The following is a 57,671-nucleotide window of genomic DNA, read 5'->3' as shown; positions in this document are numbered from 1 at the left end:
CTGCACTTCAGCGGCCTGGAGCGCCCCTGGGACACCCGCCGCACCGTCGAGCTGTCCGAGGAGGCCGTGACGCTGGCCCAGCGCCACGGCTCCTGAACCCCGCGCACCGCTCACCGCCCGAGCGGCGCCATGGTCGACACGGTGTCGCCGTTCTCGTACGAGTCCCAGTCGGTGGTCACCGAGCTCGCCGCCGACCCGATCACCCCGAGCACCAGGTAGATCACCAGCAGCGCCTTCGCGGCCCCGGTCAGCACCAGCGGCCGGGTCGCGGAGCGCACCGGCTCGGAGTCGGCCGGGTCGCCGAACACGGCCTTGGGGTAGGCCGCGGTGAGCATCATCAGGTACGCCTGGAACCGCATCCGGTAGCGCAGCACCGCGGCGGTGGCCTCGAACAGCGCCTGCGGCATCCGCCCGAGCACCAGCACCACCAGCCAGCTGATGAAGGACACCGCCCACCAGCCGGTCTGCAGCAGCCCCTGGACGATCGCGGCGGGGATCGCCAGCAGCAGCCGGAAGAACACCGCGAGCCGGTTCAGCGGCCCGCCGGCCCGCAGCTCGATCCGGACGGGGTGGTCGGCGGCGTCGAACCGGAACGGCGGGTAGCGGTCGGTGACGAGCAGCAGGGAGGCGTAGACCCGGGTGTCGTACGCCAGGTACCCGCTCAGCCAGCCGGCCGCGAACCGGGGCAGCCGGCCGGCGAACAGCGCGCCGAACCAGCCGATCACCACGACCACGAAGGCGACGATCGACAGCAGCCACAGCACCACGTACTGCGGGACCAGCAGCAGCAGGCGCAGCAGCACGGTGAGCCGGTTCTGCGGGCCGGGCGGCGGGATGTCCAGGGCGGGCTGGAACTCGGTGCGGTCCACGACCGGTACGTCCCACCTGGGTTGTTCCATGGTTCGGCTCCCTGTTCCCCGGTCGGCTGAGCGGAAGGTCGGATGGTCAGACCGTCCCAACCGCCCCGGCCGCGCTGCCCGCCGGACTGATCCGATCGGGCGACGGCCGGGGACCGCTGTCCCCCGCCCGGCGGGACATGGGAGGGTGTTCGGGTGAACGTCCTGGATCTGCTGTTGATCGCCGCCGCGCTCGGCTTCGCCGTCTCCGGCTATCGGCAGGGGTTCGTGGTCGGCGCGCTGTCGGTGCTGGGTTTCCTGGGCGGCGGCCTGGTCGCCGTCCAGTTGCTGCCGCTGCTGCTGCGCCACCTCTCGCCGGGCACCACCGCCTCGGTGGTGGCCGTGGTGGTGGTGATCGTGCTGGCCGCGGTCGGGCAGGCGGTCACCACGCACTTCGGGTGGAAGCTGCGCGGCCGGATCGGCCGGGCCAAGGTGAAGACCCTGGACGCGGTCGGCGGCGCGCTGGTCAACGTGCTGTCGATGCTGCTGGTGGCCTGGCTGATCGGTTCGGCGCTGGCGGGCACCTCGCTGCCCACCGTCTCCAAGCAGGTCCGCAGTTCGAAGGTGCTCAGCACGGTGCAGGGCGCGCTGCCCGCCGACGCCCCGAACTGGTTCTCCGACCTCAGCCAGGACCTGGCCCGCAACGGCTTCCCGCAGGTGTTCAACCCGTTCGAGCAGGAGCCGATCACCGAGGTGGAGCCGCCCGACCCGGAGCTGGCCAACAGCCCGGGCGTGCTGCGGGCCAAGGGCTCGCTGGTGAAGGTGCTGGGCACCGCCGCCTCCTGCGGCAAGACCCTGGAGGGCTCCGGCTTCGTGTTCGCCCCGCACCGGGTGATGACCAACGCCCACGTGGTGGGCGGCGTCGACGAGCCGACCGTGCAGATCGGCGGTGCCGGCCAGCTCTACGACGCGACGGTGGTCCGCTACGACTGGCAGCGCGACATCGCGGTGCTGGACGTCCCGAAGCTGAACGCCCCGCCGCTGTCCTTCGCGGGCGAGGCCCGCTCCAACGACTCGGCGATCGTCGCGGGCTTCCCCGAGAACGGCTCGTTCAACGTCCAGCCCGCCCGCATCCGCGGCCGGATCCAGGCCAACGGCCCGGACATCTACCACCGCGGCCAGGTCGTCCGGGACGTCTACTCGGTGCGCTCGCTGGTCCGCCAGGGCAACAGCGGCGGCCCGCTGCTCACGCCGGAGGGGCAGGTGTACGGGGTGGTGTTCGCCAAGTCGCTGGACAGCTCCGACACCGGTTACGTGCTGACCTCCGCCGAGGTGAAGGACGACGTCACGCAGGGTGCCACCGCGAGCGGGAAGGTCAGCACCGAGGGCTGCGCGCTGTGACCGCCCGCTCGGCGAACACACTCTGACGGTCCGTCCGCCGGGCCTGGTAGCGTCGGCCGAGCTCACCCGAACGGCCCAGCCGGGCCGCCATGGACAGGAGCCCCACGGGAGGTCGGACACACGTCATGATGGGTCACTCGCACGCGGTCAGCGGCGCTCTGCTGTTCGCGGCCACCGCGCCGTTCGTCCCACCGCTGATGGGCATGCACCTGCACCCGGCCGACGTGCTGATGGGCACCGTGCTGTGCGCGGGCGCGGCCCTGCTGCCGGACCTGGACCACCACGACGGCACCATCGCCAACTTCCTCGGCCCGGTCTCCAAGCTGCTGTGCCGCTTCGTCGCCTGGGCCTCCGGCGGCCACCGGCACGCCACCCACTCGCTGCTGTTCGTGGCGCTGATGGGCGGCGGCAGCTGGGCCGGGATCACCTTCCTGGGCCGGTACTTCACCATCGGCCTGACGTTCTTCCTGCTCGCCATGGCGATCAAGGCGCTGCGCCTGCACCCGCCGGGCCACGGCGCGGCGTCCTGGGCCACCGTGGTCGGCCTGGCCGCGCTCGGCACCTTCGGCATGCTCACCTGGCTGCCCAACGCCCCGGGCTGGCTGCCGTACGCGGTGGCCCTGGGCACCCTGGCGCACCTGCTCGGCGACTGCCTGACCAAGCAGGGCTCCCCGCTGCTGTGGCCGCACAAGGAGCGCTACGAGATCGTGCTGATCAAGCGCACCGGCAACGACATGGAGACCAAGATCCTGGTCCCGGTGATGACGGTGGCGACGTTCGGGCTGCTGCTCTGGTCGACCGCGATCTCGCCGACCGTGCTGAGCTGAGCCGGCCCGCCGGACGAACGGCCGGGGCCCGGGCGGAGGATCTCCGCCCGGGCCCCGGCCGTTCGCACCTGCCGGGCGGGTTCACCCCTCCCGGCGGAGCCGGGCGCCGACCCAGCGGGCGCGCCGTCCGATGATCTTCGGAATGCCCAGCCGGTACCCCGCGCTGCGTGGCGTCCGCTCGGCGGGCTCGTAGGGCCACTCCGGCTGCGGCGCGTGCTGCTGCGAGCTGCTGCTGCCACGGCGGCGTCGGCGCGGCTGGGCTTCTCGATCGGGCATCCAGGTCATACCGGAGGGATTCCCCCGGCCCGGCCGGAGTAACCGCCGCCGGGCCCTCCTCCTGGCCTATGCGTTTGTCATATGAACGCGGCCAACTGGGCCGGAGCGGCGGCCGGTTGGACCGCCCCCGCTCAACGCCCCTCGTGCCGCCGGACCCACTCGATCAGCTCCGCGGTGAACTCCTCCGGAACCTCCTCGTGCGGGAAGTGCCCGACCCCCGGCAGCAGCCGCCACCGGTACGGCGCGGACACGTACTCGCCCGCCCCCAGCGCCGTCCGCGACAGCAGCACCGGATCGGAGGCGCCCTGCACGTGCAGCACCGGCGCGGTGATCTGCTTCTTCATCCGGCGCGCGAACTGGATGCCGTCCGGCCGCGCCATCGACCGCATCAGCCAGCGGTACGGCTCGATCGAGCAGTGCGCGGTGCTCGGCACCCGGATCGCCGCGCGGTACGCCGCCACCGCCTCCGCGGACAGCAGGTTCGGCCCGGTCCAGGCCCGCAGGTACTCGCCGACCAGCGCCCCGTCGTCCGCGACCAGCCGGCGCTCCGGGATCCACGGCCGCTGGAAGCCCAGCACGTGCTCGAACGCGGCGATCTGCTTGCGGTCGGTCAGCAGCGCCCGGCGCAGGTGCCGCGGGTGCGCCGCCGAGACCACCGTCAGGCTGCGGATCACCGAGGGGCGCATCACCGCCGCCACCCAGGCCAGCGTGCCGCCGGTGGCGTGCCCGACCAGGTGCGCCTGCTGCTCGCCCAGCGAGCGGATCACGCCGGTGACGTCCAGCGCCAGGTTGCCCGGGTCGTAGCCGCGCGGGGTGCGGTCCGAACCGCCCATCCCGCGCAGGTCCAGCGCGACCGCCCGGAAGCCCGCCTCGGCCAGCGCCGTCAGCTGGTGCCGCCACGCCCACCAGTACTCGGGCCAGCCGTGCACCAGCAGGACCAGCGGCCCCTCGCCGAGCTCGGCGATGTGGAAGCGCGCGCCGTTCGCCGCCAGGTCCCGGTGCGTCCACGGCCCGGCCGAGCGGACGCTCCACGGCTCACCGGGCAGGGGCGGCACGGGCCCGGGCGCGGTCTCATCCACTGGCTTCTGGTCCAACGACATACCCGCAGCCTGTCACATCCGCACCCCTCGCACCCGCCCGGCGCTCACGCCCGCGCGCAACCGTTACCGGCCGGTGCTCACTGGATCCGGCCCAGCGCCCGGTCGATCTCCTCCTTGGTGGCCGGCCGGGGCTTGGCGTTCTTCAGCACCTGGGCGGTGGCCTGGGCACCGGCGATGGTCCGCTCCGGCTTCCGGACCTTCTTGAAGTACCGGACCATCAGGAACGCCAGCAGCAGCGCGATCAGCACGTACGCCCCGCCGACGATGGCGAACGACCAGCCGGTGGTGATGCCCAGCGCCTGCAGGCCCCAGGCGAAGGCGAAGGAGAACATCGGGATCGACGCCAGCGCGACCACGCCCGCCACCACGCCCGCCGCGGTGCCGATCCCGCCGCGCACCACGTCGGCCTTGATCTCGGCCTTGGCCAGCGCGATCTCGTCGTGCACCAGGCTGGACAGCTCGGCGGTGGCGTCGGCGAACAGCTCGCCGACGGTCCGCTCGCCCTCGTGCGGGGTGCGGCCGTTCGAGGGTGCGGCTCCTGCGGCCATCGGGAGGTCTCCGTTCGAGGGGCTGGGTGAGGCGTCCTGAGAGGGTGTCACACGCGGGTGTGTCAGCTCAGATCATGCCCCTACCGGCGAGTCGGGCACCACTCCGGGTACCCGCCCGACGGCGTGTCACCCCTGCCGTTGGTACACATCGGGGATGCCGTCGCCGTCCTCGTCCCGGTTCTCCTCGTCGTACAGCTCCCGGTAGTGCCGGTTGCGCCGCTTCAGCAGCAGGGTGCCGACCACCGCGCAGGTCAGCGAGCCGACCAGGACGGCCTCCTTGCACAGCTCGGCCAGCGCCGCGTCGTCCGGGAAGGCCAGGTCGCTGATCAGCAGCGACACGGTGAAGCCGATGCCCGCGACGGTGGCCAGCGCCACCATGTCGGACCAGGTCAGCTGCGGGTTCAAGGTGGCCCGGGTGTAGCGGGCGGCCAGCCAGGTGCCGCCGAAGATGCCCACCGACTTGCCGACCAGCAGGCCCAGCACGATGCCCAGTGGCGCCGCCTCGGTGAACACCTTCCCCAGCGACTCGGCCGACACCGGCACGCCCGCCGCGAACAGCGCGAACACCGGTACCGCCAGCCCCGCCGACAGCGGCCGCACCAGGTGCTCGATCCGCTCGCCGGGGGACTGCTCCTCGCCCTCCTCGCGGTGGCAGCGCAGCAGCAGGCCCATCGCCACGCCCGCCACCGTCGCGTGCACCCCGCTCTCGTGCATCAGCGCCCAGATCACCACCGCCAGCGGCACGAACAGCCACCAGCCGCGCACCCCGCGCCGGTGCAGGAACCAGAACAGCACCAGCCCCGCCAGTGCCGCCCCCAGCGCCCAGAACCTGATCCCGGACGAGTAGAAGACCGCGATGATCAGGATGGCGATCAGGTCGTCCACCACCGCCAGGGTCAGCAGGAACGCCCGCAGCGCGGACGGCAGGTGACTGCCCACCACCGCCAGTACCCCCAGCGCGAACGCGATGTCGGTGGCCGTCGGGATCGCCCAGCCCGCCGGGTGCCCGTTCGGCGCGGCCAGGTTGACCGCCGTGAACAGCACCGCCGGCAGCAGCACCCCGCACACCGCCGCCACCACCGGCAGCAGCGCCGCGCTCGGCGTGCGCAGCTCCCCGGCCACGAACTCGCGCTTCAGCTCGATGCCCGCCACGAAGAAGAAGACCGTCAGCAGCCCGTCCTGCGCCCACGCCTCCAGCGGCAGGTCCAGGTGCAGCCCGCTCGGCCCGACCGTGTACTCCAGCACCGCCTCGTACGCGTGCGGCCAGACGTTCGCCCAGACCAGCGCGCAGGCCGCGGCCACCAGCAGCAGCACGCCGCCGACCGTCTCGGTGCGCAGCGCGTCGGTGAGGTAGCGGCGCTCGGGCAGCGACAGCAGGCCGAGGAAGGGACGGCGGTTGTCGGACGACGGGCTGGCCACGGCGGGGACCTCCTGGGGCGGGCGGCATGCGGACACACGGGTGGTGCAGTGCCGACCAGACTTCCCGGCGCGCCTCAGGTTCTTGATGATTCCTTGACATCCTACGGCGCGTGACAAGCGGGCAATCGGTTCGTCCCACTTTATGGGGGTTCTGGGGCGGGCCCCGGCGCGCTGACCCGGATGGGTTCGGCCGGATGCGGACGACCCGCCGGGTTCCTAGGGTCGGCGGCAGAAGCGGGTCGCCACCCCGGCGGCCCGCTCCGTCATGGAGGAACCGATGCCCAGTCAGGAAACCGAACCCATACCGGTCCAGGCCGTGGGTCCCCGAGCGGGAGGAGACGTGGGCGCCGACACCGCCCAGCCTCCGTTAAGCGACCCGGACCTCGAGCACCTGCTGCGCCCGCTGTTCGCCGCCGGCGCCCCCGAGGGCGGCCTCGCCGTCGCGGTGATCCGCGGCACCGAGCGCACCGTCGCCTGCCGCGGCTACGCCGACCGGGCCGGGGAGCGCCCGGTCCGGGCCGACACCCGGTTCGAGCTCGGCTCGGTCACCAAGACCTTCACCGGCCTGCTGCTCGCCGACATGGTCGCCCGCGGCGAGGTGTCCTACGACGACCCGATCGACCGCTACCTGCCCGCCGAGGTCCTGCCCGGCTACCCGCACGAGCGCCCGATCACCCTGCTGCACCTGGCCACCCACACCTCCGGCCTGCCCCGGCTGCCGGTCGGCCTCGCCCCCGCCGCGGTGCCCCGCTGGTTCACCAGCCCGTACGCCACCTTCAGCGCCGCCCACCTGCTGCGCGCGCTGCCGCGCACCCCGGTCCGCGGCACCCCCGGCACCCGGGTCCGGTACTCCAGCCTCGGCGCCGGGCTGCTCGGCCTGGTGCTGGAACGGGCCGCCGGGCAGCGCTACCAGGAACTGCTCACCGGGCGGGTCTGCGAACCGCTCGGCCTGATCGACACCTCCTGCGGCACCGGCCGGGACGAGACCACCGGCTACCGGCGCGGCCGCTGGATCCCCTCGTTCAAGGTCCCGGCCCTGCCCGGCGCGGCGGCCCTGCGCTCCACCGCCGACGACATGCTGCGCTACCTCCAGGCCCACCTGGCGGTGGACGCGGTGCCGATCCCCGAGCGGACCGGTGCGGCGGCCAGCCTGCGCACCGCACTGCGCGAGGTCTGCCTCCCCCGGGTCGCCCGGCGCGGGTCCGGGCTGCGGATCTGCCTGAGCTGGCACCACCGCCCGGACGCGGAGGCCGAGGTGGTCTTCCACAACGGCTCCACCGGCCGCTGCACCGCCTTCGTCGGCTTCGACCGGGCCGCGCAGACCGGCCTGGTCGCCCTCGCCGGGCCGCTGGCCACCGGGCGGCGCCGGTTCGCCCAGACCGCGTACGACACGCTGCGGGCGCTGGCCCGCTGACCCGCGCACCGCACGGGACGGGCCCCGATCCGCAGCACGCGGATCGGGGCCCGTCCCTTCTGGCCTGCGGTGATCAGTCCTCGGCGCCGGCGGCCGGCAGCTGGGACTGGATCAGGTTCATCACCGAGGAGTCGGCCAGCGTGGTGGTGTCGCCCACCTCGCGGCCCTCGGCGATGTCGCGCAGCAGACGGCGCATGATCTTGCCGGAGCGGGTCTTCGGCAGCTCCGAGACCACCTTGATCTGCTTCGGCTTGGCGATCGGGCCGAGCGTCTTGCCGACGTGGTTGCGCAGCTCCGCGATCAGCTCCGCGCTGTCGGTGGCGGTGCCGCGCAGGATCACGAAGGCCACGATCGCCTGGCCGGTGGTGGCGTCGGTGGCGCCGACCACCGCGGACTCGGCGACCGCGGGGTGGCCGACCAGCGCCGACTCGACCTCGGTGGTGGAGATGTTGTGGCCGGAGACCAGCATCACGTCGTCGACCCGGCCGAGCAGCCAGATGTCGCCGTCCTCGTCCTTCTTGGCGCCGTCACCGGCGAAGTAGCGGCCCTCGAAGCGCGACCAGTAGGTGTCGACGTAGCGCTGGTCGTCGCCCCAGATGGTGCGCAGCATGGACGGCCACGGCTCGGTCAGCACCAGGTAGCCGCCGGAGCCGTCGGGCACCTCGCGGGCCTCGTCGTCCACCACGGTGGCGGCGATGCCGGGCAGGGCGCGCTGGGCGGAGCCGGGCTTGGTCTCGGTGACGCCCGGCAGCGGGCTGATCATGATCGCGCCGGTCTCGGTCTGCCACCAGGTGTCGACGATCGGGGTCTTGCCCGCGCCGATGTGCTCGCGGTACCAGACCCACGCCTCGGGGTTGATCGGCTCGCCGACCGAGCCCAGCACCCGCAGGCTCGACAGGTCGAACTGGGCGGGGATGCTGTCGCCCCACTTCATCCAGGTGCGGATCAGGGTCGGCGCGGTGTAGAGGACGGTCACGCCGTACTTCTGCACGATCTCGAACATCCGGCCCTGGTGCGGGGTGTCCGGGGTGCCCTCGTAGATCACCTGGGTGGCGCCGTTGGAGAGCGGGCCGTAGACGATGTACGAGTGGCCGGTGACCCAGCCGATGTCGGCGGTGCACCAGTAGACGTCGGTCTCCGGCTTGAGGTCGAAGACCGCGTTGTGGGTGAAGCTGGCCTGGGTGAGGTAGCCGCCCGAGGTGTGCAGGATGCCCTTGGGCTTCCCGGTGGTGCCCGAGGTGTACAGGATGAACAGCGGCTGCTCGGCGTCGTGCGCCTCGGGGGTGTGCTCGGCGGACTGGCCGTCGACCAGCTCGTGCCACCAGACGTCGCGGCCCTCGGTCCAGGCCACCTCCTCGCCGGTGCGGCGCACGACCAGGACGCTCTGCACGCCGTCGACCTTGGTCAGCGCCTCGTCGATGGCGGGCTTGAGCGCGGACGGCTTGCCGCGGCGGTAGCCGCCGTCGGCGGTGATGACGACCTTGGCGTCGGCGTCCTTGATCCGGGAGGCCACCGCGTCGGCCGAGAAGCCGCCGAAGACCACCGAGTGCGCCGCGCCGATCCGGGCGCAGGCGAGCATCGCGACGACCGCCTCGGGGATCATCGGCAGGTAGACGGCGACCCGGTCGCCCTTGGCCACGCCGAGCTCCTGCAGGGCGTTGGCGGCCTTGGAGACCTCGTCCTTGAGCTGCGCGTAGGTGATGGCGCGGCTGTCGCCGGGCTCGCCCTCGAAGTGGATGGCGACCCGGTCGCCGTTGCCGGCCTCGACGTGGCGGTCCACGCAGTTGTACGCCACGTTCAGCTTGCCGTCGGCGAACCACTTGGCGAACGGGGGGTTCGACCAGTCCAGGGTCTCGGTGGGCTCGACCGCCCAGCTCAGCCGGCGGGCCTGCTCGGCCCAGAACGCCAGCCGGTCCTCGGAGGCCTGCGCGTAGGCGTCGGCGGTGACGTTGGCGGAGGCGGCGAGCTCCGCGGGCGGGGCGAAGCGCCGCTCCTCCTTGAGCAGGTTGGCCAGGCTCTCGTTGCTCAACGCGCACTCCTCATCGAGTCTCAAATACCGGGGAACCCCGTGCGGAGGGATTGTCCCGTGTGTCCCAGCGCACAGCTCACCAGGCCAACGGCTCCGTTGACAAGAGCTGTCGGGAAATTGGTGTAGACCTTTGATCGGTTCAGGGCTCCGCCCCAGGTGGACGCCGCCCCGGCGCTTCCGCCGGTCCCCACGACGTCTTCCCGCCCCCCGCGCCGGTCAATCCCGCGCAGCACCTTGACGCCCCCGGTGACCGGTACTCCACTGACGGTGCGCATCCCATCACCGTACGCATCCGTGACGGGGGTACCGCCATGACCGCAACCCCACCCCTCCCCGGCGACTTCGCGGTCGTCCGGATGGACGGCCGCACCGGCCGGCTGATCCGGATCGGCCAGTTCCTCAACGGCGACGGGTTCGCCGACTACGAGCACGCCTTCGTCCACGTCGGCGACGGCCGGCTGGTCGAGGCCCAGCCCGGCGGGGCCCGGCTCGGCCGGCTCTCCGACTACGAGGGCGTCCCCGCCCGCTGGTCCACCGGCCGCGTCCCGCTCACCGACGAACAGCGCGCCGCGGTCACCGCGGCCGCCCGCTCCTACCTCGGCACCCCCTACAGCTTCGCCGACTACCTCGCCCTCGCCGCCGCCCGCCTGCACCTCCCGGCCGGCCCCCCGCTGCGGCGCTTCGTCGCCAGCACCCGCCACATGATCTGCTCCCAGCTCGTCGACCAGTGCTACCAGGACGCCGGCGTGCACCTCTTCACCGACCACCGCTGGCCGGGCTACGTGACCCCCGCCGACCTGGCCCGGCTGCTGGAGTGACGCGGCGGTGCGCGGGGGCGGTCGACCGCCCCCGCGCGCCGCCCGCGCTACGCGGCCAGGTCCTGCTCCGGCTCCGGCTCCACCCTGGCGTGCACCGGGGCGAACCGGCCCGTCCCGGCGTCCAGCACGTAGGCCTGCGCGGTGGCGAAGTCGAAGTACATCCCGACCAGCCGCAGCGAACCGTCCGCGACCCGGCGCTCCACCGCCGGGTTGGCCATCAGCTGGTCGAGCTGCTGCACCACGTTGGTGACGCACAGCTGCTCCACCACGTCCGCCGCCGGGCGGCCCTCGAACCCGGCGGGCGCGCGCCGCAGCCGGTCCAGCGAACTGCGGCCGTTGCGCAGCCAGCGGGCCAGCGCGGTGGGCGGGCCGGTCGCCTCGGTGACGCCGTCCAGCAGGGCCTTCATCGCCCCGCAGCCCGAGTGCCCGCAGACCGTGATCGAGGCGACCTCCAGCACCTCCACCGCGTACTGGACGGCGGCGGCCACCGAGTCGTCGGCGGCGCCCGGCTCGTACGGGGCGGGGACCAGGTTGCCGACGTTGCGGACGGTGAAGAGGTCTCCGGGGCCGGAACTGGTGATCATGCTGGTGACCATCCGGGAGTCCGCGCAGGCCACGAAGAGCTGCGAGGGCGTCTGGCCGTCCCGGGCGAGGCGGGCGAGCTCCTGGCGGACCAGCGGGGCGGTGTGCTGCTGGAAGCCGCGGACGCCGTCGAGCAGGCGGACGTGCGGGTCGTCCTCGTTCTGCTCGATGCAGTGGTGGCCGACCCAGGGCGTCCAGGCCCGGCAGCGGTGCGGGCCGGGGGAACTGCCCGCGCGGACGGTGCCGTCCGGGTCCAGCACGTCGTCCGGCCGGCGCTCGGTCAGCATCGCCACCTGCCCGCCGGAGCCCTGGTGGCCGGTGCGCCAGGCGTGCAGCGCCTCGTAGGCGGCGTGGTCCAGGAAGGAGCCGTCGTGGTGGACCGTCACCCGCGCCCCGGCCGGGATCCGCCCCAGCGCCCGGCTCAGCTTGGGGACGGCGGCGAACGTCAGCGGGCCGTGGGTGCGGACGGTGTACGAGCCGTCCGCCCCGGCCAGCAGGTCGACGTGGGCGCGGGTCAACCGGTAGAGGGCGAGCAGCACGGCGACCGAGCCGCCGAGCACCACCCCGAGCGGGACGCCGAGCAGCACCACCCCGAGCACGGTGGCCAGGTACACCGGGAACTCGCGGTGCCGGTGCACCCGGCGGATGTGCGCGAAGCTCACCATCTGCACGCCGACCACCAGCACCAGCGCGGCCAGTGCGGCCAGCGGGATCCGCCGCAGCCCGGCGGTCAGCGCCAGCGCGGCGACCAGCACCCAGCAGCCGTGCAGCACCGCGGACATCCGGGTGGCCGCGCCGGCCTGCACGTTGGCGGTGGAGCGGACGGCGCCACCGGCCACCGGGAGGCCGCCGAGCAGCCCGGAGACCAGGTTGGACGCGCCCTGGGCGCGCAGCTCGCGGTCCAGGTCGCCGCTGCGGCGGGTCATCCGGTCGACCGCGACGGAGGACAGCAGCGACTCCACGCCGGCCACCGCGGTGACGGTCAGCACCAGGCCGAGCAGCGCCGCCCAGTGGTCGGACAGCAGGGCGGGGGAGGGCAGCGAGAGGAACCGGTGGTGCTCCCAGACCGGCAGCTCGACCCGGGCCAGCCGCAGTTCGGCCAGCAGCGACAGCGCGGTGGCGGCGGCCACCGCCACCAGCGCGGCGGGCAGCCGGCCCAGCCGGGCGCCGACCCGGCCGGCGCTGCCGGGCAGCCGCCCCAGCCGGGGCCAGCCGTACAGGACGGCGAGCGCGACCAGGCCGACCATCAGCGCGGGCGGGTGCGGCCCGGCCAGCTCGCCGGGCAGCGAGCGCAGGTCGGCCAGGGCCGAACTGTGCGGCGTGCCACCGAGGATGACGTGCAGTTGGGCGATGGCGATGGTGACGCCGACGCCCGCCAGCATGCCGTGCACCACGGCGGGCGAGACGGCGAGCGCGGCGCGGGCCACCCGCAGCGAGCCGAGCAGCAGCTGCAGCAGACCGGCGGCGACGGTGACCAGGCAGGCGGTCGGCCAGCCGTACTGGGCGATCACCCCGGCGGTGACCACGGTCAGCGCCGCGGACGGGCCGCTGACCTGGAGGTGGGTGCCGCCGAGGAAGCCGGCCACCAGCCCGCCCGTGGCGGCGGCGACCAGACCGGCCGTCAGCGGGGCGCCGGTGGCGAGCGCGATGCCGAGCGAGAACGGCACCGCGATGAGGAACACCGCGAGGGAGGCCGGCAGGTCGTGCGCCAGCAGGGCGCGGACCCGGCCGGGGGCGCCGCCGGGCGGCGGCGGGGCGTGGTCGGTGGTGTCGGAGGCGATGGGGGCGCTGGAGACGTCGAGGGTCATGGGTGTCTTCCCGTCTTCTTCCGGGGGAACGAACGCAGTCAGGTCCGGCGGGTGTGCCTGGGTCGGATCGGCTGTCGTGGGTCACAGCGGGTGTGGCGGGGCGGGCGTGCGGCGGCGACGGCCTGCGACGACCAGGGCTGCGGGCCGGGCCCGAGCATGGGGTTCAAGAGCTGGTAAACCGAGAGTAATGAGACCTTTGCACAGCGTGTGCTTCGAGTGCCAGTACAAATAGCGGCGTTCACCACATCGTGTGGCACCCGGCCGGGCGGGAATTTCCTGGTGGGAACGCCCGAGGGGCCGGTCCGCCGTCACGGCGGACCGGCCCCTCGGGGGCGGCGGGCGGGCTCCGGGTCAGACCCCGGCGGTGCTGGCCCGCTCGGCACCCAGCACGTAGTCCGGGTCGACCTGGCCGGCCAGGTCGGTGCCGACCTTGGCGTTGCCCCAACTCTCCGCGTTGCGCAGGTGGAAGCGGGCCGCCTGGGCGCTGTACCGGCGCGGGTCGCGCAGCCCGTGGGCGGCGTCGGCGGCGGTCCGCAGCCGGGCCAGCACCTCCCGGTTCGCGGGCTCCAGCTCGCGCAGCGGCGGCTCGTCCCCGCGCTCCAGCCGGCGCACCCAGCCGGACTGCCCGAAGCAGGCGTACAGGTCCTCGCCGACCTCGCGGCGCAGGAAGTCCAGGTCGTCCGGGCTCTGCACCTTGTTGCCGACCACCCGCAGGTGGACGTCGAAGTCCTGGGCGTACTCCTTGTACTGGCGGTACACCGAGACGCCCTTGCGGGTCGGCTCGGCGACCAGGAAGGTCAGGTCGAAGCGGGTGAACAGGCCGGAGGCGAAGGAGTCGGAACCGGCCGTCATGTCGGTGACCAGGTACTCGTCCGGGCCGTCCAGCAGATGGTTGAGCAGCAGTTCCACCGCGCCGACCTTGGAGTGGTAGCAGGCCACCCCGAGGTCCTCCTCGGTGAACGCGCCGGTGGCCATCAGCCGGACCGAGCCCTCGTCCAGGGCGACCGGGCGGGCGCAGGCCGCGTACACCGGGTTCTCCTCGACGATCCGCAGCAGCCGGGAGCCGGGGCCGGGCGGGGTGGTCTTGATCATCTCTTCGGCGGAGCGGATCAGCGGGTTGCCGCCGCGCAGGTACTCCTTGATCTCCGGCAGGTGCGCGCCGAGCGAGGGGAGTGCGGCGGCCTGGCCGTCCGTCAGGCCGAGCGCCGGGCCGAGGTGTTGGTTGATGTCGGCGTCGACGGCGAGCACCGGGCGGCCGACGGCGGCCAGGTGGCGGATGAACAGTGCGGACAGGGTGGTCTTGCCGCTGCCGCCCTTGCCGACGAAGGCGATCTTCATCTCTGCGTCTCCGACTCTCTGGCTCTGGTGTCCGTGGGGCCCTGGCAGCCCCGATGCTTGTTGGAAACCGTTATCGTCACCGATTAGTGGTCATGCTAGCGGTGGTTTGGGGTGCTGCACATGAGGGAACAGCGGATTGCCACGAAAGGGTGACCCGGGGGTTGCCTCCCGGCCGCCCCGCGGATTCATTACTCTCGGGTAGGTGACCACAGGAACTGACCCGCTCGCCCCGCTGGCCCAGCTCGCCGGGGTCCCCGAGGCCGTCGCCGAAGTGCGCAAGAACGTCGACCGCCTCTACGGGCACCGCGTGATGCGGCGCCGGGCGGGCGAGGTGACCTCCGAATCCGCCCTGCGCGGAGCCCGCGCCTCGGCCGCCCTGGACGGCGCCGACTGGCCGCTGGAGGAGGTCCGCCGCCGCACCGACTTCGGCGCCGATCCCGAGGCCCGCACGGTCGGCGCCGCGCTGCGCCTGTCCGCCGAGGCCGGCCAGCTGCTCAGCGTCTGGCGCACTTCCCCGCTCCAGGTGCTGGCCCGGCTCCACCTGCTCGCCGCCGGCGACGGCGACCCCGCGGCCGGCCGCCCGCGCCAGGGCGGGGAGGAGGCCGCGCCGCTGTTCCCGAAGGAGGTCGCCGCCACCGAGGGCGAGGCCCCGGCCGGACCGGTCGGCGAACTCCCGCCGCCGCCCCCGCCCGCCGAGGCGGCCGCCCGCCTCGACCAGCTCGCCGGGCTGCTCACCGCCCGCGCCGAACGCCCCACCGGCGGCGCGCCCGCCCTGGTGGTCGCCGCCGTGGTGCACGGCGAACTCCTCGCGCTGCGCCCGTTCGGCAGCCACAACGGCCTGGTCGCCCGGGCCGCCCAGCGGATCGTGCTGACCGCCGAGGGCCTCGACCCGAAGGCGATCTGCCCCGCCGAGGTCGGCCTCGCCGAACTCGGCACCGCCGCCTACCGCCGGGCCCTGCTCGGCTACCTGGAGGGCACCCCCGAGGGCGTGTCCCGCTGGCTGGTGCACTGCGCCACCGGGCTCGGGCTGGGCGTGCGGGAGAGCACCGCGGTGTGCGAGGCGATGCAGCGCGGCATGGTCTGAGGCAGGCCGTCGGGCCGGGCGTCCGAAACCGGCCGGCCCGGGTCCGGACCGGCGGGCTGGATCGAACCGGCCTGGCTCGAACCGGCCCGGGCGGGGTCCGGACCGACGGGCTGGACCGGCCCGAACCGGCCCGGGCCGGAACGCAGTTGCGGCGACGCCCGAGACTTCCGGGCGTCGCCGCTGGCACGGAGACCGGGTTACCAGTGCATGCACCGTTTCTGTGCCCATCAGGCGGGGTCCTGCGCCCGTTCGCCTGGTGCGGCGGCCCGTCAGCGGGTCGGCTGCATGTGGGTGCCCGATTGTCCGTACGTCGGTCCGTGGGGCCTTAACTGCGTTGTCGGTTCGACCTCTTGGGGTCCTTACCGGGTCTCGCGGGCCGTACCCCATTTCTACCTCAGATCCGCCGAAAGAGGAACCCGAAAACGGCGCCTTTATCGGCTTGCGTAGAGGTTTGTCCGATTTGGCGAACCCGGCGGCGGCCGGGACCGCCCAGCTCAGGCCGCCGCCGGGCGCCGCCGCCGCGCGCTGTACCAGAGCACCCCGGCCGTCAGCACCGCCGCGCCGATCGCCACCGCGGCCACCACCGAACGGCTCGGCGCGTGGAACTCCGGGAGCCTGCGCGTCAGTTCGACCGGCCGGCTGAACACCAGCACCGGCCACTCGCGGGCGGTCGCCTCCTTGCGCAGCGCCCGGTCCGGGTTCACCGCGGCCGGGTGGCCGACCGCCTCCAGCATCGGCAGGTCGGTCGACGAGTCGCTGTACGCGTAGCAGTTGGCGAGGTCGTAGCCCTCCCGCTCGGCCAGCTCCCGGATCGCCGCGGCCTTGTTCTCGGCGTACGCGTAGTACTCGATCTCGCCGGTGTAGCGCCCGTCCTCGACGTGCAGCCGGGTGGCGATCACGTGGTCCGCGCCCAGCAGTTGGCCGATCGGCTCGACCACCTCGGAGCCCGAGCTGCTGACGATCACCACGTCCCGCCCGGCCGCGTGGTGCTGCTCGATCAGCGAGGCCGCCTCGTCGTAGATGAGCGGGTCGATCATGCCGTGCAGGGTCTCCGCGACGATCTCCCGGACCTGCTGGACGTTCCAGCCGCGGGTGAGTGCGGACAGGTAGGCCCGCATCTTCTCCATCTGGTCGTGGTCCGCGCCGCCGACCAGGAAGATGAACTGGGTGTAGGCGCTCTTGACCACCGAGCGGCGGTTGATCAGGCCGCCCTGGTAGAAGGGGCGGCTGAACGCGAGCGCGCTGGACTTGGCGATGATCGTCTTGTCGAGGTCGAAGAAGGCGGCGGTGCGGGGCGCGTCGTGGCCGCCCCGGGCCGCCCGGTGGCCGGCCGCGGTTCCGGCCCCGGCGGCGCCCCCGCTGTCCGCGCCGGGCCCGGCATCGGCACCGCGGTCGGCGAAGTCGGCGTTCTCGTCGGCGTTCTCGGTGGTGTCCACGGGAACCGAGGATAGAGGGGCGGGCAAAAGGGAGGGCCATTCGGTGGACCCGCGGGCGTGCGGGTTTGTGTTTCTGGCCGGTCGGGTACACCATGGAAGTCACGGATCGTTCGCGCGACCGTGCTAACCCGGTCCGGCTCCTCCCCCCCGAGTCGGGCCGTGGATAGACGACCCCCGCTCTCCCCCCGGCGGGGGTCGTCGCATGTCCGGGCCCATTTCCCTTGGCAGTTGAGCCTGCAGGGAGCGGTGGTGCCGGTGGTTTCGGGGGGTGCTCCAGCGGCTCGGGAGTCGCTGTCGAGAGTTCTTCGCACCCCAAGTTTTTGTCACTCTGCGTAGTTGTCCGAGTGTCATATCGGTATACCCGATGCGTCAATTCCGAACTGCTTTAGCCCCCGTCCGAGTGACCTCGGTTATCCACAGGGGCGGGTTATCCACAGGCAATCGGAAGTCGGCTGACGCATTCCGCGCCGTCCTTCACCGTGGTGTCCGCGCCGCCCCCGCGGAGCCCGACCGGGCCACCCGCGTCCGACGCACCGTCAGACCGACCCCGCGCCACGGGAGGCACCCATGTCCGCGTCCGTCACCGACCCGCACGCCACCGCGCCCGAGCCCCCGCCCGGGCCGCTGATCCTCACCGGCGACGCCGCGCTCGCCGAACAGCTCGCCCGCCTGTGCGCCGCCGCCGGGGCCGAACCACGGCTGCTCAGCGGCGCCCCACCGCCCGTCCGGCTGTGGGAGGACGCCCCGCTGGTGCTGGTCGGCGACGACCTCGCCGACCAGTGCGCCGGCCTGGCCCGCCGGCCCGGCGTCCTGCTGCTCGGCCTCGACCTCGACGACGGCGAGATCTGGGTCCGCGCCGTCCGGCTCGGCGCCGAGCACGTGCTCTTCCTGCCGGACGCGCAGTCCTGGCTGCTCGACCGGATCGCCGACGCCACCGAGGGCGTCGGACCACCCGCGCTCACCGTCGCCGTGCTCGGCGGGCGCGGCGGCGCCGGCGCCTCCACGCTGGCCTGCGCCCTCGCGGTCTGCGCCGCCCGGGCCGGGCACCGCACCATGCTGATCGACGGCGACCCGCTCGGCGGCGGGCTCGACGTGCTGCTCGGCGCCGAACAGACCGGCGGGCTGCGCTGGCCCGACCTGGCGGCCTCCCGCGGCCGGATCAGCGGCGCCGAACTGGCCAAGGCCCTGCCCGAGCCGCACCGGCTCAGCGCCCTGTCCTGGGACAGGTCCGACACCCTAGCCATCCCCGCCGAGGCCATGCACAGCGTCCTGGCGGCCGCCCGCAGACGCGGCGGACTGGTCGTCCTCGACCTGCCCAGACAGCTCGACGCGGCGGCCGCCCAGGCCCTCGAACAGACCGACACCGGGCTGCTGGTGGTCCCCGCCGAACTGCGCGCCCTGACGGCCGCCGACCGGGTCGCCGCGGCCGTCCGGATACGGCTCACCGACCTGCGGGCCGTCGTCCGCACCCCCGGCCCGTCCGGCCTCACCGCCGCCGACGTCGCCCGCGGCCTGCGCCTGCGCCTCGCCGGGGAGCTCGTCCCCGAGCCCGGCCTCGCCCTGGACGTCGAACGCGGCACCCCGCCCGGCCTGCGGGAGCGCGGGCCGCTCGCCCGCTTCTGCGGGCGATTCCTGACCGAAGCGATGCCGCCCGTCGTGGCGGCCTGAGGAGCGACCATGACCAACCGCCTGCCCGCCGTCGACCACCGCACCGCCGACGATCACACCACCGACTTCCGCACCGCGGACGACCGCGCCGCGGACGTCCTGGCCACGGACGGGGACCAGGGCGATCGGCGGGCCGTCCGGCGGCCGATCGCCCGCGCCCACCGCCGGATCGCCGTACCGCGCCCCCGGCGCCTCTCCAGCACCCCGCCAGGGCCCGCGGAGGACGTCCCCCGGTCGGGGACGGTGCGCCCGCCCCCGACCGGCGGCAGGCCCCGCCGGTGCGCTACCTGGTGCACCGGAAGCCGCCCGCCGCCCCGCCGGACGACGGGCCGCCGACCGCCCCCGCCGCACGGCCGGTCCCGGACGGGGCCGCCGAACTGGTGGACGCCGTTCGGATCCGGCTCGCCGAGGCGGGCGCCCCGCCCACCGCCGGGTCGGTCGCCGCCGCGCTGCGCGCCGCCGGGCCCCCGCTCGGCGGGGCCGACGTGCTGAACGCGGTGCGCAACCTGCGCGCCGAGATCGTCGGCGCCGGCCCGCTCGACCCGCTGCTGGCCGAGAACGGCGTCACCGACGTCCTGGTCAACGGCCCCGACCAGATCTGGGTGGACCGCGGCCGCGGCCTGGAACGCGCCCCCCAGGTGCGCTTCCCGAACACCGACGCCGTCCGCCGACTGGCCCACCGGCTGGCCACCGCCGCCGGACGCCGCCTCGACGACGCCCGCCCCTGGGTGGACGCCAGGCTGCCCGACGGCACCCGGCTCCACGCCGTCCTCCCACCGATCGCCGCCGACTGCACCCACATCTCGCTGCGCACCAGCCGCAGCGAGCCCTTCACCCTCGCCGAACTGGTCGCCGCCGGGGCCCTGCCCCCGTCCGGGGTCGACCTGCTCGCCGCCGTCCTGCGGGCCCGGCTCTCGCTGCTGATCTCCGGCGGCACCGGCACCGGCAAGACCACCCTGCTGGCCGCCCTGCTCGGCCTCGTCCCCGGCAACGAACGCCTCGTGATCGCCGAGGACTCCGCCGAGCTGCGCCCGGACCACCCGCACGTGGTCCGGCTGCAGTCCCGCCCGCCCAACCAGGAGTCGCTGGGCGAGCTCACCCTGCGCGACCTGGTCCGGCAGGCGCTGCGGATGCGGCCGGACCGGCTGGTGGTCGGCGAGGTCCGCGGCGCCGAAGTGGTCGACCTGCTGGCGGCCCTGAACACCGGCCACGAAGGCGGCTGCGGCACTGTTCACGCCAACACCGCCGCCGACGTGCCCGCCCGGCTGGAGGCCCTCGGCTCGCTGGCCGGCCTCGACCGGGACTCCCTGCACAGCCAGCTCCGGGCCGGCCTGGACGCGGTCGTCCACCTCGGCCGGGACCGCGCCGACGGCCGCCGCCGGGTCACCGGGCTGCACCTGCTGGTCGGCGAGTCCGACGGCCTGACCGGCACCGTCGCCGCCGTCCACTTCGACCGCGACGGCCGGGCCCGCCCCGGCCCCGGCTGGGCCCGGCTGCGGGAGCTGTGCGCCGAACGCGGCCTCGACCTGCCGCCGCACCCGGAGACGGCCGGGGGCGCCGGGACGGACCCGGTGGCGGCCGCCACCGAACCGATGGAGGAGGCGACATGACGGTGAGCGGGCTGGAGTTCGCCTGGGTGCTCGTGCTGTGCGTGATCGGGGCGGTGGCGTGGCGCCTGCTGCGCTCCGCGGTCAGGAGGCTGTGATGGCGGCGACGGCCGTGGCGGCCATGTCGACCGTGTCGACCGTGTCGGCTGCGCTGATGGGGGAGCCCGGATTTCCCGGGGCCCTGCCAGGGCTGCTCCGTCCCGGCGGTGCGGCCCGGGCGGCGACCCTGCTCGGGGTGGTCGCGGGATCGGCCGGTGGGTTGCTAGGGGCGGCCTGGCTGGGCGCGGTGCGCCGCCGTGCACGCGGCGGCGGCCGGGCACGGCGGGTGCTGCACGGGCAGCGGGGCGACGGCGGGCCGCAGGGCCGGTTCGGTCGGGCCCGGGCGCTGTGGCGGCGCCGGGGACCGCGCTGGCTGGTGCCCGAACTGCTGCTGCTCCCGCTCGGGGCGGCGGTCGGGCACAGCACCTCCTCGGTGCTCCCGGTGGCCGCAGCGGCCTGCGGGGTGGTCCCGCTCCGGCGCTGGCGGGCGGGGCGGGCCACGGCCCGGGAAGCGCGGCGGCGGGCCACGGCGGTGATCGACCTGTCCGCCGGCCTGGCGGCCGAACTGCGCAGCGGCGCCACCCCCGAGCAGGCCATGCACGCCGTCCTCGCCCGGGCCGCCCCCGACTGGGGCCGTCGCCTCGGCGCCGAACCCGCGGCCCGGCTGGCGGCGGGCCGCTACGGGGCCGACCTGCCCGCGGCGCTCCGTCTGGTGGCCGAACTGCCGGGCGGGGCGGGCGCGGCGGCCATGGCGGCCTGCTGGCAGGTCAGCACCGAGAGCGGCAGCGGGCTGGCGGCCGGGCTGGAACAGGTCGCGGACGCGCTGCGGGCCGAACGGGCCCTCACCGAGGAGATCGCGGGCGAACTCGCGGGCCCGCGCACCACGATGGCGGTGCTCGCGGCCCTGCCCGCCGTCGGCCTCGGCCTGGGCGCGGCACTCGGGGCGCACCCCGTCCGCATCCTGCTGCACACGCCCGTGGGCCTGCTCGGCCTGCTGGCCGGGGCGGCCCTGGAGACGGCCGGGCTCCTCTGGACCGCCCGGATCGTCCGCGCCGCCGAGGACGCCCCGTCCCGCCCCCGCCGGGCCGCTACCGGCTGCGGGATCTCCCGGAGGCGGGGCGACCTCCGGCCAGCGCCCTTGCGGCCGCTGACGGCGAATCAGTCGGGGCGGGCGGGGCGGTGGTGAGGGGCGCGGATGGCGCACCGGTCTCGGGCTGCCGGGCGGCGAAGGGAGAACTCGGGCAGGTGCAGCGGGTGTCGGAGAGCAAAGGAGGCGAGGTGGACGTGCTGGCGGTGTTGGGGCTGACGGTGGGCGCGGGGCTGGCCGGGGAGGCGTTGGCGGCGGCGGGGCGGCGGGTGGTCCGGCGGCGGGTCGTGCGGTGCGTTCCGGCGGTGGCGGGCTCCGCGGTGCGGGGCGGGCGGCGCGCTCGGACGGCGGCGGCTTGGCGGCGCGGACTCGGGCGGCTGTCGGGCGATCGGCCGCTGGCGGTGCTGCTGGGAGTGTCGGCCTGGGCGCTGGTCGGCGGCTGGGCGGGGCCGGCGGTCGGTGTGCTGGCGGGCGGGGCGGCCTGGCGGCTGCTGCCCCGGGTGCGGGCGCCGGACGAGCGGCGGCGGGCGGCGGAGCAGGACTGGCTGGTCCGTCAGCTCCCTTTGACCGCTGAGCTGTTGGCGGCCTGCCTCGGGTCGAACGGCTCCCCGGCCGCGGCGGCCGCCGCCGTCGCGGACAGCGTGCCGACGCTGATGCGGGAGCGCCTGTCCGCAGTCGCTGCCCAGCTCTCCCTCGGCGCCGGCCCGGAACACTGCTGGGAGCAACTGGCCGCCGAATGCCCGCCGTTGGCGCCACTCGCCCGCTGTCTGGCCCGCACCAGCCTCAGCGGCACCCCGCCGCCGCGGCGCTGGCCGGGCTGGCCCAGTCCCACCGCGCGGCCGCCGCCCGGGCGGCGCACGCGAGGGTCCGGCGGGCGGGCGTGCTGGCGACCGCACCGCTCGGGCTCTGCTTCCTGCCCGCGTTCGTGCTGATCGGGGTGGTGCCGGTGGTCACGGGACTGACCGCCGCCTTCTCCCAGCGCCTGTGAGCAGCACCGTTCACCGGCGCGAAGCCTTTCCGATCGACTTCGACCGGTCCAACCACTCAGACCTCAGGAGCGGGCCGATTCCACTCCTGGAGAAGGGATTTCACCATGAAGAAGTTCACCGGCGCTGCTCGGCCGACCACCGTGCTGCTCGCCGTCCGCAGGTTCGGCGGCTGGCTCCGTCGGCGCTACCGGAAGGTGGCGGACGGGCCGCCGGACGCCGGGATGAGCACGGCGGAGTACGCGATCGGCACCGTTGCGGCCTGTGCCTTCGCCGCCGTGCTCTACAAGGTGGTGACCAGCGGCACGGTCTCCGGGGCGCTGTCCGAGATCCTCGACCGGGCCCTGCATGCGGTCTGACCGGCGACCGGCGGACAGCGGGATGGTCACGGCGGAGACCGCGGTCGGGCTGCCCGCCCTGGTGCTGCTGGCGGCGATGCTCACCTGGGGCGTGGTGGCGGCGGGGGCCCAGATCCGCTGCGTGGACGCGGCCCGGGTCGGGGCCCGGGCCGCCGCCCGGGGCGACGCCGATGCGCTGGCCCAGGCCACCGCCGCGGCCCCGCGCGGAGCGAAGGTCGCCATCGACCTGGGCGCCACCACCGCCCGGGCCACCGTCGAGGCCCCCTGCCCGGGGCCGGGCCGCCTCGCCGCACTGCTGTCGGTCCGGCTCACGGCCACGGCGGTGGGCGCCCGGGAGGACGTGCTGGTCGACGGCGAATGAGAACGAACACGAGGACGGCCGTGCGGACGGTTGTGCGGACCGGCCGGAAGTCGGGAAGGGAGGTGGTGCCGTGCGGGTGCGGGGGAGCGGTGTGCCGTCGGGAACGGCGGGCGACCGCGGTTCGGCGACGGTGTGGCTGGTGGCCCTCGGGTCGCTCGGGGTGGTGGTGTTCTCGGTCTGTCTGATGCTGGGCACGGTGGTGGCCGCCCGCCACCGCGCCGAGTCGGCGGCCGATCTCGCCGCCTTGGCCGCCGCCGACCGGCTGCTGCTCGACGAGGACGGCGGCTGCGGGCGGGCCGAGGAACTGACCAGGGCCCAGGAACGGGCCGAGCTGGTCTCCTGCCGGGTGCTCCCGGGCCAGGACGCGGTGGAGGTGGTCGCCCAGGTGCCGATCCACGGTGTTCCGGTGCCGCTGCCCCCGGCCCGGGCCCGCGCCCGGGCGGGTCCGGTCTGGGCCTGGGGAGACGAGACCGCCGCGGTCGCGCTCACCGGCGGGCACGGCGGGCGGGAGCCGCCCCGGCCGGAGCCGGGCCCGGAGGCCGTCGTCGTGGCGGGCGTGCGCGGCAGTGGCCGGTCAGCCGGACCTGGTCGGCTCTTCCCCGGCGGCTGTGGCCGGGGCGCCGGCCAGCAGGGTGGTGAGCAGGCGGATCGCGGCAGCCTTGTCGAGCGGCTCGTTGCCGTTGCCGCACTTCGGGGACTGCACGCACGACGGGCAGCCGCGCTCGCACTCGCAGGCGGCGATGGCGTCCCGGGTGGCGGTCAGCCACTCCACGGCGCGCCGGAAACCGCGCTCGGCGAAGCCCGCGCCGCCGGAGTGGCCGTCGTACACGAAGACGGTCGGCAGGCCGGTGTCGGGGTGCAGGGGCACCGAGACGCCGCCGATGTCCCAGCGGTCGCAGGTGGCGAACAGCGGGAGGAGACCGATGGAGGCGTGCTCGGCGGCGTGGGCCGCGCCGGGGAGCTGGTCGAACGGGACGAGTGCGTCCAGGAGTTGGTCCTCGGTGACGGTCCACCAGACGGCGCGGGTGCGCAGCGTGCGGGGCGGCAGGTCGAGCTTGCTCTCGCCGAGGACCTCCCCGGTGGAGATCCGCTTGCGCAGGTAGCCGACGACCTGGTTGGTGACCTCCACCGAGCCGTAGCCGAGCCGGGCCTCGCCCCACTCCTCGATGGTGTCGGTGGACAGGATCGAGATGGAGGTGACGTCCCGGGCGGAGGTGGTGTACGGCGGGTTCGCGGGGGAGACCAGGGCCACCGAGGACTCCAGGTCGAACTCGCGGACCAGGTAGGTGCGGCCCTGGTGCAGGTGGACGGCCCCGGTGTGCACGGTGGTGTGCGCGGCCTCGGCGTCCACCGTGCCCAGCAGCCGTCCGGTGTCGGCCTCGACGATCTGCACGGGGCTGCCGCCGCTGCCGCGCAGGTCGACGCCGTCGGCGGCGCGCTCGCGGCGGGTCCAGTACCAGGAGCCGTCCGAGCGCCGCCGCAGCAGGCCGCGCCGCTCCAGCACCGGCAGCAGCGGCGCGGTGGACGGGCCGAACAGCTCCAGGTCGGCGTCGGTGAGCGGGAGTTCGGCCGCGGCGGCGCACAGGTGCGGGGCCAGGACGTGCGGGTTGTCCGGGTCGAGGACGGTGGCCTCCACCGGGGTGGCGAACAGCGCTTCGGGGTGGTGGACCAGGTAGGTGTCCAGCGGGTCGTCCCGGGCGATCAGCACCGCCAGCGCGCCCTGGCCCTCCCGGCCCGCCCGCCCGGCCTGCTGCCACAGCGAGGCCCGGGTGCCGGGGTAGCCGGCCAGCAGGACGGCGTCCAGGCCGGAGACGTCCACGCCGAGTTCGAGGGCGGAGGTGGAGGCGAGGCCGAGCAGTCGGCCGGTGTGCAGGTCGCGCTCCAGGGCGCGGCGCTCCTCGGCCAGGTAGCCGCCGCGGTAGGCGGCGACCCGGGCGGCGAGCGGCTGGCCGAGCTGCTCCTGGGCCTGCAGCGCGACCAGTTCGGCGGCCCGCCGGGAGCGGACGAAGGCCACCGTCCGGGTGCCGCCGTGCACCAGGTCGGTGAGCAGGTAGCCGGCCTCGGCGGTGGCGCTGCGGCGGACGGGCGCGCCGTGCTCACCGGTGTTCTCGGTCAGCGGCGGCTCCCAGAGCGCGAACACCAGCGGGCCGCGCGGCGAGGAGTCCTCGGTCACGGCGGTGGCGGGCAGGCCGGTGAGCCGCTCGGCGGTGACGGCCGGTTCGGCGGTGGTCGCGGAGGCCAGCAGGAAGGTCGGCTCGGAGCCGTAGCGGGCGCACAGCCGCCGCAGCCGGCGCAGCACCTGGGCGACGTGCGAGCCGAACACGCCGCGGTAGGTGTGGCACTCGTCGACCACCACGTACCGCAGCGACTTCAGGAAGGAGGACCAGCGCGGGTGGGCGGGGAGGATGCCGCGGTGCAGCATGTCGGGATTGGTCAGCACGTAGGACGCGTACTGGCGGACCCACTCGCGTTCCTGCGGCGGGGTGTCGCCGTCGTACAGCGCGACCCGGACGCGGTCGGGGACGAGTTCGGCGGCGCGCCGGCGCTGGTCGGCGGCCAGCGCCTTGGTCGGGGCCAGGTACAGCGCGGTCGCGCCCCGCCCGTTGCGGGCCTCGGTGCCGGTCAGCAGGTCGCTCAGCAGCGGGGCCAGGTAGCCCAGCGACTTGCCCGAGGCGGTGCCGGTGGCGATCACCGTGGTCCGCCCGGCGGCGGCCAGGTCCATCGCCTCCGCCTGGTGCGCCCAGGGCAGCACCACGCCGAGCCCGGAGGCCGCCGCGACGACCTCCTGACGGATTCCTTCCGGCCAAGGCGCATACCGGGCCTCGCGGGCGGGCAGGTGCTCCGTATGGGTGAGGCGCTCCGACCTGCCGCGCTCGGTGGAAAGGGCGGTGAGCAGGGCCTCGGGCTGGTGGTGACGGGGCGGCATGAAGACCCAGTGTGTCACCGGCGTGACGGAGAATCGCTGTTAACCATCGTGCGGCCATGGTCGCAGGTGGTTGAATGAAGCCCGTGACGGCCGCACGGCCGAGGGCCGCAACGCCGAGGCTCCGACCTGCCGGTTCGCCGCGCCCCGGCCCTGCGACCCTGCGGTGGCAGCCGCCGGGCTGAAGATCGCAATGACATAGCAAGGCAAGGTGCTGGAGGTTCCGTGGACCTGTCCCTGTCGACCCGTACTGTCGGCGATCGCACGGTCGTCGAGGTTGGCGGCGAGATCGATGTGTACACCGCCCCCAAGTTGCGCGAGCAGCTTGTCGAGCTCGTCAACGACGGCAACTACCACTTGGTCGTGGACATGGAGGGCGTCGACTTCCTCGACTCCACCGGCCTCGGCGTGCTGGTGGGTGGCCTGAAGCGGGTGCGTGCGCACGAGGGTTCGCTGCGCCTGGTGTGCAACCAGGAGCGCATCCTGAAGATCTTCCGGATCACCGGTCTGACCAAGGTGTTCCCGATCCACAACTCGGTGGACGAGGCCGTCGCCGCGACCGACTGACGGCTCCCGCCGGTCTGCTGTTCCAACCGAATCACTTCGATCGACCGCCGCCGGTCGGCCGGGCCCAGCGTCCTGCCCGGCCGGCGTGGTCGGTGTCCCCGCCTCCGCCGTGCGGGCCGGTGTGCCCGGCGGCGGGGAGCAACCCCGGAGGGGAGACATGGCAACCGTCGAACTTCGATTCAGCGCGCTTCCCGAGCACGTGCGCACCGCCCGGCTGGTGGCCGCCGCGGTGGCCAGACGCGCGGGGGTGGACGAGTCGGTGCTCGACGAGTTGCGCCTCGCCGTCGGTGAGGCCTGCTCGCGCGCCGTGGCGCTGCACCAGCGCAACGGCGCGGGCGGCGCGGTCCGGGTGGCACTCACCGAGCAGGAGAAGCGGTTCCTCATCGAGGTCGCCGACGAGGCCGGGCCGGCGCACGCCGCCGGTGCCGCCGAGGGCGGGGACCCGGAGGACGAGGACGCGCTCGGCCTCGCGGTGATCACCGGCCTGGTCGAGGACGTCGAAGTCGGCAATGGCTCCGACGGCGGCGTGATCCGGATGAGCTGGCCGGTCTCCCCGGTGTCCGTCTCGGTCTGATCGACCGGGCCAGGCCGGGCGGGCCGACGGGCAGGCCGGCAGGCCAACGGGCAGGTCGGTCTGGCCGGCCGGACCGACCAAGCCGGTCAGGTCGGGTGGGTCTGGTCGGGCCGGGGCACGTGCGCCGGGTCGGTCGGACGAGCCGCTCCGGTACCCCAGCAGAGCTGTGAGTCGCACCGTCTCGGCAGGTTGGGCGAGGCGGTGCTTCGTCGTGTCCGGAGGGCCGGGGGTCGGCAGGTGTGGTGGGCGGACAAGGCGTCCTCGGGGCGTTGAGCTGGGCGGATGCCGTGGGCCGCGGCCTTCCCGCCGGGGCGGTTCGGGCGGGCGTGTAGGTTCGCTGGCGATGCCCGGAGCCGGGCGTCAGTGACCGAAAGGGCCCCGGTGAAGAAGCGACTGGTGACCGTTCCCGTGCTCGGCGTGCTGTTCGCGCTGGCCGCGGTCGGCTGCTCCGCCGACGACTCGTCGGCGAAACTCGACGGCTGGGCGAAGAGTGTCTGCGACGCCGCGAAGGACCCGGTCGCGCAGTCCAGGACGGCCCTCGCGGACACCGCGAACGTCAAGGACGGCGAGGCCCCCGTCGACCTGCAGAAGCGGCTCTCGGCCGACCTCGCCTCGCTCGCCACCACCAACCAGCAGCTGGCCGACGCGGTCCAGAAGGCCGGGGCGCCGAAGATCGACAACGGGGCGAAGGTCCAGCAGGACGCCGTCAACGAGCTGAAGCAGGTCGCGCAGGGCTACCTGGACGCGCAGAAGAAGCTCGACGGGCTGGCCAGCGCGGATCAGGCCAAGTTCGCGGACGGGCTGCGCAGCGTCGGCGACCAGGTGCAGCAGCTCTCCCAGGTGTCCACCTCCGCGCTGGCCGCCCTGCAGAGCGGCGGCCTGGGCGAGGCGATGAAGAAGCAGCCCGGCTGCAAGGCCGGCACCGCCGGAACGGGTGCGGCCTCCGCGAGCCCGTCGGCCGGTGCGACCGACGGGGCGGGCGCGACGGGCGGAGCCGGCACCGGGAGCCCCGGCGCCTCCGCCGACCCGGCCGCCTCCGGCAGCCCGTCCGGGGCCGCCACCGACTCCGGTTCGCCCTCGCCCGCCAAGAGCTGACGCCCCGTCGGTCCACGTCGCCCCGCACCGCGTGCCTGCGGGCGGGGCGGCCGGGGTGCGGGACGGGGGAGAATGGCGGGGTGACGAACAGCCCCGTACTTCCCGTACTTGACGCCGACCGGTCGGCGGAGTTCCGCGAGGCGCTGCTGAAGGCCTCCTTCACCGCCGACGGACTGCTGGACCTGCTGGGCCCGACCGCGTACGCGGCGCTGGCCCGCAGCGAGGCCGTTCCGGCGCTGCGGGCGACCCGGGGCGGGTCGCCGCTGGAGACGCTGGTGCGGCTGTTCCTGCTGCAACGGGCCGTGCCCCGGGCCGCGGCCGCCGCCGCGCTGCCGGTCGACGCCCTGCCGGTCGACGCCCTGCTGGCCGACGGCTGGCTGACCGCCGACGGCGACGAGCTGCGCGCCACCGTGGACGTGCGGCCGTACGCCGACGAGGTCGCCGGGCTGCCCAGCGCCGACGCCTGGGTGGTGTCCGACCTGGGCTGCGCGGTCGGCGGCGCGGGCGGGATCGGCTCGGGCCGGACGGCCGCCGGGGTCGAGCGGCGCGACCTGGTGCTCGGGGTCGGCGGGGCGTCCACCACGCTGGCCAACCTGACGGTGCGCCGGCCGGTGCGCGAGGTGCTGGACCTGGGCTCCGGCTCCGGCGTGCAGGCCCTGCACGCGGCCCGGCACGCCCAGCGGGTCACCGCCACCGACCTCAACCCGCGGGCCCTGCACTTCACCCGGCTGACCGCCGCGCTCTCCGGCTTCGACCAGGTGGAGACGGCCGAGGGCAGCCTGTACGAGCCGGTCGGCGACCGGCGCTTCGACCTGATCGTCTCCAACCCGCCGTTCGTGATCTCCCCGGCCGGCCGGTTCACCTACCGGGACGGCGGGATGGCCGGCGACGAGCTGTGCCGCAGCGTGGTCCGCGGCGCGGCCGCCCACCTGGCGCCCGGCGGCTACTGCCAGCTGCTGGCGAACTGGCAGCACGTCAGGGGCGAGGACTGGCACGACCGGCTGGCCGGCTGGGTGGCCGGCACCGGCCTGGACGCCTGGGTGGTGCAGCGCGAGGTGCAGGACGTCGCCCAGTACGCCGAGCTGTGGCTGCGCGACGGCGGCGACCACCGCGGCGAGGAGTACACCGCCCGGTACGAGGAGTGGCTGGACGGCTTCGAGGCGGCCGGCGTCGAGGGCATCGGCTTCGGCTGGATCACCCTGCGGGCCTCCGGCGCGGCCGAGCCCGTGGTGCGGATCGAGGAGTGGCCGCACCCGGTCGAGCAGCCGCTCGGCCCGCACATCGAGGAGTGGTTCGCCCGGCAGGACTTCCTGCGCGCCCACGACGACGCCGGGCTGCTGGCCGCCCGCTACCTGCTCGCCGACGAGGTGGTCCAGGAGCAGATCGGCGACCCGGGCTCGGAGGACCCGGAGCACGTGGTGCTCCGGCACAACCGGGGCATGCGGCGGGCCACCAAGGTGGACACGGTCGGCGCGGGCTTCGTCGGCGTCTGCGACGGCACCCTCGCGGCCGGGGAGATCGTCGACGCGATCGCCCAACTGCTCGGCGAGGACCGGGCGGCGCTGCGCGAGCGGGTGCCCGAGTCGCTGCGGCTGCTCACCGAGCAGGGGTTCGTCGAGCCGGTGCGCTGAGCCGGTGCGTCGAGCCGGTGCGCTGAGCCCGTGCGTCGAGCTGGTGCGCCGAGTGGATCCCGGGGACGTTCACCTCGTCGTTCCCCGGGCGTGGCCCGGCGTACTCCGGGCGTCCGCCGCCGGTTGTCCACCGGGTGCCATGGTGCTGTCCACAGGCTGTGGAAGCGCGGGGGAGGACCGGGGTGGAGACGCCGACGACGCTGGTGGGCGGGGCGGTCCTGACGGTCTTCGGGAGCGCGCTGCTGCTGTGGTGCGCCGTGGAACTGCGTCTTCGCCACCACCTGCGCCGGCGTGGCGTGCCCGCCACCGCGCAGGTGGTCGCCGACCCCGACGCGGCCGGCGCGATGGACAGCAGCCCGCTGCTCTCGTACCCGGTGGAGCTGTCCGGCGGCCGGGCCGACACCGGTGCCGGGTCCGGTACCGTTCACGAACTGCGCCCGGTCTCCGTGCCGGACGACGAGTCGCACCACCTGGTGCTGGCCCGGCCGCGGGGCAGCACGCCGCTGCGGCGGCCGGTCCGGCTGGCTCCGGGCGCGGCCGTCCAGGTCGCCTACGACCCGCGCCGCCCGGACCGGGTGGTGCTGGCCGCCCACGAGGAACTGCCCTCGCTGCCGGCCGACCTGTTCTGGGCGCTGCTCGGCACGTCCGCGCTGGCCGGCGGGCTGACGCTGCTGGCCGTGGCGCTGCGCTGACGCCCCCGGGCCGGTCCGCGAACGCCCCGGTCAAGGCGGTGCCGCACCCCCTCGCGGTCACGGAGCGGGTTCTTCCGGACGGCCGGTGACGGGCGGGACGGGCGGCTCCCGAGCGGGCCCCGGCCGTTCGTCCACGGGCCGGTCGGGACGGGGCGGAGGGCGTGGTTGGCGGGGAAAGACATGCCCCGGGGCCTGCCATCGGGTTACCGTTCGAGTGGCGTCGGTCGGCCTTGCCGGTGAAAAAGCGGGTTCCGTCCGTTTGACAAGAGTGGCCGGGGTACGGTCACACTCCGCTGGTGGGGCCGTCGCGTTGTGACGCCCAGGAGCTTTGGTAAACGACCGGGAGAGAAGAGCGAAGGTGTCCCCGAGCAGCGAGACCGCGCACGGCAAGCGACTCGTCATCGTCGAGTCGCCGGCCAAGGCCAAGACGATCAAGGGCTACCTCGGGCCCGGCTACATCGTCGAGGCCAGTGTCGGTCACATCCGCGACCTGCCCGGCACGGCCGCCGAGGTCCCGGACGAGTACACCGGCGAGGTGCGCCGCCTCGGCGTCGACGTGGACCACGACTTCGCACCGATCTACGTGGTGAACCCGGACAAGAAGTCCCAGGTCAGCAAGTTGAAGTCGCTGCTGAAGGAGTCCGACGAACTCTTCCTCGCCACCGATGAGGACCGCGAGGGCGAGGCCATCGCGTGGCACCTGCAGGAAGTGCTGAAGCCCAAGGTGCCGGTGCACCGGATGGTCTTCCACGAGATCACCAAGGACGCCATCCAGGAGGCCGTGCGCAACCCGCGCCACCTGAACAAGCGCCTGGTCGACGCCCAGGAGACCCGCCGCATCCTGGACCGCCTCTACGGCTACGAGGTCTCCCCCGTGCTGTGGAAGAAGGTCATGCCGAAGCTCTCGGCGGGCCGCGTCCAGTCCGTCGCGACCCGCCTGGTGGTCGAGCGCGAGCGCGAGCGGATCGCCTTCACCTCGGCCTCGTACTGGGACCTGGTCGGCACCTTCGGCACCGGCCGCACGGCCGCCGACGCGGCCAACCCGGAGTCCTTCGGGGCCCGGCTGGTCTCGGTCGACGGCAAGCGGGTCGCCACCGGCCGCGACTTCGGCCCGGACGGGCGGCTGAAGAGCGCCGCGACCACCCTGCACCTGGACGAGCAGGCCGCCCGCGCGCTGGCCGCCGCGCTGCAGCAGACCGCGTTCAGCGTCCGCAGCGTCGAGTCCAAGCCGTACCGCCGCTCCCCGTACGCGCCGTTCCGCACCACCACGCTGCAGCAGGAGGCCAGCCGCAAGCTGGGCTTCGGCGCGAAGCGGACCATGCAGGTGGCGCAGAAGCTGTACGAGAACGGCTTCATCACCTACATGCGCACCGACTCGACCACGCTGTCGGAGACCGCGGTCACCGCGGCCCGCGCGCAGGTCACCCAGCTGTACGGGGCCGACTACCTGCCGTCCGCGCCGCGCACCTACGCCTCCAAGGTGAAGAACGCGCAGGAGGCGCACGAGGCGATCCGCCCGTCCGGGGACCGCTTCCGGACGCCCGCCGAGACCGGGCTGAGCGGTGACGACTTCCGGCTGTACGAGCTGATCTGGATGCGCACCGTCGCCTCCCAGATGAAGGACGCGGTCGGCCAGTCGGTCACCGTGAAGGTCGGCGGCCGGTCCGCGGACGGGCGGGACGCCGAGTTCTCCGCCTCCGGCAAGATCATCACCTTCCACGGCTTCCTGAAGGCCTACGTCGAGGGCGCCGACGACCCGAACGCCGAGCTGGACGACCGCGAGCGCCGGCTGCCGCAGGTCGCCGAGGGCGACCCGCTGGCCGCCGAGAAGCTCACCCCCGAGGGCCACGCCACCAAGCCGCCGGCCCGGTACACCGAGGCCTCGCTGGTCAAGGAGCTGGAGGACCGGGAGATCGGCCGCCCGTCCACCTACGCCTCGATCATCGACACGATCATCAACCGCAAGTACGTGTTCAAGAAGGGCACCGCCCTGGTGCCGTCCTTCCTGTCCTTCGCGGTGGTCAACCTGCTGGAGAAGCACTTCGGCCGGCTGGTCGACTACGACTTCACCGCGAGGATGGAGGACGACCTCGACCGGATCGCGGCCGGCCAGGCCGAGTCCGTGCCGTGGCTCAAGCGCTTCTACTTCGGCGAGGGCGAGTCGAACGGGGCGGCGGTCGGCGGGGCCGCGGACGCCGGGAACGGCGACGGCGACCACCTCGGCGGCCTGAAGGAGCTCGTCACCGACCTCGGCGCGATCGACGCCCGCGAGATCAGCTCCTTCCCGGTCGGCGACGGCATCGTGCTCCGGGTCGGCCGCTACGGCCCGTACGTGGAGCGCCCCTCCGCCGTCGAGGGCGAGCCCGGCCAGCGGGCCGACGTCCCCGAGGAGATGCCGCCGGACGAGCTGACCGTCGAACTCGCCGAGGAGCTGTTCAACAAGCCCAGCGGCGAGCGCGAGCTCGGCACCGACCCGGTCAGCGGCAACCCGCTGGTCGCCAAGGGCGGCCGGTTCGGCCCGTACGTCACCGAGGTGCTGCCCGAGGGCACCCCGAAGACCGGCAAGAACGCCGTCAAGCCGCGCACCGCCTCGCTGTTCAAGTCCATGGACCTGGACACCGTCACGCTGGAGGACGCGCTCAAGCTGCTCTCGCTGCCGCGCGTCGTCGGCACCGACGCCGAGGGCAACGAGATCACCGCGCAGAACGGCCGCTACGGCCCGTACCTGAAGCGGGGCACCGACTCGCGCTCGCTCACCAGCGAGGACCAGCTGCTGTCCATCACCCTGGACGAGGCGCTGGCGATCTACGCCCAGCCGAAGGCCCGGGGCCGGGCCGCCGCCGCGCCGCCGCTGAAGGAGCTGGGCAACGACCCGGTCAGCGAGAAGCCGGTGGTGGTCAAGGACGGCCGGTTCGGCCCGTACGTCACCGACGGGGAGACCAACGCGACGCTCCGCAAGGACGACGAGGTCGAGACCATCACCCCCGAGCGGGCGTTCGAGCTGCTTGCCGAGAAGCGCGCCCGCGGGCCGGTGAAGAAGACGGCCAAGAAGGCCCCGGCGAAGAAGGCCACGGCCACCAAGACGGCCGCCGCCAAGAAGACCACCACGGCGAAGAAGGCCACCGCGAAGAAGACGGTGGCGAAGAAGGCCGCGACGGTGAAGAAGACCGCCGCCAGGGCCACCGCGGCCAAGGAGGCCGGTACCGCCGACGGCGGTTCCGAGGAGAGCTGACGGACACTCCGTAACGGGCCTGTTCGAATCCGGGCAGGCCCGTTAAGACCGGGGCCCCGCACTCGCTACGCTGACCGTATGACGAGCGAGGAGCTGCCCCCCACCGCGCGCACCGCCGCCCCCGGCCTCCCGGAGGTCGCCCCCGCCGGGACACCCGGCGAACGGGCCCGTGCGCTGCTGAGGCTGCGGCCCTACCGGAAACTGTGGACCACCCAGCTGCTCGGCGGTGCCGCCGACCGGCTGACCGTCCTGGTGCTGGTGCCGCTCACCGTGGCGGCCGCCGCCCTCGGCGGCCAGCTCGGGCACGGCTACCGGGCGCTCCCGCTCGCCGTCGCCGCGGTGTTCGCGGCCCGGCTGCTGGCCACCGGCCTGTTCGGCGCCGCGCTGCTCGGCCCCGTGCACGCCCTGGTCGGCGGCAAGCTCGACCGGCGCTGGAGCCTGCTCGGCGCCGACCTGGTCCGCGCCCTGCTGATCGGACTCGCCCCCTGGTGGACCGTCTGGACGCCCGGCTCGGCGATCTGGCTGCTGCTCGGCACCGCCTTCCTGGCCGGCGCCGCCGAACGGATCTGGACGATCGGCAAGGCCGCCGCCGTTCCCGGCCTGCTGGCCGTCCCCGAACAGCCCGGACCGCCGTCCGCCGCCGCGCTGGACGCCGTCCGCACCCTCGACCTGCGCACCGGCTGGGCCGCGCTGCCGCTGGCCGCCGGCGGGCTGATCGTCCTCACCCTGCTCAGCAACGTGCTCGCCGCGGTCGGCCTGGGGTGGCTGCGGGCGCACCAGCTCGCCGTCGCCGCGCTCGGTGCCGCCGTGCTGTTCGCCGTCAACGCCGCGCTGCTGTACCTCCAGGAGCTGCCGGCCGGGGCCACCGCCGCGCCGCGCTCCCCGCTGCAGGGTCTGCGCGCGCCGACCGATGCCCTCCCGTCGCCCACCACCACCCTTGCCGGAGACGCTCCGCGTCGCCCCTCCTTCGGCCCGTCCCTGAAGAAGGGCCGCACCGGCTCCGCCCCGTACTTCACCTTCTCGATCGCCGCCTCGTACGCCGCGATGGCCGGCGTCGCCGCGCTCGGCCTGCTCACCGCGGGGGAGCACCTGGCCGGGCCGATCGGCTACGGCCTGCTGGTGCTGGCCGCGGCCGGCGCCCCCGCGGTCGGCATCCGGCTCAGCCGGGCCACCCTGCCCGGCCTGTCCCGCCGCCGGCTGCTCGCGCTCGGCCTGGTCACCGCCGGGGTGGCGCTGATCCTGGCCGGGCTGGTCCTCGACTTCGTCCTGGTGCTGCTGTTCACCGTGCTGGCCGGACTGGCCGCCGGCGTGGTCATCGCCACCGGGCGCGGGCTGCTCGCCCAGGAGATCGAGGAGATCCGGCTCGGCAAGGTCACCGAGCACCTGTACGCCGTGCTGCGGGCCGTGGTCGGCGCCGCGCTGATCGGCATGCCGCTGCTGGCCGCCGCGTACGGGCAGGTCGCCCTCGGCGAGGTCGGCCGCGGCCACTTCACCTTCATCCACGACGGCGCGGCGCTCGCCGTCTCCACCGCCGGGCTGCTCACCCTGGTGCTGGCCGCCGTCGTGCTGCTCAAGACCGACGACCAGCGCGGCGTCGTCCCGTTCGGCCGCGAGCTGGCCCAGGCCGTCCGCGGACAGGCCGAGGTCGCCCCGCACCGGGCCGCCGGGAAGGGCTACTTCATCGCCCTGGAGGGCGGCGACGGGGCCGGCAAGTCCACCCAGGCGCAGGCGCTGGCCGAGTGGATCCGGGCCAAGGGCCACGAGGTCGTCCTCACCCGCGAGCCCGGCGGCTCCCCGATCGGGCAGCGGCTGCGCGCCCTCGTCCTGGACGTCGGCAACACCGGCCTGTCGCACCGCGCCGAGGCGCTGATCTACGCCGCCGACCGGGCCGAGCACGTCGAGAACGTCATCCGCCCGGCGCTGGAGCGCGGCGCGGTCGTCCTCACCGACCGGTACATGGACTCCTCCATCGCCTACCAGGGCGCCGGCCGCGACCTGGCCGCCACCGAGGTCGCCCGGATCTCCCGCTGGGCCACCGGCGGGCTGGTTCCCGACCTGACCGTCGTCCTGGACGTCGACCCGACCGCCGCCCGGGACCGCTTCACCGAGGCGCTGGACCGGCTGGAGTCCGAGCCCACCGAGTTCCACCAGCGGGTCCGCTCCGGCTTCCTGGCGCTCGCCGCCGCCGACCCGGCCCGCTACCTGGTCGTCGACGGCACCCAGCCCGCCGCCAACGTCACCACCGCGATCCGGCACCGGCTCGACCGCGAACTGCCGCTCTCCGACCAGGAGAAGGCCGCCAAGGCGGAGCAGGAGCGCAAGGCCCGCGAGGAAGCCGCCCGGCGCGCCGCCGAGGCCGAGGCCGCCCGCAAGGCCGCCGAGGAAGCCGAGCGCAAGCGCCTCGAACTGCTGGAGCAGCTGCGCGCCGAGCAGGCCGAGAAGGACCGGCTCGCCGCCGAGGAAGCCGCCCGGGCCGAGGCCGAGGCCGCCCGCAAGGCTGCCGAAGCCGCCCGGATCGCCGCCGAGGCGGAGGCCGCCCGGCGCGCCGAGGAGGACGCCGTGCGGCGGGCCGAGGAGGCGGCGCGGGCCGAAGCTGCGGCTGAGGCCGCGCGCAAGGCGGCGGCCGAGGAGGCCGCCCGGGCCGAGTTCGCCCGGCAGCGCGAGCTGCAGCGGGAGGAGCAGCGGCGGCGCGCCGAGGAGGCGCTGCAGCGGGCGGAGGCCGCGCGGCGGGCCGCCGAGGCGGAGGCGGCCGCGGCGCTGGCGGCGGAGGCTCCGGCCCCGGCTGCGGCCCCGGCTGCGGATGAGACGGCGGTGCTGCCGAAGGTGGACGAGACGGCGGTGCTGCCGAAGGTCGACGCCGACTCGGAGAGCACGCGGGAGCTGCCCAAGCCCGGGGCGGGGAAGCCGGGTTCGGGGGACTCGGACGCCAGCGCTGGTTCGGGTTCGGGGAAGCCGGCTGTGGACGAGACCGCGGTGCTGCCGAAGGTCGGGGACGTCGAGGAGACGGCGGTGCTGCCGGTGGCGGACCCCGCCCGGCGGGTGCCCGAGGGGCTGTTCCGGGACGAGCCCGACTCTGCGCAGACCCGGGAGCTGCGGCCCCGGCCGGAGTGGGCGGAGGAGACCCCGCTCGACGACCTGCCCAGCCTGACGGACAGCCTGCTCGGCTCCCGCGAGGAGTGGGCGCGCTGGGAGGCGGCGGAGCCCGAGGCCGGGCCGGAGGAGGAGCAGCAGCCCAAGAAGGGCGGCTGGCGGCGCCGCAAGGACTAGCCGTCCGGGCGGGGCGCCGTTCGACCTCGCGGCGGGCGGGGGACGGGGGACGGTCCTGCCCGTGGTGGGCGTCGGCGGCCTGCGCCGGGTGTGTCCTGGGCCGGGGTTAGGCTCGGCGGGGCGGGATCGGCGAGGAGGAGCGCGGCGTGAGTGTGTGGGACGACCTGGTCGGGCAGGACCGGGTGGTCGAGCAGCTGCAGGCGGCGGCTCGGGCGGCCCGGGCGAGCGTGCTGGCGGGCCGCGGCGGGGCCGCGGCGGGCAACGCCTCGTTGATGACGCACGCCTGGCTGTTCACCGGCCCGCCGGGCGCCGGGCAGGTGACGGCAGCGCGGGCGTTCGCGGCGGCGCTGCAGTGCACCAGCCCGGACCTGGAGCTGGGCGGGGTGCCGGGCTGCGGGTTCTGCGACGGGTGCCACACGGTGCTGTCGGGCAGCCACGCGGACGTGAAGCAGGTGCGGACGGACGGTCTGTCGATCGGCGTCGGCGACATGCGCGACCTGGTGCTGCGGGCCGCGAGCTACCCGACCGGCGGCCGCTGGTCGGTGATCCTGGTGGACGCCGCGCACCGGCTGACCGAGGCGGCCGCGAACGCGCTGCTGAAGGGCGTCGAGGAGCCCTCGCCGCGGACGGTGTGGCTGCTGTGTGCGCCGTCCGTGCAGGACGTCCTGCCGACGATCCGCTCGCGCTGCCGGCTGCTGGTGCTGCGGACGCCCGCCGCGGAGGCGGTCGCCGACATGCTGGTGCGGCGGGACGGCGTGGAGCCGGCGGCGGCCCGGATCGCGGCGCTGGCCGGGCAGGGCGACATCGACCGGGCGCGGCGGCTCGCGGTGGACGAGCAGGCCCGTTCGCGGCGGGCCGAGGTGCTGCGGATCCCGCTGGAGGTGGCCGATCTGGGCGGCTGCCTGGCGGCCGCGCAGCGGCTGGTGGACACCGCGAAGGCGGACGCCGAGGCGCTGGCCGAGACCCAGGACGCCCGGGAGACCGAGGACCTGCGGGCCGCGTACGGCGCGGCGGAGGGCAGCCGGGCGCCGCGCGGCATGGCCGGGGCGGTGAAGGAGCTGGAGAAGCGGCAGAAGAGCCGGGCCACCCGGACCCGCCGCGAGACGCTGAACGTGGCGCTGGGCGACCTGCTGGGCTTCTACCGGGACGTGCTGGCCCTGCAGTTCGGCGCGGGCGGCGAGCTGGCGAACGAGGACCAGCGGCCGGCCCTGCAGCGGGTCGCGGGGGCGGGCGCGGCGGAGAACACGCTGCGCCGGATCGAGGCGGTGCTGGCCTGCCGCCGCGCGCTGGACCGGAACGTGGACCCGCTGCTGGCGGTGGAGGCGATGACGGTGGCGCTGCGGGCGGGCTGAGCGGCCGTTCCCGGGACCATCCGGGGTGCCTCCGGGGCGCCCGTCCGGAGTGTCGTCCGGCCGTCGCTCGTTCGAGTGAACGTGTCGAGACGCCCGTACCGCCCCGGGGTCAGGGGGCACGTGGTCTTGCACCCTGTGCACTGACCACGCGCTCGCGTCCGGCGGCCGGTCCTTCCCCGAGGTGGTGCGTCCCATGCCCCGTTCGCTCCTCGTCCTGTTGTTGCTGGTGGCCGCGGTGGCGGGCAGTTGGCTGGCCCGTTCGGCGATGGTGCGCTGGCGGGACCTGCGGGCCGCGCAGACGTACGAGCTGGCGGCGGAGGCGCGTCCGGCGCTGGTGCGGGCGGGGGCGGCGGCGCTGTGCCTGATGTGCGTGAGTGCGCTCGGGGTGGCGGTGCTGCTGGGGGAGCGGGGCGGGGTGCGGCAGGCGGTGGCGGCGGTGGAGGAGGGGCGGTCCGCGGGCAGTGCGGACGGGGCGGCGGCCTCGGCGCCGGTTTCGGCGGCACCGGTTTCGGCGTCGGCGTCGCCCTCGCCTTCGCCTTCGCCGGTGGCGTTCGCGGCGGTGGGGCGGGCGGCGGGCGGGGAGTTGATGCAGGGGGCGGTGCCCGGGCCGGACGGGCGGGTGCGGACGGTGCGGGTGTGGCTGCCCGCCGAGTACGGGAGGAACGCGACGGACCGGTTCCCGGTGATCGTGCTGCACTCCGGGACGCCCGGGCGGACCGCCGACGCCGACCTGCCGGACGTGTTCGACGGGGTGGCGTCGGCGGTCCAGCAGGGCAAGGCCCGGCCGTTCGTGGTGGTCGCCCCCGAGGCGCCCGGCGGCACCGGCCACCCCTGCGACCTGGTGGCCGCCGCCCCGCAGGCGGTCGCCGACGACGCGGCGCTGCGTTCGGCGGTCGGCGCCGCCTTCCGCACCCTGCCGGCCGGCCCCGCGGGCTGGAGCGTGCTCGGCGTGGACGGCGGCGCGCCCTGCGCGGCGGCGGCCGGGCTGGCCCGTCCCGACCTGTACGGGGCCGCCGCGGCGGTCTCCGGCCGGTACGACGCGAAGGCGCTGACCGGGGCGGCGGCGGAGGCCCCCGGGGCGGTGGGGGCGCGGCTGCTGCTGGCCGCGGCGAAGCGGGACACCGACGGGGTGGCGTCCGGGCGGGCGGTGCAGGCGGCACTGCGGGACGCCAAGTCGCGGGCCGAGGTGCGGACTTCCGAGGTGGTGCAGGACTACACGCCGGAGCGGGAGCGGCTGCGGCTGGTGCGGGTCGCGGTGCAGTACCTGGCGGAGCAGCTCGCCAAGTAGCGGGCGGCGGGGGCGGGGTGGGGGTGGTCGGGGTGGGGCGTCCGGCGTGGGGGCGTCCGGAGCGGGCGTTCGGTGCGGGGGAGTGCGGGGGATCGCGGTGCCCGGTGCGGGGGTTGCGCCGTTCGGTGCGGGGCTGTGGTGCGATCGGCGGTGTGATGATCGGCCGGGCGGGGTGGTGGTCGGGGCGAGTCGCCGGGGGTGGCGGCGCTGCCCGCTAGGCTCGGCCTCCGGTGCCGGCCCGGCTGCCGGGCCGTTCCCCAGGGGAGAGGACCCACCGTCATGAGAGTCGCCCGGACCCGCCGGCCGGCCGTCGCCGCCGCCGCCGCCGTGCTGGCCGCCGCAGTGTCGCTGCTGGCGGGCTGCACCTCCGGGCATCCGACCCCGTCCGGCGCCGCGGGCAGTTCGACGGACGGCGTGGTGTCCGGGGCCCCCGCGTCCGGCGCTCCGACCGTCGGGGCGACCCCGTTGGAGCCGCTGCCGGTCGAGGTGCCGGCGGCCCTGGCCCCGTACTACGCACAGCAGTTGAGCTGGAAGCCGTGCGACTCCGGGTTCGAGTGCACCACCTTCAAGGTGCCGCTGGACTACGCGCACCCCGGCGACGGGCACGACGTGCAGCTGTCCGCGGTCCGCAAGCCGGCCGGCGGCACCGGGCACCGGATCGGCTCGCTGCTGCTCAACCCGGGCGGGCCGGGCGGCTCCGCGATCGACTACACCGAGCGGATCGCCGGGCGCTACGACGCGGGCGTGCGCTCCAGCTTCGACCTGGTGGGCTTCGACCCGCGCGGCGTCGGCCGGTCCGCGCCGATCACCTGCCTGACCGGCCCGCGGATGGACGCGTACACCGCCACCGACCTCACCCCCGACGACCCGGGCGAGACCGCCGCGCTGGTGGCCGCCGACAAGGAGTTCGCGGCCGGCTGCCGGGCCCAGGCGGGCGATCTGCTGGGCCACGTCTCCACCGTGGAGGCGGCCCGCGACATGGACGTGCTGCGCGGGCTGGTCGGCGACCGGAAGCTCAACTACGTCGGCAAGTCGTACGGCACCTTCCTGGGCGCGACGTACGCGGGCCTGTTCCCGGGCAAGGTCGGCAAGGTCGTCCTGGACGGCGCGATGGACCCCTCGCTGGACGCCGCCACCGGCAACCTCACCCAGGCCGGCGGCTTCGAGACCGCCTGGACGGCGTTCGCCGAGGACTGCGCCAAGCGCGACGACTGCCCCGTCGGCCGCAGCGCCGAGGAGGCCGGGAAGAAGCTCGACGCGCTGTTCGCGCAGCTCGACGCCAACCCGCTGCCGACCGAGCAGAACCGCCCGCTGACCGAGGCCCAGGCGCTCACCGGCGTCGCCGAGGCGATGTACGCCGAATCGCTCTGGCCCTACCTGCGCGAGGGTCTGACCACCGCGCTGGCCGGCGACGGCAGCGCGCTGCTCAAGCTCGCCGACAGCTACTACGGGCGCGGCAGCGACGGCAGCTACGAGAACCTGATGTACGCCAACATGGCCGTCAACTGCCTCGACCTGCCCGCCCCGTTCGCCGACCCGGCCGCGGTCACCGCCGCGCTCCCCGCCTTCGAGAAGGCCGCCCCGCACTTCGGCCGCGACATGGCCTGGATGGCGCTCGGCTGCGGCTACTGGCCCGACAAGGCCACCGGCGCCCCGCACACCGTCCGGGCCGCCGGGTCCGACCCGATCGTGGTCGTCGGCACCACCCGGGACCCGGCCACCCCGTACGCCTGGGCGAAGTCGCTGGCCGGGCAGTTGGAGGCCGGTCGGCTGCTCACCTACGACGGCGACGGGCACACCGCGTACCAGCGGCAGAACACCTGCATCGACGACGCGATCAACGGCTACCTGCTGGGCGGGGAGGCGCCCGCCAACGGGAAGGTCTGCAAGGACTGAGGCGGGGGCGGGGGCGGGCCGGGGGCTTCTGGCCGGTTCGGTCGGGGCTCCGGGTCGGCTCTGTCAGGAGTGTCCACGTACGAAGGGGCTGGCGGCTACCATGGCGCAGCCCCTTCGGCGCTCCCGCCCCCGTCCGCTCCGCCCGCCCCCCATGGAGACTGCAGTGCTCGGAGTCCACGACCTGGCCACCTACGTCCTCGGCGCCCTGGCCATCGTCCTGCTGCCCGGACCCAACTCCCTCTACGTGCTCTCCGTCGCCGCCCGCAAAGGCATCCGCACCGGCTACCGGGCGGCCTGCGGCGTCTTCCTCGGCGACCTCGTCCTGATCAGCCTCACCGCCCTCGGCGCGGCCTCCCTGCTCCGGGCCAACCCCGCGGTCTTCGCGGTGGTCAGGTTCGGCGGCGCCGCCTACCTGCTCTGGATCGGCTACGGCATGCTGCGGGCCGCCCGCCAGATGTGGCGCGAGCGGGCCCTCGCCGCGGCGCCCGCCGAGGACGCGGTCGTCGAGGACGGCGAGCGGCCGTTCCGCCGGGCGCTGATGATCAGCCTGTTCAACCCCAAGGCGATTCTCTTCCTGCTCTCCTTCTTCACCCAGTTCGTCGACCCCTCCTACCGGACCCCCGCCCTCTCCTTCGCCCTCCTCGGCGGGATCCTCCAGGCGTTCTCCTTCCTCTACCTCTCCCTGCTGATCTTCACCGGCACCACGCTCGCCAACGCCTTCCGCCGCCGCAAGCGCCTCTCCGCCGGCCTCACCTCCACCGTCGCCGTCCTCTTCGCCGGCTTCGCCGCCAAGCTCGCCGCCGCCTCCGCCTGACCCCCGCCCACCGGCGGCCGCGTACGGATCACCCCCGGAAACTGTGTAGACTGGCGCGCGTTGCCGATGCGACCCTTGCCCCCGCGGGGCCGGGTCACCGGCAGCGGTGCCGCCTTAGCTCAGTTGGCCAGAGCAACGCACTCGTAATGCGTAGGTCATGGGTTCGAATCCCATAGGCGGCTCAGACAGTGAAGGCCCGGTCAGATGTTCTGGCCGGGCCTTCTGTCATTTGTGTCGCCGGCCCCTGGGCGTCAGCCGCCTGTGGGTGTGGACGGGCTGCCTCGGTCGCGGAGGCGGCCCAGGTGTGCGTTGACGTCCTCGAAGAGGCGGGTGAGCGTGTCGACGGACACGGTGGGGACGGCGCCGTCGTCGGGGCCGTCGGGGAGACGGTCCCACGGGACGGGTGGGGCGGAGTCGGCGTCGTCGATCCAGGCGAGCAGTTCTGCGTCGTCCGGTAGTTCGTCGGGGCCGATGACCTCGTACATCAGGGTGCTGCCGGCGATGCCGACGGCCTTGCACAGCGCGTTCAGCTGGTCGCCCAAGCGGGGCGCCCCGGTCGCAGCCAGGTTCTGCACGACCCGGAGTACGGCCTGCGCGGTGGGGCGGTGGTCCATGATGCCGAGGCGCAGGGCGGTGTTGAGGAAGTCCTGGTTGGTGCAGGCGGCTTCGACGGGACGGTAGTCGGTGCCGTCGCGCCACATCTCGGCGGCCCACCAGAGCCGGGCGAACGCCTGGACGGAACTGCCCCCCACGAACCGCGACGCCTGGACGACGGGGGTCCGCGGGGCGTTCTCGCCGCGGACCGGGAGGTGCCGCCACAGGACGTAGTCCGGAGCGACGACCAGGGCGAGGAACGCCCACAGGTCCTTGTCGGCCGCTTCTCCTCTGGTCAGTCGCAGCGTCGCGTGGAGGCGGGGCGCGAGCCAGGCGTCGGCGCCGGAGCGGTTGCTCCCGAAGCGGGCCATGGCCTGGTCCAGCAGTTCCCGGATCGGCGCGGTGTCCCACCTGGCGGACGGATCGGTGATCACGGACGCGGCGCGCAGCAGGGCGACCTGGGCGGGGGGTTCGGCCCCGGAGAGGACGGCCCGGCCGAGGTGACGGGTCGCCACTCCCACCGGCAGCAGGGCGATCCGGCCCTCGGTGGCGTGCTCGAACTTCACCGGTTCTCTCCCTGGGACGAGCGGGCAGCGAGACGCAAGGTCGTGGTGAGCTGCTTGGGCAGTTGGGCACGCAGGGCAGCGGCGTACTGGATTCGGGACTGCAGTTCGGGCCAGCCGTAGCCCTCCTCGCGCCGGGTCCGCAGCTCGGCGAGCGCGTCCGTGGGGGACATGCCGGGAAGGACGTCGGGGAGCATGGCCTCCAGGACGGACTCGCGCCAGCCGGTGGGCATGCGGGGCAGGCCGTCCTCGGCCGACTCGACCTCGCTCACCGCCGTGTGGAACATCGTTTCCCACGCGTTGCTGACGATCTGCGCATTGACCAGGGCGGCCGTCGCCTTCTCCGCACTGCTGCTGCCGCGCAGCAATGCGGCCAGACCCTCGACGCCCAGGTTCAGATGGACGGTCGGCACGTCACCGGATGCGTCGACGTACCAGGGCGCGTCCTTGAGCGGGCGGAGCCAGGCGTGCGGGCCGTCCCGGAAGTCGGACTCGACGATCCTGATCTCCTTGTCCCGGACGGGGATCTCCGCGTGGAGGTCGATCACCCAGTCGACCTCGCTCCGTCCGATCATGCGCCCGCGGACCCCTTCGACCGCCGCCACGACCTGTACGCCGAGGGTGGCCCGGGAGCGGTGCCGTGACCGCTGCAGCCGCACTGTGCCCTGCCAGGTACCGGAGCTGCGGTCCTTGCCGAGACGCTGGACGGTCCTCGTGTTGGTGGCCGGTTCCTCGAGCACGGCGACGCAGACGAGTTCGGACCACGGGCCGTAGGCGATCTCCTCCTCCGGCAGGACGGCCCGGACGTCGAGGGCTGCTTCCTGCCAGGAACCGCGGTTGATGTCGTCGAGGGCGACGGTCCGCAGGGTGGGGGAGATCTTGGCGTAGTCGAGGGGACGGCTGTCGACCCGGACCCGGGTGACCTCGGCCTCGACCCGTCCGCTCATGACGGCGTAGGGATAGATGATCCGGCTCATGGGCGGGCTGCTCCTTCGACTGCCTTGCGCAGGTTCACGGTGACGTTGGTACGACCGGCGTTCACCGGGTGACTGTCGACGTCGGTGGTCCCGCTGAACGTTGCGGTCCGGACGCCTGGGGCGACGACGAGGACATCCCCGACGAAGGAGCAGTTCTCCTCGGCGTTCAGCTCGGCCCAGAGGACCGGGCTCCCGGTGCCCGACCGACCGGCACCGAAGCACGCGATCGGTGAGAGGCGCAGGGGGTCGTCCTGCTGCGGGACGGCGATGCGCACGCGCAACGACCAGGCCCCGGTGGGGTCGACCCTGCCGTCGATGTCGTCGACGGTGGGGTAACCGCGGCTCCGACGGGCACCCGCTCGCCCACCGCCGCCTGCCGCGGGGAGTTTCAGCAGGTTCCGCAGCAGTGCGGGACCGGCGTCGTCGGCGGGCGCGGCGGCCCGCGCACCGATGATCGACCGGACGGCTTCGTCGGAGGCCACCCGGAACTCGTCCAGCCGTCGCTTCGCCCCGCGTACGTAGGTGTCGGACAGTTCTTCCGTCCACTCCCAGCGGTTGTGCTCGGGCGGTTCCGACGCGCGCAGGAACGCCTCGGCGCGCGCGACGTCCTCGCCGTCGCGGGCAGTGGCGAAACCGGCGAGCAGGACCGCCTGGTACGGCTCGACGCCGAAGCCCAGGTTGCGCGGCCTGCGGCTGGTGATCCTCATGCGGTTGCCGCGCATGGACACGACCTGGCTGTGCGTCCGGTCGGTGTCGTCGGCCGGGGTGAGCAGCAGCACCGCGTCGTGGGCAACGGTCTCGGTCCCCCTGGGGTCGGTGCGCAGCGGCGGCACGGTGAGCGTGACGGCGCGTTCGACCACGTCGGTCCGGCCGGTGAGTTCGGGGACGGTCCTCCCGTCCAGGTAGGCACGCAGGGCGCGGGCCAGGGCGGGGCTGCTCCGTTCGGGACGGACGGCGGTCTCCCGGGTGCTCTGCCCGTTGCGCACCGTCCGGACCGAGGCCTCCAACAGCGGCGGCACCGTGTCCGTCCCCGTCATCGCGGCCCAGAAGTTCTCGGCCAGGGAGTCGCAGAGCTTGTCGTGCACGGCGTCGAGGAACCCGTCCTCGTCGACGGCGGCGTCGTGGGCGCCGACCACCAGGAAGGAGGTGCCGGGGTCCTCCCCCTCGCGCTCCAGCCACAGGTTCGCCGTCTCCTGCTCGGTGCCCCACCAGGAGCGGGAGACGTTCCCGAAGGCGCGGTCGCTGTCGGGTTCTCCGAACCAGGCCGGTCCGGCGAACGCCTCACCGCCCACCTCGTGCCAGGGAAGGTCCAGGCGGCCGATCAACCGTCGTGCCGTGCGGCCCTCGTGGGGGACCGAGAGGGTGCTGTTGACGAGCACCAGGCCGAGCCGACTGGCGGCCCAGAGGGTCGCTTTGCCCAGGCCGTAGGAGCCGCCGGCACGGCGGTTGTCACCCTTGTGGCTGTCGAGCTGGCGTCGCACGACCGCGGCGAAACGACCGTCCCCGTACTCGGGGCCGGTGAGGCCGTTGGCGTTGTAGTCGTCGATCCGGAGGAGCAGGAGGGAACCGGAGGCGTTCATCTCCCGCAGTCCCTCGGCCAACGCCCGACCGACCTTCTGGTCGGTGGCCGCCGCGGCGGCGTAGTGGGTCTCGAGCGATTTCCAGTGCACGGCCTCCAGGAAGCCGAGGCGGTGCTCACCGGTGAGCTCGTGCAGGGTGTACCGGACGCGGACGGGCCGGGCGGGGTCGAGCCGCTCGTCGAGGGAGTTCTGCGTCGCCTCGCGGGCGAGGACGCCGAGGTCCGTCTCGAAGGCGAAGGCGGCCGCATTGCCGAACTCCCTGCCGCCGTCGGCGTGCGCCGGCCGGTGGTACCAGCCCACCGGCCGGGCGGCCACGGCGTCGCTCGTGCGTTCGTACACCGTGGCCAGGTCGGTCTCGAAGGCGTTGGCGATCTGGCGGACCGTGTCCGGGCGGGGCTGGGCCCGGCCGGTGATCCACGCGGACACGGCGGCCCGGGTGACACCGACCAGGGTTGCGAGTTCGGCCTGGGTCATCTCGCGGCGGCGGAGCTGCCTGCCGAGCCAGGGTCCGAAGTCTTCGCTCTTGTCGATCACAGTGGCGTTCCCCTCCGCCGATGCCGTCGTCGACCCGGCGTGTCGGCGACGTTTCTGCTGGTCAGAACCATGCTAGCAGTGCTATTTTCGCTCATCAACAGTGACAATTTGGTTGTCGCTCGACCTGTTCGTAGTGCGCCAGCAAGCATGCTCGAACAATTCATGAGATCGATCAGGTGGTTCGTCCTTCGGGTGCAAATCCTTCGGGAAGGGGGCAATGTCGGGCAAGTCGGGCGGCGGGCCCCCGGGAAATGCTGCTGGACTTCGGGCGGCGAATATGGAAGTGTTCTCGGTGAAAGCGAAGGCCGGAGCCGGGACGCCGACAAGAATTGGCAGGAGAGCTCTGTTCCGAGATGACTGTACAGCTGTGTGCGGTTCGTCGGAGGCAGCTGTACAACGGCTGCGCAATAGCTCTGTACGGTCTGTGGCGTCCGCGCATCGGGCGGAATGCCCATTTTGCTGAAACCAGTGCACCTTTGCACCTCTGTAATTCTGCACCTTTTCACCCTCGTTTTTCCGTGCCTGCTCGTGCAGTGTTTTCGGACTTCGCCGTGCCTTCAGAGGAGACCGCCCGTGCCCCGTACCTCTTTCCCCGACGACGACAACGACAACGAAGACGCCCTCCCGCCGTGGATCGAGCTGTACCACTCCCTGGAGGACCCGTACCTGCGCTCGGAGTACCTCAAGGCGATCGGGGAGACGAGTGCACATCTGCACTCGGTCGTTGCGGCCCACAGGCGGCGGCGCGCGGCCCGTGAGCGCCCGTCGACGGGCGGGGCGGTGACGTTCGTCCTCACGGTCGGCTCCGGTGGCGGTGTCCGTCGGTACCGGTACCGGCCCGGGCCCCCGTCGCGCGGTGCCGGGGCCACCGGCCCGGGGCGCCGCCCCTCCGGTGGTGGGGCCGGTTCCCGGCGGCGTTCCGGTGAGGTCGTCGCCAGGATCACCATCGAGCTGTTCGAGAACTAGGAAGTAGGTCGAGTCGGTGGCCGGCCCTTCGGTACCCTGCCGGGACCGAGGGCCGGCCACCACCGTTGCCCGGTGCGGACGCCGCCGGGTGGTCGGCGTGCTCCGCCTCTCCGCGGGTGCAGCGCTCTTTCTTGTCCATCGGTCTTCATCTTGATACTTGGCCCGGGCCCTCCCGGGCGGGAAGCAGTTGGGTCGTGAGCGATCAGACGCAGGCGTTGTCGCAGGGTTCGGGCGGCCCGGTGATCGAGGCGGTGTCGGAACAGACGACCCGGACCCTGGACACCTACCGCATCGATCCCGGCCTGGTGCAGGAGCACGCCAACGGCGAGCTGAGGATCACGCAGGGCGGCTACGGCGAGCGCCAGCTGTTCGAACTCGTGCAGAACGGTGCGGACGAGATCGCGAACGAGCCCGGCGGGCGTCTGGCCGTGGTGCTGACCGACGACACGCTCTACTGCGCCAACCAGGGCACTCCGGTCACCGCGCAGGGGGCGGACACGATCCTGCGGATGAGCGTGTCCCGCAAGCGCGGTGGCCAGATCGGTCGTTTCGGCGTCGGCGTGAAGTCTGTCCTGTCGGTGACCGACGCCCCCCAGTTCTTCAGCACCACCGGGTGCTTCGGCTTCGACCGGGCCTGGTCCGCGGACCGGATCGCCGAGGCTCTCGGGCTCCAGCAGCCCCTCGACATGGACACCCCGGTGCTCCGGATGGCCCGTCCCCTCGACCGGGAAGAGGAACTGGACAAGGACGACGTCCTGCGGGAACTCCTGGGCTGGGCCACGACTGTGGTCAAGCTTCCGCTGCTGCCCGGGGCAGCCGAGCGGCTGGGCCACGACATCAGCGGCTTCAAGCACCGTGACGGTCGTGAGACCGAAGCGTTCCCCTCCGGCTTCCAGATTTTCTCCTCCCACGTGGGCGAGGTGTTGCTGGAGGACCGCCGCCGGCTACCCATTCAGCGGCGCAAGTTGTCGGTGCAGGTCTCGGGCGAGCGGCGGGTCATCCGCGAAGTCGGTACGGGGATCAAGGAGACGGTGGGCGAGTGGAACGTCTTCACAGTTTCCCACGTGCCCACCGCGGAGGCCCGTGGCAGCGCCGGTGAGCTGCACGACCGCAGCGTCATCGACGTGTCGTGGGCAGTTCCGGCGTACGTCGAGAAGGACGGGCTGCTGACGGTCCCTCCGGGGCGGGGCCAGTTCTGGGCCTACTTCCCCACCAAGTACCCGGTCTCCGTGACGGGTTACCTGAATGCGGCGTGGAAGACGAACGAGGACAGGCAGAATCTCCTCGACGGCAGTGCCTTCAACCGCGAGCTGCTCCAGGTCGCCGCCCGTCTGGTGGTCACCTCCCTGCCCCGGCTGTCCCGGGAGGAGGACCCGGCTGCCTGCCTGCCGCTCCTGCCCGGCCGTGCCAAGGAAGCGGTGAACTGGGCGGAGGAGTACTTCATCCGTCATGTCTGGGAGGCGGCCGCACAGCTGCCGTCCCTGCCCGACCAGGACGGCGTGCTCCGCGTGCCGCGCGAACTGCACGTCCACCCCGAGAAGTTGCAGCCGGAGTGGTTGCGCATCTGGGCCGATTACCCCGGGCGCCCGCGCGATTGGGTGCACCCCTCTGTCGACGCGAACTCGCTGCGCCACGGCAAGATGGAGCACATCCTGTTGGCCGCCAAGAAGTCACCGGAGAGCGTCCGCGCCTGGTTGGAGGCACTGGTCGCGGACGGCACCGCGGAGTCGTCCTGCCACGCGATCCGCATCCTCGCGGCGATGGTGGAGCACAACGGCGACAAGGAGACACTGGAGTCCGCGCGCAGCGCCCGCATCGTGCTGACCGAGGCCCACGGGATGGTGGCCCCGGTCGTGGGCAAGGTCTTCCACCGCACGGGCGCCGACGAGCTCCGCGACGACATGGTCTACGTGCACACGGCCATCTCCGAGCGGATGGAGATGCAACGCCACCTGCACACCATCGGCATCCGTGTCGCAGACGCCCACGGCCGCTTCCAGGGCGTGCTGGACCAGGGCTTCGAGAACTACACCCCGGAACTGTGGACCCAGTTCTGGGTGCTGTTGCGCAGCGCGGGTGGCAACGCCCAGGTGGATCGGATCCGGAGCCGTTACCCGGACGCCCGCGCAGTGCTCCACGTCCGCACGGTCGACGGGTACTTCCGACCAATGGCGGGGTGCCTGTTGCCCGGGGTGGTCGTGCCGGCGGACGGCAGCAGGGACGCCTCGATCGCGGTGGACGCGAACTTCCACGGTGCGGATGCCGCGATCTTCCGTGACCTGGGCCTGACCGACCGGCCCGCTACCGCCCGTGACCCGAAGCAGCAGGCGTGGTTCGAGGAGTACCGGCAGGCAGTTCACGACGGGTACCTGCGCCGGCTCGCCGCGGAGGCCCCGCGGACCAACATCAACCGGCTCGTCCTGGAGGGAGCCGCGCCTGCGGGCCCCCTGGACCTGCTGCCCCGTCTCTCCGAGGAGGGGCGTGCCGCGTTCGTCGCCGCCATCCCGGACGTCGGCGTCGTCGAGAGCTGGACCCGCGCCTACGGCACCTCCTCGAACACCCGCGCGGAAGTGGTCTCCCCGCTGCGTTGGATGCTCAACAGGTACGGCCTCGTCCGTACCTCGCTGGGCCTGGCTCGGGTGCGTGACGCGGTCGGCCCGCAGCTCAAGGCGTACGCGCAGGTGCTGCCCGTCGTCACCGACATCTCCGAGTCGAAGGCCCGCAAGTTGCGGATGCCGGCGACCCCCGAGGAGGTGCCGACGGATCGCTGGCGCGCCCTGCTGGACCGCGTGCTGGTCAGCGAGGACGACACCTTCATCGGCCACGCCTACGCCCTGATGCTGCGCGTCGGCATGGACTTCCCGGAAGGCGTCCTGACCCGCTGCCGGGTGGGCGGGACCTGGGACGTGCGTCCGGACGCGGAGATCGTCGTGGCGACGTCCGCGGCGGACTTCGCCGAACTCGTCCGGGAGCAGCTTCCCGCGCTCCTGGTCGCGGACAAGGCCGACGCCGCGACCGCGGCTCAGATGATCGAGCAGTGGGGGATGCTCAAGGTCGAGGACGTCATCAGCAAGCAGGTCCGCAAGGCCGGGACGACCCGACCGACGCTGCTCGTCGACGAGTTCCCGCCGTTGCGCCAGCGCCTCGGCAAGTCGGTGGAGACCCGGAAGGTCCAGCGCTGCGGCGAACTGGAGCAGGAGATCCGCACGCCGCGCGGCGTGGAGCTGAAGCCGCTGTCCGCGGCCCGCAACGGATCGACCCTGCTGGTGCTCGACACGCTCTCCCCGATCGAGGTCCTGGAGGCCGCGGACCGGGAGTTCGGCTGGCAGCTCGGCAGCCAGGGGTGCAAGAGCGTGCTCGACCTCCAGACGCGGCAGGAGCAGGACCGGGAGACCCGCGCCCGGCTGCGGCAGATCGCCGAGGCCGAGAGCGTCATCGACAAGATCGCCCTGCTGATCGGCGAGGAGGAGTTGCGCACCGAGCTGCCGCCGGGGTTGCTGGACAGCGAGGTCGCCGAGCGCGGCGGCGAGCAGCCGGACGCCCGGAGGATCGCCGAACTGGCCTTCAACTCCCACGGCGAGGAGATCCTGCGCATCCACAGCCGGGACCTGGCCCGTGCGTTCCCCGGCAACGCGCCGAGCAGTTTCACGGGCGACGCCAAGGCACTGAAGTTCGTCACCGACCTCGGTCTCCCCGACTCGTTCGCCGGGTCCCGGGTGCCACCGCTGGAGGCGCGCATCCAGGTGGACGGGCCGTCCGAGTTCCCCGCCCTGCACGAGTACCAGGAGCAACTGGCGCAGTCGCTCCAGCGGTTGCTGGACAACCCGGTGCCGCAGCGGGGGATGCTGTCCATCCCGACCGGTGCCGGTAAGACGCGCGTCACCTCCGAGGCCGTGATCCGTTGGATCCGCAACCGTGGCGAACTCCCCGGTCCGGTGCTGTGGATCGCGGAGAGCGAGGAACTGTGCGAACAGGCCGTGCAGAGCTGGCGGTTCGTCTGGTCCAAGGTGGGCGCGGAGATGCCGCTGGTCATCAGCCGGCTCTGGTCCTCGAACGAGGCCGCGCCGGTGACGGGCGAGCCGCACCTGGTCGTCGCCACCGACGCCAAGCTGCAGAGCGTGCTCGGCGACGAGGACTACACCTGGCTGCGGGAGGCCGCGCTGGTCATCGTCGACGAGGCGCACCGGGCGACCTCCCCCCGGTACGGGGAGATCTTCGAGCACCTCGGCGTCAACCCGCCGATGACGGGGCGCCACCTGGTCGGACTGACGGCCACCCCCTACCGCAACGACGAGGACCTGACCCGCCGACTGGTGCGCCGATTCGGCAGCCGCCTCGACCTCGACGTCTTCGCCGGTGACCAGAACGAGGCCATCCGGCAGTTGCAGGACATCGGCGTCCTGGCCCGGGTCAGGCACCGGGAACTCCTCGGGGCCGAGATCCGGCTCAGCTCCGACGAGGTCTCCAGCTCGGAGAAGTTCGGTGTGCTGCCCAAGCGTGCCGAGCAGCGGCTCGCCGAGGACCAGGACCGGAACCAGCGCATCATCGAGGAGATCGAGAACCTGCCCGCGGACTGGCCGATCCTCGTCTTCGCGACCTCCGTGGCGCACGCCAAGTTCCTGGCGGCCAAACTGAACGACCGGCAGATCCGGTCCGCGTCCATCGACTCGGCCACGCCGGTGGCCGAGCGCCGCAAGCGCATCGAGGACTTCCGCAAGGGACGGATCCAGGTGCTCACCAACTACGGGGTGCTCGCCCAGGGCTTCGACGCCCCCGCCACCCGTGCGGTCGTCGTGGCCCGCCCCACCTACAGCCCGAACGTCTACCAGCAGATGATCGGTCGCGGGCTGCGCGGACCGAAGAACAACGGCACGCCGACCTGTCTGATCCTCAACGTGCGCGACAACGTGGTCAACTACCAGGGTGATCTGGCCTTCACCAAGTTCGACTACCTGTGGAACGAGGACAAGTGAGCGACCCCCAGCCGGTGATCACCCCGGCGCAGCAGGCCGTGGTCGACCAGCCGTGGGACGCCCGCACGCTCGTCACAGCGGGTGCCGGGGCCGGTAAGACGTACACCTTGGTCCGCCGCCTGGAGGCGTTGGTCGAACGGGAAGAGTTGGAGGCGCACGAGATCCTCGTCCTCAGTTTTTCCCGGGCCGCGGTGCGCGAGCTGCGCGAGCGGATCGAGGACCACGCCGATGCCGCCCGCCGGGTCAGGGCCCAGACCTTCGACTCCTGGGCGGCCGCTCTGCTGCGTCGGGCGTACCCGGACCGTGATTGGTCGGGGACCACCTTCGACCAGCGCATCGAGGTGGCCATCGATGCCGTCGAGCGGGGAGCGGTCGAGGCAGGCGAGTTCGGTGTCCCCGCGCACGTGTTGATCGACGAGGTCCAGGACCTCGTCGGGGTGCGGCGGGAGATGGTCGAGGTACTGCTCGACCGTTTCCAGTCGCAGAGCGGCTTCACCGTGGTCGGGGATGCCGCCCAGACTGTCTACGGCTTCCAGGTCTCGGACGTTGACCTGCGGGCGCAGGAGACGAACTACTTTTTCGACTGGATTCGCGGTTCGTTCGCCGGAGACCTGGTCGAGATCCAGCTCGGTGACAACTTCCGGGCCCGTACCGAGCAGGCCAGGGTCGCCCTTCCGTACGGCCCGAGGCTCCAGCGGTTGGCCGCCCAGAGGGAATCGGCCGAGACGGAGTCCGAGCAGATCCACCGTGAGCTGCGGCTCCTGCTCGAGGACGCTCCCCACTTCGGTGCGTTGGACGACACCTTCGTCCTGGATTCCCTCCGGTACTTCGACGGACGGACCGCGATCCTGTGCCGTGACAACGGTCAGGCGCTCTCCATCAGTCAGAACTTGTACGAGGCCGGTGTGGACCACCGGCTGCAGCGTTCCGTCCGGGACCGTCCCGTTCCCTCCTGGATCGCCGGTCTGCTCGCCGCCACCGACGCGGCCGACCTCTCCGAGACGCGTTTCACCGAATTGGTCGCGGGCCTCGATCACCGGCCGGACCTCGACCCGGTGGTGCTCGTGCGGGCGGTGCGGCGGGCCACCGGAAGTCGGCGTGGCCGGGTCGAACTCGCCGCTCTGCGCCAGGTGGTCGCGGAGAACCGGCTGCCCGACGAGCTGGTGCCGGTCGAGCAGGCATCGCTGGTCGTCTCGACGGTGCACCGGGCGAAGGGGCTGGAGTTCGACCGCGTCCTGATCGTGGAACCGGTGGAGTTGAGACGCCCGAAGGACGTGGCCAAGAAGAAGATCGACTACGACCCGGCCGCAGAGGCCCGGCTCCTGTACGTCGCCATGACCCGGCCCCGGGACGACCTCTACCGGATCGACCGTCCCAACACCTGGTTGCTCCGCAAGGACAAGCGGCTGGACCGCTGGTACGTCGGTGGTGGTCGGTCGTGGGCCCGCAACGGCATCGAGGCACTCGGCTCCGACGTCTGCCACGCCCACCCGCCGGGCGTGCGTGGGGCAACCGCCGATCCCACCGAGGTGCAGCGGTACCTCGCGCACGAGGTCCGTCACGGCGACGCGGTGGAGCTGTCCCTCCTTCACCGTCTGCCCGAGGGCCAGGACCAGACGCCGCCGTACGGGATCTTCCACGACGGCCGTCCCGTCGCCGAGGTCTCGGAGACGTTCCGGCGGGCCCTGCACCTCATGCTCAGCCGTGGTGGCGGATGGACCGACTACAACCTTCCCGGCCGGATCACCGGCCTCCGTGTCGACTGCGTCGAAACCGTCGTCGGCAGCGAGACCGCGACCGGGCGCGCCGGTCTCGGTAGCTCGGGAGCCTGGCTGGCCCCCCGCCTCAGCGGCCTCGGCCGCTTCGACTGGACCGTTCCCACCGACGACCCGAACACGGAGTGACTTCCTTCATGAGCTCCTCCATCCACGACTACTACGACGTGCGCGACCGGCTCGGTGCCGCCCTGCGCCTCGACCTCCTCGGACCGGTCGGGGGGGAGGAGGAGGTCCTCAAGGACGACGCGCCGGTGACGATGTACCCGGTCGGGGTCCTGTTCCCTCAGGAGCCGTCCGAGGACGTCCGCAACAACGGGGACGGTTTCGAGGCGGACGGGGACGACTCCCCCGCGCTCGTCCGGGGCGGCGACGGGGAGGAGGCCGCCGTCGAGCGTGGGGTCTCACTCGCCAACGTGCGGCGGCCCTCCTCCATGGGGATCACCTTCGTCGTGGACCCGACGCTGTCCGAGCGGATCGTGTTGTACACCACGGCCGCCGTCTACCGCCCCGAGGATGCCGAGGGCAACCCCGTCACGGCCGCGCGTATCGAGGCCCGGAGCACCGAGGAACAACGGGAGCGCTGGCGCCGTGTCCCGCTCGACCTGCCCGACGTCGAGGTGGACGTGACGACTGCGGCAGTGGTCCGACAGTCCCTCGTGGAGGGTCTGGAACTCCGGGTTCTGGTACGTCCCGGCGGGGAGCACGGCACCGTGACCGTCACGGCCACGCTGATCAACACCCGTACGGTCGGCCCCCGGGAACTGAAGGACGCCGCCTGTTACTACCAGCCCGTTCTCCGGGTCCGGGCACTCGCGCCGGACGTCGCGCCCTTCGTCGAGCGCCGCACCTCTTCCGGCAGCCACGACCGGGAGCTGATGCTCAGCCGTCTGCTTCACCGGCACGCTCCGGGATTCGCGACCGGTCACGGCTGTGCGGCGGTCTGGGACCGGACGCCCCCGCCGATCGGTGCCAGGAACACCGGGCCCGCTGTCGTGGCCGAGGTCAGGACCGAGTTCGTGCCCACCCACGAGGTGCTGCTGACCGACTCGAACCAGGACGTCCCGGTCGAAGCGCTGTCCATGCGCGGCCTCGGTACTGCAGATGCCGGGACGGTGACCGGGGCGCTCGATGCCCTCCTCGAGGGTTACCGGGAGTGGATCGACGAACGCAGGGCAGAGGCAGAGAGCCTGGCCGGTACCGAGTACGGAATCGCCGCGCAGGAACAGATCGAGGCGTGCGAGACGGCACTCGCCCGGATGAGAACGGGCGTCACACTGCTCTCCGATCCCGACCGTCCCCACGTGATGAGGGCGTTCCAGCTTGCCAACCGGGCCATGGCCGAGCAGCGTGCCCGTACGTCCTGGGTCAAGGACGAAAAGCCCGCCGGCGGACCGGACGAGAGCAAGCAGTACTGGCGTCCCTTCCAGATCTGCTTCCTGCTGCTCTGTCTTCAGGGCATTGTCGAGGACGGTCACCCCGATCGTGGGATCGCCGACCTGCTCTGGTTCCCCACCGGTGGCGGCAAGACCGAGGCGTACCTCGGCCTGATCGCCTTCACCACCTTCCTGCGTCGTCTCAGGGACCCCGAGCGCGGTGGTGGCGTCACCGTACTGATGCGGTACACCCTGCGACTCCTGACGTTGCAGCAGTTCGAGCGTGCTACCGCGTTGATCTGTGCGATGGAGCTGACCCGTTCCCGCCACGAGGACGAGCTGGGGGAGGCGGGTATCTCCATCGGCATGTGGGTGGGGAAGTCGGCGACCCCGAACGACCTCGCGACAGCCGGCGAGAAGTTGACCACCCTGCGCGCCGGTGGCCGCTCGTTGGACACGGAGAATCCGGTACAGCTCCAGGTGTGTCCCTGGTGCGGGAGCCGCCTCGACGCGTCGGACTACGAGGTCGCACCGGAGTACGCCCGCATGTACGTCCGTTGCCCGGACGCGGACTGCGCGTTCCACCGGGGGGACGGACTGCCCGTGCACCTGGTCGACGAGTCCGTCTACGCCGCGCACCCGACACTGATCATCGCCACCGTCGACAAGTTCGCGTCCATGCCGTGGCGGGAGCGGACAGCCGCGCTGTTCAACCGGGATCTGGAGGGAACCAGGCCACCGGAGCTGATCGTCCAGGACGAGCTGCACCTCATCTCCGGCCCGCTCGGGACACTGACCGGGCTCTACGAGACTGCGGTCGACATCCTGGCGAACCGACCCAAGGTGATCGCTTCCACCGCGACCATCCGGCGCGCCGACGAGCAGGGGCTGCACCTCTTCGATCGTGAGGTCCGCCAGTTCCCGCCGGCCGGACTGGACTCCCGGGACTCGTGGTTCGCGGTCGAGGCCGCCCCCGGGGACAAGGCCACCCGCCGGTACATCGGTCTGTTGACCTCCAGCACCAGTCAGTCCACCCTGCTGATCCGTACCTACGCCACCCTGCTGCACCAGATCCAGCTCGGTGACGTTGACGACGAGGTGAGGGACGCCTACTGGACCCTCGTCGGCTACTTCAACAGCCTGCGCCTGCTGTCGGCCGCCGAACTCCAGGTTCTCGACGACGTGCAGGACCGCATGGAGCAACTCGCAGCCCGGGACGGCATCGAGAAGCCGCGCCGGCCCGAGGCGGTGACCGAGTTGAGCAGCCGCGCCAGCGCGAGCGACATCCCCAGGCGACTCAAGGACATCGAGCGCAGGTTCCCGGCCCCCGAGGCCACCGACGTCCTGTTGGCCACGAACATGATCTCGGTCGGTGTCGACATCGACCGCCTCGGCCTGATGGCGGTCATGGGGCAGCCACAGACCACCGCCGAGTACATCCAGGCGACCAGCCGGGTCGGCCGACGTCACCCGGGCTTGGTCGCAGTCATGCTCAACTCGACCCGCTCCAGGGACCGTTCGCACTACGAAAGCTTCCAGCACTTCCACTCCGCCCTCTACCGCGAGGTCGAGTCCACCAGCGTCACGCCCTTCTCGGCCCGCGCCCGTGACCGCGGTCTGCATGCCGTGATCGTGGCCCTGGCGCGGTTGATGATCCCCGGTGCCGGAAACAACGCGGCGGCGGCTCGGATCGAGGACTTCGTCGACGAGCTCGACGGCACCGTGCGCGATGCCCTGCTGGAACGGGTCGCAAGAGTTGCCCCCTGGGAGCACGAGGCCACCGGAGCGGCGTTCGACGAGTTCGTCGACTGGTGGCGGGACGCTGCTGCCGAAGACCCGAACCTGCTCTACGAGGCCCACGCCAGGAGCGGCAGGAGAGCTCTCCTCAGCTCCTTCGACAACGACCTTCCGGAGGGGGCCACGGGCTGGCCCACACTGTGGAGCCTGCGCGACGTGGACGCCTCCTCCCCCTTTTTCCT

At 73.5% G+C, this 57,671-nt stretch carries 40 protein-coding genes, 1 tRNA gene and 1 pseudogene (2 of these 42 cut by a window edge); 29 read left to right on the top strand and 13 right to left on the bottom strand.

All coding sequences use genetic code 11. The features are described 5' to 3' along the window. Positions 1–96 carry the 3' portion of an NUDIX hydrolase gene (locus tag OU787_RS14450; RefSeq protein WP_035956017.1) on the top strand. Its footprint begins 612 nt before the window's first position, so the window shows 96 of its 708 coding nt (coding positions 613–708); its start codon lies beyond the left edge, outside the window; it ends in the stop codon at positions 94–96. Between the two features lie 14 nt (positions 97–110). On the opposite strand, the gene OU787_RS14445 is transcribed toward OU787_RS14450, so the two are convergent. Then, positions 111–899 carry a DUF4389 domain-containing protein gene (locus OU787_RS14445; protein ID WP_030461436.1) on the bottom strand — a complete coding sequence of 263 codons (789 nt, stop codon included), beginning with the start codon at positions 897–899 and terminating at the stop codon, positions 111–113. Positions 900–1,052: 153 nt separating this feature from the next. Here OU787_RS14445 and OU787_RS14440 point away from each other — a divergent pair, with 153 nt between their 5' ends. Together OU787_RS14440 and OU787_RS14435 are read left to right on the top strand one after the other, a co-directional pair. Then, a complete protein-coding gene (locus tag OU787_RS14440) occupies positions 1,053–2,237 on the top strand; it encodes a MarP family serine protease (protein ID WP_030461437.1) in 1,185 nt (394 codons plus the stop codon). 128 nt (positions 2,238–2,365) lie between these two features. Next, positions 2,366–3,064, top strand: a complete 699-nt coding sequence (locus OU787_RS14435) for a metal-dependent hydrolase (RefSeq protein ID WP_081967046.1) — start codon at positions 2,366–2,368, stop codon at positions 3,062–3,064. An 81-nt stretch (positions 3,065–3,145) separates the two neighbouring features. Here OU787_RS14435 and OU787_RS14430 read toward each other — a convergent pair whose 3' ends face one another. From OU787_RS14430 to nhaA, 4 genes are all read right to left on the bottom strand, one after another. Then, positions 3,146–3,340 carry a hypothetical protein gene (locus OU787_RS14430; RefSeq protein ID WP_268659557.1) on the bottom strand — a complete coding sequence of 65 codons (195 nt, stop codon included), beginning with the start codon at positions 3,338–3,340 and terminating at the stop codon, positions 3,146–3,148. 131 nt (positions 3,341–3,471) lie between these two features. After that, positions 3,472–4,440, bottom strand: a complete 969-nt coding sequence (locus OU787_RS14425; RefSeq protein WP_232795045.1) for an alpha/beta fold hydrolase — start codon at positions 4,438–4,440, stop codon at positions 3,472–3,474. Positions 4,441–4,517: 77 nt separating this feature from the next. Next, positions 4,518–4,988: a phage holin family protein gene (locus OU787_RS14420; RefSeq protein WP_030461440.1), complete on the bottom strand. Its 471-nt coding sequence runs from the start codon at positions 4,986–4,988 to the stop codon at positions 4,518–4,520. A gap of 126 nt (positions 4,989–5,114) precedes the next feature. After that, positions 5,115–6,407: a Na+/H+ antiporter NhaA gene (gene nhaA / locus OU787_RS14415; protein ID WP_268659556.1), complete on the bottom strand. Its 1,293-nt coding sequence runs from the start codon at positions 6,405–6,407 to the stop codon at positions 5,115–5,117. Between the two features lie 340 nt (positions 6,408–6,747). On the opposite strand from nhaA, the gene OU787_RS14410 reads away from it, so the two are divergent. Next, the gene (locus OU787_RS14410; RefSeq protein WP_268659555.1) at positions 6,748–7,821 is read left to right on the top strand and encodes a serine hydrolase domain-containing protein; all 1,074 of its coding nucleotides are present in this window, start codon (positions 6,748–6,750) and stop codon (positions 7,819–7,821) included. A 73-nt stretch (positions 7,822–7,894) separates the two neighbouring features. Here the strand turns inward: OU787_RS14410 and acs are convergent, their stop codons facing one another. After that, complete coding sequence (gene acs / locus OU787_RS14405; protein WP_268659554.1) at positions 7,895–9,850, bottom strand: acetate--CoA ligase; 1,956 nt, start codon at positions 9,848–9,850, stop codon at positions 7,895–7,897. A gap of 311 nt (positions 9,851–10,161) precedes the next feature. On the opposite strand from acs, the gene OU787_RS14400 reads away from it, so the two are divergent. Further along, the gene (locus tag OU787_RS14400) at positions 10,162–10,668 is read left to right on the top strand and encodes a hypothetical protein (protein ID WP_123818037.1); all 507 of its coding nucleotides are present in this window, start codon (positions 10,162–10,164) and stop codon (positions 10,666–10,668) included. Between the two features lie 47 nt (positions 10,669–10,715). On the opposite strand, the gene OU787_RS14395 is transcribed toward OU787_RS14400, so the two are convergent. Both OU787_RS14395 and OU787_RS14390 read right to left on the bottom strand, forming a co-directional pair. Beyond that, a complete protein-coding gene (locus OU787_RS14395; protein ID WP_268659553.1) occupies positions 10,716–13,058 on the bottom strand; it encodes a SulP family inorganic anion transporter in 2,343 nt (780 codons plus the stop codon). A gap of 351 nt (positions 13,059–13,409) precedes the next feature. Next, positions 13,410–14,396: an ATP-binding protein gene (locus OU787_RS14390; protein WP_268659552.1), complete on the bottom strand. Its 987-nt coding sequence runs from the start codon at positions 14,394–14,396 to the stop codon at positions 13,410–13,412. Between the two features lie 202 nt (positions 14,397–14,598). Here OU787_RS14390 and OU787_RS14385 point away from each other — a divergent pair, with 202 nt between their 5' ends. Next, positions 14,599–15,480: a hypothetical protein gene (locus OU787_RS14385; protein WP_030461447.1), complete on the top strand. Its 882-nt coding sequence runs from the start codon at positions 14,599–14,601 to the stop codon at positions 15,478–15,480. Between the two features lie 494 nt (positions 15,481–15,974). Here the strand turns inward: OU787_RS14385 and OU787_RS14380 are convergent, their stop codons facing one another. After that, positions 15,975–16,916, bottom strand: a complete 942-nt coding sequence (locus OU787_RS14380; RefSeq protein WP_268659551.1) for an HAD family hydrolase — start codon at positions 16,914–16,916, stop codon at positions 15,975–15,977. 567 nt (positions 16,917–17,483) lie between these two features. Between OU787_RS14380 and ssd the strand changes: the two genes are divergently transcribed. The 7 genes and pseudogenes from ssd to OU787_RS14345 all read left to right on the top strand — a co-directional run. Then, positions 17,484–18,584 carry a septum site-determining protein Ssd gene (gene ssd / locus OU787_RS14375; protein WP_268659550.1) on the top strand — a complete coding sequence of 367 codons (1,101 nt, stop codon included), beginning with the start codon at positions 17,484–17,486 and terminating at the stop codon, positions 18,582–18,584. 278 nt (positions 18,585–18,862) lie between these two features. Beyond that, positions 18,863–20,194 carry a TadA family conjugal transfer-associated ATPase gene (locus OU787_RS14370; protein ID WP_442788467.1) on the top strand — a complete coding sequence of 444 codons (1,332 nt, stop codon included), beginning with the start codon at positions 18,863–18,865 and terminating at the stop codon, positions 20,192–20,194. A 94-nt stretch (positions 20,195–20,288) separates the two neighbouring features. Continuing rightward, entirely contained in the window at positions 20,289–21,416 is a 1,128-nt protein-coding gene (locus tag OU787_RS14365) for a type II secretion system F family protein (RefSeq protein WP_268659549.1), read from the top strand. Positions 21,417–21,484: 68 nt separating this feature from the next. Then, positions 21,485–22,249, top strand: a complete 765-nt coding sequence (locus OU787_RS14360; RefSeq protein WP_268659548.1) for a hypothetical protein — start codon at positions 21,485–21,487, stop codon at positions 22,247–22,249. 161 nt (positions 22,250–22,410) lie between these two features. Beyond that, on the top strand, positions 22,411–22,662 hold the full coding sequence (locus OU787_RS14355; protein WP_030461453.1) for a DUF4244 domain-containing protein: 252 nt from the start codon (positions 22,411–22,413) through the stop codon (positions 22,660–22,662). Between the two features lie 22 nt (positions 22,663–22,684). After that, positions 22,685–23,023, top strand: coding sequence for a TadE family type IV pilus minor pilin (locus tag OU787_RS14350; RefSeq protein WP_268659547.1), 339 nt, complete (start codon positions 22,685–22,687; stop codon positions 23,021–23,023). Between the two features lie 70 nt (positions 23,024–23,093). Then, positions 23,094–23,459, top strand: a pseudogene (locus tag OU787_RS14345) (Rv3654c family TadE-like protein); the annotation flags it as partial. Positions 23,460–23,597: 138 nt separating this feature from the next. Here OU787_RS14345 and OU787_RS14340 read toward each other — a convergent pair. Next, positions 23,598–25,949 (bottom strand): DEAD/DEAH box helicase, encoded by a 2,352-nt coding sequence (locus OU787_RS14340; protein WP_268659546.1) that lies wholly within the window; start codon positions 25,947–25,949, stop codon positions 23,598–23,600. Between the two features lie 222 nt (positions 25,950–26,171). Between OU787_RS14340 and bldG the strand changes: the two genes are divergently transcribed. The 12 genes from bldG (at position 26,172) to OU787_RS14280 (ending at position 42,536) form a co-directional block, all read left to right on the top strand. After that, the gene (gene bldG / locus OU787_RS14335; protein WP_014136695.1) at positions 26,172–26,513 is read left to right on the top strand and encodes an anti-sigma factor antagonist BldG; all 342 of its coding nucleotides are present in this window, start codon (positions 26,172–26,174) and stop codon (positions 26,511–26,513) included. Positions 26,514–26,670: 157 nt separating this feature from the next. Continuing rightward, positions 26,671–27,087, top strand: a complete 417-nt coding sequence (locus OU787_RS14330; protein ID WP_268659545.1) for an ATP-binding protein — start codon at positions 26,671–26,673, stop codon at positions 27,085–27,087. Positions 27,088–27,483: 396 nt separating this feature from the next. Next, positions 27,484–28,182 (top strand): small secreted protein, encoded by a 699-nt coding sequence (locus OU787_RS14325; RefSeq protein ID WP_268659544.1) that lies wholly within the window; start codon positions 27,484–27,486, stop codon positions 28,180–28,182. An 80-nt stretch (positions 28,183–28,262) separates the two neighbouring features. Beyond that, complete coding sequence (locus OU787_RS14320; RefSeq protein WP_268659543.1) at positions 28,263–29,813, top strand: DUF7059 domain-containing protein; 1,551 nt, start codon at positions 28,263–28,265, stop codon at positions 29,811–29,813. A 182-nt stretch (positions 29,814–29,995) separates the two neighbouring features. Continuing rightward, the gene (locus OU787_RS14315; RefSeq protein WP_030461459.1) at positions 29,996–30,505 is read left to right on the top strand and encodes a DUF3592 domain-containing protein; all 510 of its coding nucleotides are present in this window, start codon (positions 29,996–29,998) and stop codon (positions 30,503–30,505) included. A gap of 358 nt (positions 30,506–30,863) precedes the next feature. After that, a complete protein-coding gene (gene topA, locus OU787_RS14310) occupies positions 30,864–33,737 on the top strand; it encodes a type I DNA topoisomerase (RefSeq protein WP_268659542.1) in 2,874 nt (957 codons plus the stop codon). A 78-nt stretch (positions 33,738–33,815) separates the two neighbouring features. Continuing rightward, the gene (gene tmk / locus OU787_RS14305; RefSeq protein WP_268659541.1) at positions 33,816–37,004 is read left to right on the top strand and encodes a dTMP kinase; all 3,189 of its coding nucleotides are present in this window, start codon (positions 33,816–33,818) and stop codon (positions 37,002–37,004) included. Between the two features lie 146 nt (positions 37,005–37,150). Beyond that, a complete protein-coding gene (locus OU787_RS14300) occupies positions 37,151–38,356 on the top strand; it encodes a DNA polymerase III subunit delta' (RefSeq protein ID WP_030461462.1) in 1,206 nt (401 codons plus the stop codon). A gap of 193 nt (positions 38,357–38,549) precedes the next feature. Further along, entirely contained in the window at positions 38,550–39,644 is a 1,095-nt protein-coding gene (locus OU787_RS14295; protein ID WP_268659540.1) for a hypothetical protein, read from the top strand. Between the two features lie 279 nt (positions 39,645–39,923). Beyond that, positions 39,924–41,540, top strand: coding sequence for an alpha/beta hydrolase (locus OU787_RS14290; protein WP_268659539.1), 1,617 nt, complete (start codon positions 39,924–39,926; stop codon positions 41,538–41,540). Positions 41,541–41,703: 163 nt separating this feature from the next. Continuing rightward, positions 41,704–42,354 carry a leucine efflux protein LeuE gene (gene leuE / locus OU787_RS14285; RefSeq protein WP_268661866.1) on the top strand — a complete coding sequence of 217 codons (651 nt, stop codon included), beginning with the start codon at positions 41,704–41,706 and terminating at the stop codon, positions 42,352–42,354. Between the two features lie 108 nt (positions 42,355–42,462). After that, positions 42,463–42,536: transfer RNA gene (locus OU787_RS14280), tRNA-Thr, on the top strand. A 69-nt stretch (positions 42,537–42,605) separates the two neighbouring features. Here the strand turns inward: OU787_RS14280 and OU787_RS14275 are convergent. Genes OU787_RS14275 through OU787_RS14265 form a run of 3 tightly spaced genes read right to left on the bottom strand, consistent with a single transcriptional unit; the run spans position 42,606 to position 46,602 of the window. Next, on the bottom strand, positions 42,606–43,514 hold the full coding sequence (locus tag OU787_RS14275) for a DUF6339 family protein (RefSeq protein ID WP_268659538.1): 909 nt from the start codon (positions 43,512–43,514) through the stop codon (positions 42,606–42,608). Then, a complete protein-coding gene (locus OU787_RS14270; RefSeq protein ID WP_268659537.1) occupies positions 43,511–44,488 on the bottom strand; it encodes a hypothetical protein in 978 nt (325 codons plus the stop codon). Before OU787_RS14270 ends, OU787_RS14275 begins: the two co-directional genes overlap by 4 nt. Beyond that, positions 44,485–46,602, bottom strand: coding sequence for a helix-turn-helix transcriptional regulator (locus OU787_RS14265; RefSeq protein ID WP_268659536.1), 2,118 nt, complete (start codon positions 46,600–46,602; stop codon positions 44,485–44,487). Before OU787_RS14265 ends, OU787_RS14270 begins: the two co-directional genes overlap by 4 nt. A 573-nt stretch (positions 46,603–47,175) precedes the next feature. On the opposite strand from OU787_RS14265, the gene OU787_RS14260 reads away from it, so the two are divergent. The 4 genes from OU787_RS14260 to OU787_RS14245 form a co-directional block, all read left to right on the top strand. Next, complete coding sequence (locus OU787_RS14260; RefSeq protein ID WP_268659535.1) at positions 47,176–47,568, top strand: hypothetical protein; 393 nt, start codon at positions 47,176–47,178, stop codon at positions 47,566–47,568. 194 nt (positions 47,569–47,762) lie between these two features. Then, on the top strand, positions 47,763–52,541 hold the full coding sequence (locus tag OU787_RS14255; RefSeq protein WP_268659534.1) for a DEAD/DEAH box helicase: 4,779 nt from the start codon (positions 47,763–47,765) through the stop codon (positions 52,539–52,541). Continuing rightward, on the top strand, positions 52,538–54,445 hold the full coding sequence (locus OU787_RS14250; protein ID WP_268659533.1) for an ATP-dependent helicase: 1,908 nt from the start codon (positions 52,538–52,540) through the stop codon (positions 54,443–54,445). Before OU787_RS14255 ends, OU787_RS14250 begins: the two co-directional genes overlap by 4 nt. Positions 54,446–54,453: 8 nt before the next feature. Beyond that, positions 54,454–57,671, top strand: partial view of a helicase-related protein gene (locus OU787_RS14245; protein ID WP_268659532.1) — the 5' portion only. The gene runs 13 nt beyond the window's last position; the window shows 3,218 of its 3,231 coding nt (coding positions 1–3,218); its start codon is at positions 54,454–54,456; its stop codon lies off the right edge, out of view.

Source organism: Kitasatospora sp. YST-16, assembly GCF_026802215.1.
Lineage (GTDB): Bacteria > Actinomycetota > Actinomycetes > Streptomycetales > Streptomycetaceae > Kitasatospora > Kitasatospora cineracea.
This window is presented reverse-complemented; position numbering and strand designations above follow the sequence as displayed.

Coding starts and splice junctions, on each gene's coding strand:
- tmk (WP_268659541.1), top strand. CDS start 33,816: ATGACGAGCGAGGAGCTGCCCCCCACCGCGCGCACCGCCGCCCCCGGC.
- ssd (WP_268659550.1), top strand. CDS start 17,484: ATGTCCGCGTCCGTCACCGACCCGCACGCCACCGCGCCCGAGCCCCCG.
- OU787_RS14390 (WP_268659552.1), bottom strand. CDS start 14,396: ATGAAGATCGCCTTCGTCGGCAAGGGCGGCAGCGGCAAGACCACCCTG.
- OU787_RS14340 (WP_268659546.1), bottom strand. CDS start 25,949: ATGCCGCCCCGTCACCACCAGCCCGAGGCCCTGCTCACCGCCCTTTCC.
- OU787_RS14420 (WP_030461440.1), bottom strand. CDS start 4,988: ATGGCCGCAGGAGCCGCACCCTCGAACGGCCGCACCCCGCACGAGGGC.
- OU787_RS14365 (WP_268659549.1), top strand. CDS start 20,289: ATGGCGGCGACGGCCGTGGCGGCCATGTCGACCGTGTCGACCGTGTCG.
- OU787_RS14350 (WP_268659547.1), top strand. CDS start 22,685: ATGGTCACGGCGGAGACCGCGGTCGGGCTGCCCGCCCTGGTGCTGCTG.
- OU787_RS14425 (WP_232795045.1), bottom strand. CDS start 4,440: ATGTCGTTGGACCAGAAGCCAGTGGATGAGACCGCGCCCGGGCCCGTG.
- OU787_RS14355 (WP_030461453.1), top strand. CDS start 22,411: ATGAAGAAGTTCACCGGCGCTGCTCGGCCGACCACCGTGCTGCTCGCC.
- OU787_RS14435 (WP_081967046.1), top strand. CDS start 2,366: ATGGGTCACTCGCACGCGGTCAGCGGCGCTCTGCTGTTCGCGGCCACC.
- OU787_RS14270 (WP_268659537.1), bottom strand. CDS start 44,488: ATGAGCCGGATCATCTATCCCTACGCCGTCATGAGCGGACGGGTCGAG.
- OU787_RS14400 (WP_123818037.1), top strand. CDS start 10,162: ATGACCGCAACCCCACCCCTCCCCGGCGACTTCGCGGTCGTCCGGATG.
- OU787_RS14395 (WP_268659553.1), bottom strand. CDS start 13,058: ATGACCCTCGACGTCTCCAGCGCCCCCATCGCCTCCGACACCACCGAC.
- OU787_RS14295 (WP_268659540.1), top strand. CDS start 38,550: ATGCCCCGTTCGCTCCTCGTCCTGTTGTTGCTGGTGGCCGCGGTGGCG.
- OU787_RS14330 (WP_268659545.1), top strand. CDS start 26,671: ATGGCAACCGTCGAACTTCGATTCAGCGCGCTTCCCGAGCACGTGCGC.
- OU787_RS14290 (WP_268659539.1), top strand. CDS start 39,924: ATGAGAGTCGCCCGGACCCGCCGGCCGGCCGTCGCCGCCGCCGCCGCC.
- OU787_RS14445 (WP_030461436.1), bottom strand. CDS start 899: ATGGAACAACCCAGGTGGGACGTACCGGTCGTGGACCGCACCGAGTTC.
- OU787_RS14430 (WP_268659557.1), bottom strand. CDS start 3,340: ATGCCCGATCGAGAAGCCCAGCCGCGCCGACGCCGCCGTGGCAGCAGC.